44 protein-coding genes, 1 tRNA gene and 1 pseudogene (1 of these 46 running past the window's edge) are annotated in these 57,671 nt (G+C 65.2%); 25 read left to right on the top strand and 21 right to left on the bottom strand.

From position 1 onward, the window contains the following. The first annotated feature begins 100 nt into the window (after nucleotides 1–100). The gene (locus GGD90_RS14580; protein WP_153114822.1) at nucleotides 101–2,854 is read left to right on the top strand and encodes an Ig-like domain-containing protein; all 2,754 of its coding nucleotides are present in this window, start codon (nucleotides 101–103) and stop codon (nucleotides 2,852–2,854) included. A gap of 67 nt (nucleotides 2,855–2,921) precedes the next feature. Here GGD90_RS14580 and GGD90_RS14585 read toward each other — a convergent pair whose 3' ends face one another. Next, nucleotides 2,922–3,350 carry a YqaA family protein gene (locus GGD90_RS14585; RefSeq protein ID WP_153114821.1) on the bottom strand — a complete coding sequence of 143 codons (429 nt, stop codon included), beginning with the start codon at nucleotides 3,348–3,350 and terminating at the stop codon, nucleotides 2,922–2,924. A 1-nt stretch (nucleotide 3,351) separates the two neighbouring features. Between GGD90_RS14585 and ilvA the strand changes: the two genes are divergently transcribed. From ilvA to lipA, 7 genes are all read left to right on the top strand, one after another. Then, nucleotides 3,352–4,902 carry a threonine ammonia-lyase, biosynthetic gene (gene ilvA / locus GGD90_RS14590; protein WP_228273597.1) on the top strand — a complete coding sequence of 517 codons (1,551 nt, stop codon included), beginning with the start codon at nucleotides 3,352–3,354 and terminating at the stop codon, nucleotides 4,900–4,902. Nucleotides 4,903–4,914: 12 nt separating this feature from the next. Beyond that, complete coding sequence (locus GGD90_RS14595; RefSeq protein WP_153114819.1) at nucleotides 4,915–6,153, top strand: MalY/PatB family protein; 1,239 nt, start codon at nucleotides 4,915–4,917, stop codon at nucleotides 6,151–6,153. Between the two features lie 32 nt (nucleotides 6,154–6,185). After that, on the top strand, nucleotides 6,186–7,337 hold the full coding sequence (locus GGD90_RS14600) for a D-alanyl-D-alanine carboxypeptidase family protein (RefSeq protein ID WP_153114818.1): 1,152 nt from the start codon (nucleotides 6,186–6,188) through the stop codon (nucleotides 7,335–7,337). 36 nt (nucleotides 7,338–7,373) lie between these two features. After that, entirely contained in the window at nucleotides 7,374–8,234 is an 861-nt protein-coding gene (locus GGD90_RS14605; RefSeq protein ID WP_153114817.1) for a D-amino acid aminotransferase, read from the top strand. After that, nucleotides 8,227–8,538 carry a YbeD family protein gene (locus tag GGD90_RS14610; protein ID WP_153114816.1) on the top strand — a complete coding sequence of 104 codons (312 nt, stop codon included), beginning with the start codon at nucleotides 8,227–8,229 and terminating at the stop codon, nucleotides 8,536–8,538. The genes GGD90_RS14605 and GGD90_RS14610 overlap by 8 nt, the downstream gene beginning before the upstream one ends. Nucleotides 8,539–8,708: 170 nt before the next feature. Then, nucleotides 8,709–9,401, top strand: a complete 693-nt coding sequence (gene lipB, locus GGD90_RS14615) for a lipoyl(octanoyl) transferase LipB (protein WP_153114851.1) — start codon at nucleotides 8,709–8,711, stop codon at nucleotides 9,399–9,401. Then, entirely contained in the window at nucleotides 9,386–10,441 is a 1,056-nt protein-coding gene (lipA, locus tag GGD90_RS14620) for a lipoyl synthase (RefSeq protein ID WP_153114815.1), read from the top strand. The genes lipB and lipA overlap by 16 nt, the downstream gene beginning before the upstream one ends. Nucleotides 10,442–10,620: 179 nt before the next feature. On the opposite strand, the pseudogene GGD90_RS18105 reads toward lipA, so the two are convergent. After that, nucleotides 10,621–10,749, bottom strand: a pseudogene (locus GGD90_RS18105) (IS3 family transposase); the annotation flags it as partial. 380 nt (nucleotides 10,750–11,129) lie between these two features. Between GGD90_RS18105 and GGD90_RS14630 the strand changes: the two are divergent. Next, nucleotides 11,130–12,257, top strand: coding sequence for a GGDEF domain-containing protein (locus GGD90_RS14630; RefSeq protein WP_153114814.1), 1,128 nt, complete (start codon nucleotides 11,130–11,132; stop codon nucleotides 12,255–12,257). A 110-nt stretch (nucleotides 12,258–12,367) separates the two neighbouring features. Here GGD90_RS14630 and GGD90_RS14635 read toward each other — a convergent pair whose 3' ends face one another. The 5 genes from GGD90_RS14635 to GGD90_RS14655 form a co-directional block, all read right to left on the bottom strand. Next, nucleotides 12,368–13,771: a 4Fe-4S binding protein gene (locus GGD90_RS14635; RefSeq protein WP_228273594.1), complete on the bottom strand. Its 1,404-nt coding sequence runs from the start codon at nucleotides 13,769–13,771 to the stop codon at nucleotides 12,368–12,370. 206 nt (nucleotides 13,772–13,977) lie between these two features. Next, nucleotides 13,978–14,778 carry an FTR1 family iron permease gene (locus tag GGD90_RS14640; RefSeq protein ID WP_153114813.1) on the bottom strand — a complete coding sequence of 267 codons (801 nt, stop codon included), beginning with the start codon at nucleotides 14,776–14,778 and terminating at the stop codon, nucleotides 13,978–13,980. 77 nt (nucleotides 14,779–14,855) lie between these two features. Further along, entirely contained in the window at nucleotides 14,856–15,215 is a 360-nt protein-coding gene (locus tag GGD90_RS14645) for a cupredoxin domain-containing protein (RefSeq protein ID WP_153114812.1), read from the bottom strand. A gap of 17 nt (nucleotides 15,216–15,232) precedes the next feature. Beyond that, entirely contained in the window at nucleotides 15,233–16,816 is a 1,584-nt protein-coding gene (locus GGD90_RS14650) for a carbohydrate porin (protein WP_153114811.1), read from the bottom strand. 3 nt (nucleotides 16,817–16,819) lie between these two features. Further along, complete coding sequence (locus tag GGD90_RS14655) at nucleotides 16,820–17,371, bottom strand: iron transporter (RefSeq protein ID WP_153114810.1); 552 nt, start codon at nucleotides 17,369–17,371, stop codon at nucleotides 16,820–16,822. A gap of 346 nt (nucleotides 17,372–17,717) precedes the next feature. On the opposite strand from GGD90_RS14655, the gene GGD90_RS14660 reads away from it, so the two are divergent. The 3 genes from GGD90_RS14660 to GGD90_RS14670 all read left to right on the top strand — a co-directional run bounded on the left by GGD90_RS14660 (nucleotide 17,718) and on the right by GGD90_RS14670 (nucleotide 21,386). Then, a complete protein-coding gene (locus GGD90_RS14660; protein ID WP_153114809.1) occupies nucleotides 17,718–18,389 on the top strand; it encodes a glutathione S-transferase family protein in 672 nt (223 codons plus the stop codon). A 119-nt stretch (nucleotides 18,390–18,508) separates the two neighbouring features. Continuing rightward, nucleotides 18,509–19,231 carry a DUF4197 domain-containing protein gene (locus tag GGD90_RS14665; protein WP_153114808.1) on the top strand — a complete coding sequence of 241 codons (723 nt, stop codon included), beginning with the start codon at nucleotides 18,509–18,511 and terminating at the stop codon, nucleotides 19,229–19,231. Between the two features lie 151 nt (nucleotides 19,232–19,382). Further along, complete coding sequence (locus GGD90_RS14670) at nucleotides 19,383–21,386, top strand: UvrD-helicase domain-containing protein (protein ID WP_153114807.1); 2,004 nt, start codon at nucleotides 19,383–19,385, stop codon at nucleotides 21,384–21,386. 143 nt (nucleotides 21,387–21,529) lie between these two features. On the opposite strand, the gene GGD90_RS14675 is transcribed toward GGD90_RS14670, so the two are convergent. Next, entirely contained in the window at nucleotides 21,530–21,985 is a 456-nt protein-coding gene (locus GGD90_RS14675; protein ID WP_153114806.1) for a c-type cytochrome, read from the bottom strand. Between the two features lie 237 nt (nucleotides 21,986–22,222). On the opposite strand from GGD90_RS14675, the gene GGD90_RS14680 reads away from it, so the two are divergent. Then, nucleotides 22,223–22,299, top strand: a tRNA-Arg gene (locus GGD90_RS14680). Nucleotides 22,300–22,380: 81 nt separating this feature from the next. Here GGD90_RS14680 and brxL read toward each other — a convergent pair. The 3 genes from brxL to GGD90_RS14695 all read right to left on the bottom strand — a co-directional run bounded on the left by brxL (nucleotide 22,381) and on the right by GGD90_RS14695 (nucleotide 27,716). Next, nucleotides 22,381–24,471, bottom strand: coding sequence for a BREX system Lon protease-like protein BrxL (gene brxL / locus GGD90_RS14685; RefSeq protein WP_153114805.1), 2,091 nt, complete (start codon nucleotides 24,469–24,471; stop codon nucleotides 22,381–22,383). Between the two features lie 4 nt (nucleotides 24,472–24,475). Beyond that, on the bottom strand, nucleotides 24,476–26,998 hold the full coding sequence (locus GGD90_RS14690) for a PglZ domain-containing protein (protein ID WP_153114804.1): 2,523 nt from the start codon (nucleotides 26,996–26,998) through the stop codon (nucleotides 24,476–24,478). 112 nt (nucleotides 26,999–27,110) lie between these two features. Continuing rightward, complete coding sequence (locus GGD90_RS14695; RefSeq protein ID WP_153114803.1) at nucleotides 27,111–27,716, bottom strand: Fic family protein; 606 nt, start codon at nucleotides 27,714–27,716, stop codon at nucleotides 27,111–27,113. Here GGD90_RS14695 and GGD90_RS14700 point away from each other — a divergent pair. Then, nucleotides 27,715–28,440, top strand: coding sequence for an RES family NAD+ phosphorylase (locus GGD90_RS14700; RefSeq protein ID WP_153114802.1), 726 nt, complete (start codon nucleotides 27,715–27,717; stop codon nucleotides 28,438–28,440). The two genes, GGD90_RS14695 and GGD90_RS14700, sit on opposite strands and share 2 nt — an antisense overlap. Nucleotides 28,441–28,496: 56 nt before the next feature. Here the strand turns inward: GGD90_RS14700 and GGD90_RS14705 are convergent, their stop codons facing one another. After that, nucleotides 28,497–29,000 carry a nucleoside 2-deoxyribosyltransferase gene (locus GGD90_RS14705; RefSeq protein WP_153114801.1) on the bottom strand — a complete coding sequence of 168 codons (504 nt, stop codon included), beginning with the start codon at nucleotides 28,998–29,000 and terminating at the stop codon, nucleotides 28,497–28,499. Between the two features lie 419 nt (nucleotides 29,001–29,419). Between GGD90_RS14705 and GGD90_RS14710 the strand changes: the two genes are divergently transcribed. Beyond that, on the top strand, nucleotides 29,420–30,199 hold the full coding sequence (locus GGD90_RS14710) for an ADP-ribosylglycohydrolase family protein (RefSeq protein ID WP_153114800.1): 780 nt from the start codon (nucleotides 29,420–29,422) through the stop codon (nucleotides 30,197–30,199). Between the two features lie 20 nt (nucleotides 30,200–30,219). Here the strand turns inward: GGD90_RS14710 and GGD90_RS14715 are convergent, their stop codons facing one another. Beyond that, nucleotides 30,220–31,266, bottom strand: coding sequence for a collagen-binding domain-containing protein (locus GGD90_RS14715; protein WP_153114799.1), 1,047 nt, complete (start codon nucleotides 31,264–31,266; stop codon nucleotides 30,220–30,222). Nucleotides 31,267–31,613: 347 nt separating this feature from the next. Here GGD90_RS14715 and GGD90_RS14720 point away from each other — a divergent pair, with 347 nt between their 5' ends. The 4 genes from GGD90_RS14720 (at nucleotide 31,614) to GGD90_RS18110 (ending at nucleotide 38,399) form a co-directional block, all read left to right on the top strand. After that, nucleotides 31,614–33,167, top strand: coding sequence for an efflux transporter outer membrane subunit (locus GGD90_RS14720; protein ID WP_153114798.1), 1,554 nt, complete (start codon nucleotides 31,614–31,616; stop codon nucleotides 33,165–33,167). A 56-nt stretch (nucleotides 33,168–33,223) separates the two neighbouring features. Then, on the top strand, nucleotides 33,224–34,339 hold the full coding sequence (locus tag GGD90_RS14725) for an efflux RND transporter periplasmic adaptor subunit (protein WP_221227792.1): 1,116 nt from the start codon (nucleotides 33,224–33,226) through the stop codon (nucleotides 34,337–34,339). A 157-nt stretch (nucleotides 34,340–34,496) separates the two neighbouring features. Continuing rightward, on the top strand, nucleotides 34,497–35,432 hold the full coding sequence (locus tag GGD90_RS14730; RefSeq protein ID WP_153114796.1) for a hypothetical protein: 936 nt from the start codon (nucleotides 34,497–34,499) through the stop codon (nucleotides 35,430–35,432). Beyond that, the gene (locus tag GGD90_RS18110; RefSeq protein WP_153114795.1) at nucleotides 35,433–38,399 is read left to right on the top strand and encodes an HD domain-containing phosphohydrolase; all 2,967 of its coding nucleotides are present in this window, start codon (nucleotides 35,433–35,435) and stop codon (nucleotides 38,397–38,399) included. It begins immediately after the preceding gene. A 30-nt stretch (nucleotides 38,400–38,429) separates the two neighbouring features. Here the strand turns inward: GGD90_RS18110 and GGD90_RS14740 are convergent, their stop codons facing one another. The 4 genes from GGD90_RS14740 to GGD90_RS14755 form a co-directional block, all read right to left on the bottom strand. After that, entirely contained in the window at nucleotides 38,430–39,674 is a 1,245-nt protein-coding gene (locus GGD90_RS14740; RefSeq protein WP_153114794.1) for a NupC/NupG family nucleoside CNT transporter, read from the bottom strand. 350 nt (nucleotides 39,675–40,024) lie between these two features. Next, the gene (locus GGD90_RS14745) at nucleotides 40,025–40,447 is read right to left on the bottom strand and encodes an ExbD/TolR family protein (protein WP_153114793.1); all 423 of its coding nucleotides are present in this window, start codon (nucleotides 40,445–40,447) and stop codon (nucleotides 40,025–40,027) included. After that, nucleotides 40,447–41,196 (bottom strand): MotA/TolQ/ExbB proton channel family protein, encoded by a 750-nt coding sequence (locus GGD90_RS14750; RefSeq protein WP_153114792.1) that lies wholly within the window; start codon nucleotides 41,194–41,196, stop codon nucleotides 40,447–40,449. The genes GGD90_RS14745 and GGD90_RS14750 overlap by 1 nt, the downstream gene beginning before the upstream one ends. 3 nt (nucleotides 41,197–41,199) lie before the next feature. Then, nucleotides 41,200–41,862, bottom strand: coding sequence for an energy transducer TonB (locus tag GGD90_RS14755; protein ID WP_153114791.1), 663 nt, complete (start codon nucleotides 41,860–41,862; stop codon nucleotides 41,200–41,202). Nucleotides 41,863–42,178: 316 nt separating this feature from the next. Between GGD90_RS14755 and GGD90_RS14760 the strand changes: the two genes are divergently transcribed. The 4 genes from GGD90_RS14760 to GGD90_RS14775 all read left to right on the top strand — a co-directional run bounded on the left by GGD90_RS14760 (nucleotide 42,179) and on the right by GGD90_RS14775 (nucleotide 47,969). Continuing rightward, entirely contained in the window at nucleotides 42,179–43,525 is a 1,347-nt protein-coding gene (locus GGD90_RS14760; RefSeq protein WP_153114790.1) for an alkaline phosphatase family protein, read from the top strand. After that, on the top strand, nucleotides 43,522–44,529 hold the full coding sequence (locus GGD90_RS14765; RefSeq protein WP_221227793.1) for a 5'/3'-nucleotidase SurE: 1,008 nt from the start codon (nucleotides 43,522–43,524) through the stop codon (nucleotides 44,527–44,529). Before GGD90_RS14760 ends, GGD90_RS14765 begins: the two co-directional genes overlap by 4 nt. Before the next feature lie 107 nt (nucleotides 44,530–44,636). Next, the gene (locus GGD90_RS14770) at nucleotides 44,637–46,886 is read left to right on the top strand and encodes a TonB-dependent receptor (RefSeq protein ID WP_153114789.1); all 2,250 of its coding nucleotides are present in this window, start codon (nucleotides 44,637–44,639) and stop codon (nucleotides 46,884–46,886) included. A 120-nt stretch (nucleotides 46,887–47,006) separates the two neighbouring features. Continuing rightward, nucleotides 47,007–47,969 carry an alpha/beta fold hydrolase gene (locus tag GGD90_RS14775; protein WP_153114788.1) on the top strand — a complete coding sequence of 321 codons (963 nt, stop codon included), beginning with the start codon at nucleotides 47,007–47,009 and terminating at the stop codon, nucleotides 47,967–47,969. A 33-nt stretch (nucleotides 47,970–48,002) separates the two neighbouring features. Here GGD90_RS14775 and GGD90_RS14780 read toward each other — a convergent pair whose 3' ends face one another. From GGD90_RS14780 to GGD90_RS14795, 4 genes are all read right to left on the bottom strand, one after another. Next, the gene (locus tag GGD90_RS14780; protein WP_153114787.1) at nucleotides 48,003–49,652 is read right to left on the bottom strand and encodes an ABC transporter ATP-binding protein; all 1,650 of its coding nucleotides are present in this window, start codon (nucleotides 49,650–49,652) and stop codon (nucleotides 48,003–48,005) included. A 2-nt stretch (nucleotides 49,653–49,654) separates the two neighbouring features. Continuing rightward, nucleotides 49,655–50,473 carry an ABC transporter permease gene (locus GGD90_RS14785; protein WP_153114786.1) on the bottom strand — a complete coding sequence of 273 codons (819 nt, stop codon included), beginning with the start codon at nucleotides 50,471–50,473 and terminating at the stop codon, nucleotides 49,655–49,657. After that, nucleotides 50,470–53,031, bottom strand: a complete 2,562-nt coding sequence (locus tag GGD90_RS14790; RefSeq protein ID WP_153114785.1) for an ABC transporter substrate-binding protein — start codon at nucleotides 53,029–53,031, stop codon at nucleotides 50,470–50,472. Before GGD90_RS14790 ends, GGD90_RS14785 begins: the two co-directional genes overlap by 4 nt. Nucleotides 53,032–53,103: 72 nt before the next feature. Continuing rightward, a complete protein-coding gene (locus GGD90_RS14795) occupies nucleotides 53,104–55,314 on the bottom strand; it encodes a TonB-dependent receptor (protein WP_153114784.1) in 2,211 nt (736 codons plus the stop codon). Nucleotides 55,315–55,733: 419 nt separating this feature from the next. Between GGD90_RS14795 and GGD90_RS14800 the strand changes: the two genes are divergently transcribed. Next, a complete protein-coding gene (locus GGD90_RS14800; protein ID WP_153114783.1) occupies nucleotides 55,734–56,792 on the top strand; it encodes an isopenicillin N synthase family dioxygenase in 1,059 nt (352 codons plus the stop codon). Continuing rightward, on the top strand, nucleotides 56,785–57,671 hold the 5' portion of the coding sequence (locus GGD90_RS14805) for an O-acetylhomoserine aminocarboxypropyltransferase/cysteine synthase family protein (protein WP_153114782.1). Its footprint extends 406 nt past the window's final position; 887 of the gene's 1,293 nt are visible here — the first part of the coding sequence; it begins with the start codon at nucleotides 56,785–56,787; the stop codon falls past the right edge of the window. The genes GGD90_RS14800 and GGD90_RS14805 overlap by 8 nt, the downstream gene beginning before the upstream one ends.

The raw sequence follows: 57,671 nt of genomic DNA on the forward strand, positions 1-57,671 counted from the left end.
GCTTCGCTGAATCGACTCTTCCTCATGACTTCCTCTCTTCAAGGAAGCCATCCTCTCAAGTTTCGGATGGTCCGAAAATCCCCGGGCAGGTCAGACCTTCGTGGACCTGGTGCGCATCGTCGAAGCCATACCGCTTGCCGCGTATGACTTCCCGGTCAACCCGCCGGGCGAACCGCTACAGATCGGCGGCGGCGCCGCGGCGCCGACGCAAACACCGATGAATTACCAGCCGGAAGCCGGAGAAACGACCATTGCGGTCAACGAGGACGGGCTCAAGGGAGGAAACCCTGGAGGCGTTGGCGATCTCATCAACGTCGGTGCCTCGACATCGGGTACGCTGCCCTTCTCGTTTGGTGGCGACGGCGCCGCAGCGACCGGCGCGCTGGTGTGGACGGGCCTGTCCGGGGCGCTGACCTCTCAGGGCCATAGCCTGTCGACGGCGATCAGCGCTGATGGCCAGACGCTCACCGCGTACTACTTGGCCAAAGGAGAAGGGGGCAACTTCCGTGTCACGGTGTTCGAAGCCGAGATCACCGATCCGGCGACCGGCGCCTATACGGTGACCCTGTTCCGCCCGGTTGACCATGCGGCCGGCGGTCAGGAGAACGACCTCTTCGTCAGCCTCGGCTTCCAGGTCAAGGATGCGACAGGCGACACGAAGCCGGGCAGCGTCAGCGTGCTGATCGATGACGACACGCCGGAGGTGGCGGCCGACAGCGGCAGCGTCGGCGAAGGCGCAAAACTGGAAGTCACGGCGACGAACGGCGTGCTGGCGAACGACGCCTCGGGCGCCGACGGCTGGGCGGCGAGCGGCGCGGTGGTGGGTGTGGCCAAGGGCAACAACACCGCCGTTGACACCGACAACGCCACGACCGTCGGCCAGGCGATCGTCGGCCAGTACGGCACGCTGACCCTCAACGCCGACGGCAGCTACAGCTATCAGTCGAACGCCAACGCGGTCAGCGCGGACGCGCAGGACGTTTTTGTCTACACCGTCAAGGACGGTGACGGCGACCTCAAGTCGACGACGCTGACGATCAACGTCAAGGACGCCTCGGTTGCGCCGGTGGCGACCGAGGGCACGGTGTCGGAAGCAGGCCTCGACGGCGGAGTCGGTCAGGCGCCGGGAACGGCGGCGTCGGGCGACAGCGAAAAGATCACTGGCGATCTGCCCGACCAACCGGGCTATACCATTCAAAGCAGCAGCGGCACGACGGCGCACGGCAGCTGGAGTGTCGACGGTGCGACGGGCAAGTACAGCTACACGCTGACGAAGAGCACGACGGACATTACCGGACAGCCGGAGAAGGACAGCTTCACCTACACGGCGAAGGACGCTAACGGCAACACGGTGACGAACACCGTGACCATCTCCATCGTCGACGACGCGCCGAGCATCGATATCTCGGGCAAGGTCACCTACACGCTGACGGTGGAGAATATCCCCGGCGCCCAAGCCAACTTCCACAACAGCTACGGCTATTACGTGAAGAACGCCGACGGCACGCCGAAGGAAGGCGTGATCATCTGGGCCGACGTCAAGACCTCGGTCGGGACGAGTCTCGAGATTCCCTATAGCCCGGACCAGATCGGCTTCTTCATCATCCCGGATGGCGCATCCTTGAATTCCTCACTCAAATCGGGCGATGCGGTCACTTTCGTCGAGGTGTCGCCCGGGCAGTGGCAGGCCAAGCTGGGCGACCAGCTGCTGGTGGGTCATACCCACGATTCGTTCAACGGCGTGCCGTTCTCGACCAACATCCTGTTCGATGATGGCCGTCTCAATGCCGACGGCACGAATCATGTGAAGGACAATCTGACGGTCGATGGCAACCAGAACTGGGAAGACACGATCGTTCCCGACTGGCAGGACTTCGACGACATCAACATCAACGTCAGCTTCACCAGCAACCTGCCTTCGCTGGTGACCGAAAACATCGACGTCGGCGGCGGCCGGACCGATTCCGCCGCCGCGTCGTTCGCTGGCTTGTTCTCCTCCATGGGCAAGACCGGCGCTGACGGCCAGGGCAGCCTGACGACGACGTACGCCCTGGCGACGGTCGCCGGCACCGATTCCGGGCTTGATGTCGGCGGGGCGAGCGTGCTGCTCTTCCAGGACGCCAACGGCGACGTAGTCGGGCGCGTCGGCGGCGCCGGCGGTGCTGAGGTGCTGCGCATTCACGTCGCCACCGACGGCACGGTGACGTTGACGCAGAGCCTCGACATCGACAGTTCGGCGTCGGCACTGACGATTCTCAAGTCGGGTTCGGTCTCGCTCACAGCGACGGCGACCATCGTCGACGGCGACGGCGATCCCGCCATTGATCATCAGGCTCTCGACATCAGCTACGCCTTCCAGTTCGTGACCGCCGACGTGGGCAGCGCGCCCGTGGTCGCCGCGTCGATTCACGGCACGCTTTTCGTCGGCGATGATGGCGACAACGCCTTCACCGGCGGTGCCGGCAACGATGTGCTGATCGGCGGTATCGGCAACGACACGCTCAACGGTGGCGCGGGCAACGACGTGCTGCGCGGCGGCGCCGGCAACGACGTACTTACGGGCGGGACCGGCGCCGACGTGTTCAAGTGGAGCCTTGCCGATTTCGGCTCCGGCAGCGCCGTGTCGTCGGACGTCGTCAAGGACTTCGTCGCTGGCGATACGCTCGATATCGGCGATCTGCTGAGCGGTCCGGGAACGCAGCTCCAGGTCACCGTTGCCGGGGCGAATACGAGCATTCACGTAACCAATACGGCGGGGCTCGATCAGACCATCCTGCTCGAAAACTATCACGACGCCTCGGCCGACCTCATCAAGGCCGGTCTGGAGCACAGCGCCAAGTTCTCCGCCGGTTAAGGGCGGGCGGCGCCAGCCAAGGGCGGCGGGGGGCGAACCCCGCCGTTTTTTGTGGGGGCGCGTCGTTCTAGGCGGAAAGTAGTGCCCCCTGCGCCACCACCCAGTAACGTGCGCCCTTGCCGACGGCCATGAATACCACGCACGGCAGCCAGTGCAGCCGCAGCCAGCCGGCCGTAACGCACAGCGCGTCACCGACGAGCGGCGCCCAGGCGAGCAGCAATATCGGCGCGCCCCAGCGCCGCACGCGTTCGAGCTGCGGCAGCGCTTCCAGACGCTGCCATTTCGGCAGCCAGCGGCCGCAGGCCCACGAGACCATGCCGCCGAGCGTGTTGCCGAGCGTTGCCAGCAGCAAGGCGCTCGACAACTGCTCGGGATAGGCGCGCAGCAGCGCGAACAGTACGGCCTCGGAACCGCCCGGCAGCAGGGTTGCGCCGAGGAAACTGGCGAGGAAAAGGCCGCCAAGGCTGGCGTCGGCGGAAAGGTTGAACCAGTCCAAGGTGCTAGAATTCCCTTCTGTTGATTCGAAGAAGCGCCCAATGCACCCGGATTATCTGGAAAAAATCCTCAACGCGCAGGTTTACGACGTCGCCATCGAAACGCCGCTGGACCTGGCAAGCAGCCTTTCCGCACGTGTCGGCAACCGCATCCTGATCAAGCGCGAGGACATGCAGCCGGTGTTCTCCTTCAAGCTGCGCGGTGCCTACAACAAGATCGCCAGACTCTCGCCCGAAAAGCTCAAGCGCGGCGTCATCTGCGCCTCGGCCGGCAACCACGCGCAAGGCGTCGCGCTGTCGGCGGCGAAGATCGGCTGTCGCGCGGTGATCGTCATGCCGACGACGACGCCGGCGATCAAGGTCGACGCGGTGCGCAGCCGCGGCGGCGAGGTCGTCCTGGTCGGCGATTCCTTCGACGAGGCCTGCGCGCATGCGGTCGAACTGGAAAAGAAGGAAAAGCTGACCTTCGTGCACCCCTTCGACGATCCCGACGTGATCGCCGGTCAGGGCACCATCGGCATGGAAATCCTGCGTCAGCACGCCAAGCCGATCCACGCCGTGTTCGTCGCCATCGGTGGCGGCGGTCTGGCCGCGGGGGTCGGCGCCTACATCAAGCGCGTGCGCCCGGACGTTCGCGTCATCGGCGTCGAAACCTTCGACGCCGACGCCATGGCGCAATCGCTCGCTGCCGGCAAGCGCGTGCGTCTCGAACAGGTTGGCCTGTTCGCCGACGGCACGGCGGTCAAGCTGGTCGGCGAGGAGACCTTCCGCATCTGCCGCGAGGTGATCGACGAGGTCGTGCGCGTCGATACCGACGCCATCTGCGCTGCGATCAAGGACGTGTTCGAGGACACGCGCTCGATCCTCGAACCTTCGGGCGCACTGGCGATCGCCGGCGCCAAGGAATACGCCAAGCGCCACAAGCTCAAGGACAAGACGCTGGTCGCCATTGCCTCCGGCGCCAACACCAACTTCGACCGCCTGCGCTTCGTCGCCGAGCGCGCCGAAATCGGCGAGCAGCGCGAGGCCGTTCTGGCCGTGACGCTGCCCGAGAAGCCCGGCAGCTACAAGAAGTTCCTGTCGCTGATCGGCAAGCGCAACATCACCGAATTCAACTACCGCTACAACGACGCGCGTGCAGCGCACGTCTATGTCGGCATGCAGGTCGCTTCGCGCGCCGAGTCGCTCAAGCTGGTCGAACAGCTGAGCAAGCACGGCTACGCCACGCTCGACCTGACCGACGACGAAATGGCCAAGCTGCATGTGCGCCACATGGTCGGCGGGCACGCGCCGCAGATCGACAACGAGCTCGTCTATCGCTTCGAATTCCCCGAGCGCCCGGGCGCGCTGATGAATTTCCTCAACCAGATGAGCGCCGGCTGGAACATCAGCCTGTTCCATTATCGCAACCACGGCGCCGACTACGGCCGCGTGCTGGTCGGCATGCAGGTGCCGCCGGCCGAGATGGGCGAGTTCCAGGCTTTCCTCAAGGGCCTCGGCTACGCGCACTGGAACGAGACGGAAAACCCCGCCTACCGGCTTTTCCTCGGCTGAAGCGAAATGGCGATGAACGAAACCAATTCCGCAAGGGCGGCGGCTTCGACGCCGCTGACTGCCAGTCCGCTTGGTAGCGGCGCGGCGAAAGCCACGAGTTCTTTCGATTTCGACCGCATCATCGAACGCCGCGACGGCGATTCGCTCAAGTGGAACCGCTACGCTGGCCGCGATGTTCTGCCGCTGTGGGTGGCCGACATGGATTTCGCGACGCCGCCGGCAGTGCTCGCGGCGGTGCGCGAGCGCGTCGAGCACGGCATCCTCGGCTACGCGGTGCCGACGCCGGACGTGGTCGCCGCCGTCGTCGGCCATCTCGAGCGTCAATACGGCTGGCAGGTCGATCCGGAATGGATCGTCTGGCTGCCGGGTCTGGTCACCGGCCTCAACGTCGCCTGTCGCGCCGTCGACGGTGGCGTGCTGACGGCGACGCCGGTCTATCCGCCTTTCCTCTCGGCGCCCAAGCTCTCCGGCCGGGCGCTGACGACGGTGCCGCTGATCGAGGTGAATGGCCGCTGGCAGTTCGATTTTCCGGCGCTTGCCGCCGCCTGCGCTGGCGACAAGGCACCGGCGCTGCTGCTGCTCTGTCACCCGCACAACCCGGTTGGCCGCGCCTGGGACGAGGACGAACTCGCGCAGCTCGCCGATTTCTGCCGCTGCCACGACCTGATCGTCTGTTCCGACGAAATCCACTGCGACCTGATCCTCGACACGCAGCGCCGCCACCAGCCCTTCGCCTGCATCGACGAAGACGCCGCGGCGCGCAGCATCACGCTGATGGCGCCGTCGAAAACCTACAACATCCCCGGCCTCGGCTGCGCCTGGGCGGTCATTTCCGATCCCGAACTGCGCCGTCGCTTCAGCGGCGTGATGAACGGCATCGTGCCGCACGTGAATGTGCTCGGCTACGCCGCCTGCGCGGCGGCGCTGAACGATTGCGAAGACTGGCGGCTGGCGCTGATCGACTATCTGCGCGGCAACCGCGACCGCGTCGAGGCGGCGGTGGCGGCGATGCCCGGCGTGTCGATGACGCATATCGAAGCCGGCTACCTCGCCTGGATCGACGCGCGCGCGTTGAATGTTGCCAATCCGGCGGCATTCTTCGAAGCGGCCGGCGTCGGCCTCAACAACGGCGCCGATTTCGGCCTGCCCGGCTGGGTGCGCCTCAATTACGGCTGCCCGCGCGCGACGCTCGACGCCGCGCTGGCACGCATGGACGCCGCCTGCCGCGAGGCGGCGCAGGCTTCGCGGTAGTCCGCGGCAAACCGTCTTTCCCGGAAATTTTCATGTCCCGATTTAGTCGTTTTTTCACCGGCCTTCTCAGCGTCGTGCTGCTGGCCGCCACTCCCATCTTTGCCTCGGCCCAGCAACAGCCGCCGGCACCGGCGCTGGCCGCCAAGTCCTGGTTGCTGATCGAAGCGGGTTCCGGGCAGACGCTGGCGGCGCAGGCCGCCGACGAGCGTCTAGAACCGGCATCGCTGACCAAGCTGATGACCGCTTATCTCACTTTTGCCGCGCTCAAACAGGGCGTGCTCAAGCGCGACCAGTCGCTGATCGTTTCCGAAAAAGCCTGGCGCGCGCCGGGTTCGCGCATGTTCATCCAGGTCGGCAAGCCGGTTGCCGTCGAAGACCTGATCAAGGGAATGATCGTGCAGTCGGGCAATGACGCGACCACCGCGCTGGCCGAGGCGATCGGCAGCAGCGAGGAGCAGTTCGCGCAGATGATGAACCGCGAAGCGCAGCGCCTCGGCATGAAGGCAACCAGCTTCCGCAACGCCACCGGCCTGCCTGACCCGCAGCATTACACGACGGCGCGCGATCTGGCGACGCTGGCCATGGCGCTGATCCGCGACTTCCCCGACGACTACGCGCGCTACTACTCGATCAAGGAATTCCGCTACAACAACATCACGCAGCCCAACCGCAACCGCCTGCTGTGGATGGACCCGGGCGTCGACGGCATGAAGACCGGTCATACCGACGCCGCCGGCTATTGCCTGATCGCCTCGGCCAAGCGCGGTCCACGCCGTCTGCTCTCGGTTGTTCTCGGCACCGAGTCCGACGCGATGCGTGCGCAGGAGTCGCTCAAGCTGCTCAACTTCGGCTTCCAGTATTTCGATGCCGTGCAGCTCTACGCGAAAAACCAGCCGGTATCCCGGCTGAAGGTATGGAAGGGCAGCGAAGCCACCGTCGCCGCGGGCTTCGCGAACGATTTCATCGTCGCCGTGCCGAAGGGCTACGCCGGCCGCGTCAAGGCCGAGCTGGTTTCGCAGCAACCGCTGCTGGCGCCGGTGTCGGCCGGGCAGATCGTCGGCAAGCTGCGCGTCAGCGTCGACGGCAAACCCTGGGGCGAATACCCGGTGCCGGCGCTGAGCGCAGTACCGACCGCTGGCGCTTTGGGCCGGATGGTCGATACGGTTCGCTTGTGGTTCAACTGATTCGAAACTGATTGGCTTGAGTTTCCGGGGTTGGCGATGACGGTCTATCTGAACGGAGAGTTCCTGCCGCTGGCCGAGGCGAAGATTTCGCCGCTCGACCGCGGTTTCCTCTTCGGCGACGGCGTCTACGAGGTGATCCCGGTCTATTCGCGCCGGCCGTTCCGCCTCGACGAACATCTGGCGCGCCTGCAGAACACGCTCGACGGCATCCGCCTCGCCAATCCGCTGTCGCCCGAGGGCTGGCGCGCTGTGCTGGCGCGGCTGGTGGCCGAGGCCGAGAGCGACGACCAGTCGGTGCTGCTGCAGGTGACGCGCGGCGCCGACAGCAAGCGCGACCACGCTTTTCCGCGTGGTGTACCGCCGACCGTCTTCGCTTTTTCGTCGCCGCTGGTGACGCCGGGCGAGGTCGTGCGTGCTGCCGGCATCAGCGCGATCAGCGTTCCCGACCCACGCTGGAAACGCTGCGACCTGAAGGTGATTTCGCTGCTGGCCAACGTGCTGGCGCGGCAGCAGGCGGTCGACGCCGGCTGCGTCGAAACGATCCTGCTGCGCGACGGGTTGCTCAGCGAGGGCGCCGCGTCGAACATCTTCGTCGTCCACGACGGTGTGCTGCTGGCACCGCCGAAAGACTGGCGCATGCTGCCGGGCGTCACCTACGACGTGGTACTCGAACTCGCCGCGCGCCACGGCATGCCGTATCAGGTGCGCGACATTGCCGAGAGCGAAGTACGCAGCGCCGATGAACTGTGGATGACGTCGTCGACCAAGGAGGTATTGCCGATCGTCACGCTCGACGGGCAGCCGGTCGGCAGTGGCCGGCCGGGGCCGGCGGCGGCGCAGATGTACGCGTGGTATGCCGCCTTTCGCGACGAGGTAATGAGGAAAGCCGATGACTGAACCTGTTTCCGCGCCACCGGGCGCTCCTGCCGGCAAGGGCGACAGTGCAGATGCGCTGTTCAACTTCCCCTGCGCCTTTCCGCTGAAGATCATGGGCCGTGCCGACGCGGCGCTGGCGCAGGAGGTGTTCACCGTCGTCGTCCGCCACGATCCGGGCTTCGACGGCGCCAGCATGGAAATGCGCGCCTCCAGCGGCGGCAAGTACGTCAGCCTGACATGCACGATCACCGCCGTATCGCGGCCGCAGCTCGACGCGCTGTATCGCGAGCTGAGCGCGCATCCGCTGGTCAAGGTGGTGCTGTGAGCGCGCGCAGGCTGCTTCGCCCGGAATCGTTCCGGTTGGCGCTTGCTGTCCGCGGCCTTCGCTGATCCGCGTTCTGCCGACGCTGCTGCCGAGCACTTCCGGTGAGTGGATCAAACCCCCTCGTCCTGCGCGATCTGGGCCGCGTCGACTACGAGCCGACCTGGCGGGCGATGGTCGACTTCACCGCCGCGCGCGACGAGAGCACGCCTGACGAACTCTGGCTGTGCGAGCACCCGCCGGTGTTCACGCTCGGTCAGGCCGGGCGGCGCGAACACCTGCTCGCCGACATCGGCGTGCCGCTCGTTGCCATCGACCGCGGTGGCCAGATCACCTACCACGGTCCCGGACAGGTCGTCGTCTATGTGCTCGTCGACCTCAGCCGCCGCCGGCTGAAAGTGCGCGAACTGGTGTCGCGCATCGAACAGGCGGTGATCGATCTGCTCGCCGCGCACGGCGTCGCCGCCGGGCGCATCGACGGCGCGCCGGGCGTTTACGTCGGCAACCGCTCTGCTGCAGCGCTGGCCGGCAAGGCAGCGCCCGGCGAAATGTCCGGAGAAGCGTCCATAGAAGCGCGACCGGCGAAAATCGCCGCGCTTGGCCTGCGCATCCGCAACGGGCGCAGCTATCACGGCGTCTCGCTCAACGTCGATATGGATCTTTCGCCGTTCGCCGCGATCAATCCCTGTGGCTACGCCGGACTGGCGGTGACGCAGACGCGCGATCTTGCCCTGGCGCTGACGCCGCCGGCCGCCGGCGCGGCGCTGCTGCGCCATCTGGCCGAACAACTGAAGCAGCACGCTGCCGACGCGCCACCCGGCGCCGCGGCGGCAGGAAAGGAAGAGCAAGCATGTCAGCACCCGTGAGCGAAACCCTGAACCCGGCCGGGCAGTCGTCCGCCGCCCTGCCGCCCGAGGCGAGTAACGTTGGCGCCGCCGAGCAGGCATCCGGCCGCGCGCGGCTGGTCGCCGGCGAAAAGCAGAAGGGCGAGGCGAAGACAGCGCGCATTCCGATCAAGGTCGTCGCCGCCGAGCCGCTGCGCAAGCCGTCGTGGATTCGCGTCAAGGTCGGCGGTTCCGATGCCGGGCGCTTCGCCGAGATCAAGCGCCTGCTGCGCGAGCAGCATCTGCATACCGTCTGCGAGGAAGCCTCGTGCCCGAACATCGGCGAATGCTTCGGTCGTGGCACCGCCACCTTCATGATCCTCGGCGACCTGTGCACGCGCCGCTGCCCGTTCTGCGACGTCGGCCACGGCAAGCCGCTGCCGCCCGACCCCGCCGAGCCGGCGAAGATCGCCGCCAGCGTCGCCGCGCTGAAGCTGCGCTACGTCGTCATCACCAGCGTCGACCGCGACGACCTGCGCGACGGCGGCGCCGCGCACTTCGTCGAAGTGATCCGCGCCATCCGCGCCGCGTCGCCATCAACGGTGATCGAAACGCTGGTTCCCGATTTCCGCGGCCGTATGGACGTCGCGCTCGACGTGCTCTGCGCCGATCCGCCCGACGTGCTCAACCACAACCTCGAAACCGTTCCGCGGCTCTACAAGCAGGCGCGCCCCGGCGCCGACTACGCGCACTCGCTGGCGCTGCTCAAGGCGTTCAAGGCGCGCTGCCCGACGGTTGCGACCAAGTCCGGGCTGATGGTTGGTCTGGGCGAAACCGACGAGGAAATCCTCGAGGTACTCGCCGACCTGCGCCGGCACGATACCGAAATGCTCACCATCGGCCAGTACCTGGCGCCCTCGGCGCACCACCTGCCGGTGACGCGCTACGTCCATCCCGAAGTCTTCGTCGATTACCAGCGCGCCGCGCTGAAGCTGGGTTTCACCGCCGCTGCCTGCGGCCCGCTGATCCGTTCCAGCTACTGGGCGGACAAGCAGGCGGATGCGGCCGGCGTGGTGTTGTGAACTCTAGCGATAATCTGGAATAAACATCGCTCTGCTGGAAAGCACATCGATGTTTTGGAAGTGCCTGGTTTCACGCGCCTGCTGGCGTGAGGTAGGTCGTCAATCGCCGAGTGCAACGGCTTATGCGGCCATCTGTTTTCCATAGTACTGCGGGCTGAAAGCGGCGGGTGCGCGATAGCCAAGTCCTTGATGCCGGCAAGATAGAGCCAGCCTTCGTCCGTGGCGGCGTAGGTAATATCGGTCACCCAGGCGCGATTCGGCGCCGCTACGGCGAACTGCCGATCCAGAAGATTGGGCGCTAGCGGCAGCACATCGCGCCTACCGGGTGCTGCTGTCGCAATTCTTCAATTCGGGCGTATTTCACCGCGACTCCTTCGCAAAATACGCTGCACTTTCTTTAGCAGCTCACGCTTCCGTTTCATTTCCGCCAATTCCTTGCGCAAACGAGCCTGCCCGATTTCCGTCTCCGTCGCTACGCGCTGCCCTTGCCCGACCGTTTCACCGCATTCGCCCGAAATTCCGGCGTGTAAACCCCTTTCGGCATCGGTTCCGTTTCTTACATTCTACGAAACGTTGGACTCCAGCTTTTGCAAGCTACCTCAGTTCTGTTCCCGCCTTGGCTCCTTGAGTTTGCAGCAGGCAGGGGATTAAATAGGCGGATCGCCATTTGCCACCGGATCGGATTGTCATGCCGGCATCGCCGTTCGCATGTTTGCTGTTTGGCCGCGCCGAGTTTCACGAAAGTGAAGAGTACCAGGCGTTCCAGTTCAAGCTGCTGGCGATAGTCCTGGTCTCGGGTGCGCTGTTCACCGCCTTGTTCCTGCTGGGGGAGTTCAGCAGGATCAATCCCCTGAGCGGGAGCCCCCATCTCTATTCGATGAGCGCATTCACGGCGGCAGCCTTGATCCTCTGGGGGCTGCTGCGTGGGCACAAGGAGCGTTTCCTCTGGATTGCCTGGAGCTATGAATGCGCCTGTCTGCTGGAGTACGTCTCGGCACTTGCCTTCGTGCCGCAAGATGAGCTGCGCGTACTCTGGTTCTTCACAAACATTCCCGGCGTCTACATTCTGCTCGGCCAGCGGGCAGGGGCAGCGATCACCACCCTGAGCGTCGTCGGCCTCGCTTTCGGCAACGCCTCTCTGTCAGCACCCTATTCACCCAATGGACTGGCGACACTGATCGTCGCACTCGTGTATCAGGGGGTTTTCTTCCACATCTACGGGAATCGCTCTCTTTCCTACTTCGCGCGGATGCGCGCGTCTCACGAGAAGCTGCACCATATGGCGACCCACGACACCCTGACCGGCGTGATGAACGCCCGTGCCTATTACTCTGCCTGCGAGCACATGATTTTGTTAGGGCGTCGGCACGGTACGCCTTTCTCGGTGCTGTTTGTCGACCTGGACCACTTCAAGTCGGTCAACGACATGCATGGTCATGCGGCGGGCGATGCGGTGCTCAAGGCGGTGGCCGGTGCCCTGCGCACTTCCATACGCACCAGCGATGCCCTGGGCCGGGTCGGCGGTGAGGAATTCTCGATCTTTCTGCCGGATACGGATTTGCCCGGGGCGCTGCAGCTTGCCGAGACGATCAGGCGGGGCATCGAGCAACTCATGCCAGTGATCGAAAGCGGGCCGCTGCGGATAAGCGCCAGTATCGGCGTGGCGGAGTGCCGCGACCGCGGGCAGAGCATGCAGGAAATCCAGCGCCAGGCGGATGCAGCGATGTATGCGGCCAAGCAGCAGGGACGCAATCGGGTATCTTCGCTGTCGCCGCAAAAGTCGGCAGTCGAACCGGCAGGAGCGATTGCGCTTTGATGGAAACGATGCGTGGGAGTCAGCGAGGCCAGCAAAAGCTAGCCTCAGAGCTTGTTCAGGAGTACGTGAAATCTGGCGGGCCGCGCGGCGGCGCCCGCGTGCGGCGCAAGCTACCAGACGAAAAACACTTGATGCCAGACCTTGACCATGATCGCCACCGGCAGGCTCAGGCAGGCGAGGGCGGCCAGCCGCCGCGGCAGGCTGGCGTCGGCCTGCCGGACGAGGCCTAGCGCGAGCCACAGCGCGCCGCCGGCGCCGAGCGCCAGCAGCGCGATACGCACGTCGGCCACCCAGCCGAGCGGCAGGTGTTCGGCTTTCAGGTGCGTCAGCGTCATCATCGACAGGCCGAGGAAGACGCTGATACCGCCGAGCGGCGCCAGCGCCATGGCGAGGCGTTGCCAGCGCAGGCGCTCGTCGCGCAGGATTGCCGCCGCCAGCAGCGGTCCCAGCGTCAGTGCGCAACCGAGCGCAAAACCGCCGCCGACGATGTAGGTGAGCACTACGCCGCCGTCGAGCCAGGTGAAGGTGTCGCTGGCTTCCGGGTAATGCGTGAGCAACCACCACGGCGCGTTGTCCTGCAGCAGCGCGAACGAGTCGCGCTCGATCAGCCAGTCGGCGGCAGCCAGCTTGGCCTGCACGAACCACGGACTGACCGTCCATTGGAAGGCCGCCGTCGCCAGACCGAGAATGCCGAAGAGCAGGGTCAGCGCTTCGGCGGTGCTGACGCGCGCGCGGGTATCGACGATCTCGGCGCCGGGCAGGCGCGCCGTCAGCTGCACTGCATCGCGATGGCCGGCGCAGCGGCCGCAGGCGTGGCATTCGGAGGCGCTGCTCATGCGCCGGATGTCGACCAGCGGCGCGCAATTGACCGGCTGGATCGGGATCGTTCGCCGGGCTTCCTCCTCTTCCCATTTCTCGCGGTCGACGCGGTAATGCAAGGGCGCCACCTTGGCGAGAATGGCGAAAACGCCCGAGGCCGGGCACAGGTAGCGGCACCAGATGCGCTTGCCGCGACCGTAGATCAGGCCGACGGCGATGGCGGCGACGCTCGAACCGCCGAGCACCAGCAGCGCCGCCTGCGGGTATTCGTAAACGCTGACCAACTGGCCATAGACGGTGGTGCACACGAAGGCGACCAGTGGCCAGCCGGCCCATTTCAGCCAGCGCGGCACCGGCTTGCCCAGCCCGCGGTGACTGACCCATTCGGTGAGCGAGCCCTCGGGGCAGAACAGGCCGCACCAGACGCGGCCGAGCGTCAGCGTGGCGATCATCACCCCCGGCCACCACACGCCCCAGAACAGGAACTGCGCGAACAGGCGCAGGTTGTCCCACAGATGCGCGTCTTCCGGCGGCAGCGGCTGGAATACCGGAATGATCACCAGCGCCATGTAGAAAACGACGACGAACCACTGCACGCCGATGACGACGCGGCGATGCCGCGCCAGCGCCAGGCCGATCGCGGCGATCGCTCCGCGCCAGCCGGTGCTCGCTCCGGCGGATCTTGTCGCCGACAAGGAGGGCGGGGCGGCCGACAGGGCAGGTGGTTGAATGGTTTGCGAGCAGACTCCGCTCGTGTCCCGGGAGTCGGCGCTGTCAGCGGCGGTCGCGCCGGCAGTTGCAAGCGACGCGGGAGCCGCTGTCGCCAGCGGCTCCCGTCGCAGGGGAATGAGCTCCGCGGAACGTGCCGCGTCCGCGCCTGCCCGGCGCAGTAGCGAGGGCTTCATCGCGCCAGCCTCGCCTTCAGCGTCAGCACCGCTCCCCAGTAGCCGAGGTAGGCGAGCAGCAGCATCAGCGAGGGCTGTGCGCGATAGCCGACGAGGCTGGCGAGCAGCGAGCCGCCGGCGGTGGTGTCGTCGATCAGTGCCGAGCTGTCCCACAGCGGTTCGGCCAGCGGCGGCAGCCAGCCCATGCCGATCAGGCGTTCGACGCCGGCGACCAGCAGCGCGGCGGCGAAGACGAGCAGCAGCACGCCGCTGATCTGGAAGAAGCGGCGCGGATCGAGGAAGCGCAGGCCGCGCGCTGTCGCCCACGCCGTTGCCAGCGCCAGCACGAAACCGGCGGCGGCGCCGATCGCCAGCGCCGAGCCGTCGCCCTGCTCGAGGCCGAGGCCGTAGAGGAAGATCACCGTCTCGGCACCTTCGCGGGCGATCGCCAGCGCACTGATCACGGCGATGCCGATCCAGCTGCCGCGTTCGGTGGCGCTGGCCAGCCCGGCTTCGAGCTGGCCCTTGAGGTGCCGGCCATGCTTGGCCATCCACAGCACCATCTGCGTGATCAGGCCGGCGGCGACGAAGAGGATCGCCGTCTGGAACCACTCCAGCGCTTCGCCCGAGAGCTCGTCCTGCACGGTCAGCATCGCCCAGCCGAGCAGCAGCGCCAGCCCGATACCGCTGCCGACGCCAAGCCACAGCGCGCGCAGGCCGCCGGGAGCGGCGTTCTGCTTCAACCAGGCGTAGAGAATGCCGACGACCAACATGGCTTCGACGCTCTCGCGCCAGACGACGAACAATGCATTACCCATCTGTGAACCTTTCGAGCTTTGGCTGGCTGTATCTGCTGGCTATTTCACGAATCACCGGACGCGAACGACCGGACGCGCTAGCGGGCGACGATCCGGCCTTGCGCGGTCTCCGGATGGAAGTCGCCGAAGAACTTGTAGCTGCCCGGTTTCAGCGGCTGGAAGATGAGGAAGCTCGAGGCGCCCGGGCCGAGCACCTTCTCCTTCTTCAGTTCGATGCTTTCGAACTCTTCCGCCCCCGGTCCCTCGTTCTTGATCAGCAGGCGGAATTTCGTTCCGGCCGGCACTTCGAGCGTTTCGGGAACGAAGTGGCCGGCCTTGATCAACAGGTTGAAGGTCGGCAAATCGTCGGCATGCACCGGCGCCAGCGCTGCAAACAGCAGCAGTCCGGCGAGAAGTACCGGGCGGTTGAGGGCATGCAGCGCGTGGCGCACGGTCATGGCTGTTCCTTTCGCGATCAGAAGGCGAGTTGTGCGCGCAGACCGAAGATCTTCACCGCGGAAGCGTCCGGGTTGGCGCCGAGCTTGGCCATGTATTGCAGGTTCGGCGACAACTCGAACTGCTTGGTGATGCGGTAGCGGTAGTAGAGCTCGGCGATGCGCTCCGCACCCTGCGGGTTATAGGTGAAGCAGTTGATCGGGTCGCCATTGCTGTCGGTAGCCAGGCATCCTTCACCACCAGCGGAGCGATATTCATCACTGGCATGCAGGCTTGCATAAGCGACGCCAAGTGAGTCACCACCGCGCGACCAGTACGAGCCATTCAGTTCGCTACCGACGGTCAAGGCCCGGTCAAAGCGTACCGCGCCACTGATCTGCTGACCGTAACGCGTGAATAGCGTGATTCCGTCACCGACCCGCTGGTCCGCGGAAAAGCCCCAGCCGGAATGCTTGCTAACGTTTTCGGCGGCGCCGAAGTCGATTCCCTTGCTGCGATGCCAAGCGTAGACACGGTAATTGCCAGCAAGGCCGTCGAAGAGTCGAATGGTCTTTTCCGCTTGCGCCATCAGCAGCGGCGAGGTCAGGCTGCGCTGGTAGTTCGACCCCTTCGGTCCGGAACCAAAGACGCCGAACGACAGGCGCCAAGGTTCCGGCTTGTTGAATTCGTTGAGGTAGGAGGCAACGAAGCCCGGCTGGAAGCCGTTGGCGTCGACGCCGATCTGGCCACCGGCGTCGAGCAGCGGGTTGTGCACGAAGACCGAGTTGAGGAACTGGCGCGCCTCGTCGCCGGCGGCAACGTTCTGGTCGAAGAAGCCGAACAGGTCCATCTTGCCGAAGGTGATCTCGAGCTTTTCGCGCGAGCGCGGCTTGAAGCCGCCGAAGGGCAGCGGAATGCTCGCCTGATACCAGGCTTGGCCGAGAATCGCGACCGAGTCATCGGGGCTGGCGCCGCTCGCACGGAAGGCGACTGCGTTGGGAGCCGAACCAAAAGCTCCCTGGTTCGTCAGAGGAGCGTTCAGACCCTGACCCTGACCAATACGGACGTGCGCGAAGACGCGTTGGTCGATGTCGGCAATCGGATCAAGCGGCAATTCGACGGTAACGTCGGCGCGGTAGTTGAGCTGACTGCCGGCGTCCTGGGTCCCTGAACGAAGGCCACTCGCGTGTTGCGCGACAGTGGTCAGGCTCATGCCGGCCTTGATGCCGTCGAGCGCATCGACTTTCTTCGCCGCCTTTTTCATCGACAGCGCATCCATTTCGATGGCCTTCAGGCGGTAGGTCAGTTCCGGCTCGTTTTCGCTGACGTTGGCACTATTCAGGCCGTCTTCGACCCGCGCCTGCGATTCCTCAAGCGTTTTCACGCGTTTTTCGAGTGCCGGTGCTGCTGCCTGTGCGTTCGCCTTGATCTGCCTTTCCAGTTCGGCGTTGCGCTTTTCGAGCTGCTCCAGACGCGCGTTCATCTTTTCCAGCAGACGCAGCGTTTCGTCCTTGGCCGGCGCGGCGGTGGCGGAAACTGCGGGAAGCGCGAGCGCGGCGGCGCAGGCCAGCGCCAGGGGGCGCAGTTTCTGCCGCAGTTGCGGCAGGTGGGCGGGGGCTTTCATCGCTCAGTACCCGCCCTTTTTACCGATGCCGACGAAGGTGAACTCGTTTTCGACTTCGAAAGGCTTGAACCAGGGACGAACGCCGGTCAGGCGGTCGGTGTGCCGACCGAAGTGGCCCTGCGTATTGGCCGAGGGCGGCAGGATCGTGTACTTGACGAGATACTTGCCCGGTCCGAACAGCTTGATGTTGTCGCCGTAGTGCGGACCGTCGTTGGCGACCATCGGCATGAATTCGCCGCTGACCTTCTGCGTCGTGCCGATCTTGGTGACTTCGTACTTGACGACGAGGTAGGGAATCCAGGCGCCTTCCTCGAAACCGTTCGGATTGTTGCCGAGCGCCTTGATGTCCGCCTCGATGTGGATATCCGACTCTTCCACCTTCTTCATCATGCCTTCCGGCTCCATCGTGATCGCCTGCAGATAGACGGCGGCGATCTCCATGCCGTTTCGTTGCTGCGGTGTGCCGATCGGGTATTCGACGGCGATGGCGGCGGTGGAAGTCAGCATGGCAAGCGAGATTGCCGATGCGGCAAAGAGGTTTTTCAGCACGGTCATGAGGAAGCTCCAGAGAGGTTGAATGCGGATCGAAATCGGTCGGTACAGCCGAACTTATAACTGTAACAATAGTCGTTCTCACTATATATGCGAATGAGTATCGTTTGAAGAGGTTTGTTGCTGCGCTGCCGCGCGCTGTGGTGAAACTGCAACAGGCTCTGCCGCAGGGCGATGGCGCGCTTTGTTGCGCGGCAACAGTGCAAGCTCCGCGAGCGGACGCGGTGAACCCGCCGTGCGTCGTGCTGTCTCAGCCCGGACATTCCCGTCAGTGCCGGTCGCTCGCAGTTGCTGCGGCAGGGCACGAACCGAAACCGGGATCCACGTCCCGAACCACGCAAGGAGCCCCATGCTTACCGTTCATCACCTCGCCAACTCACGCTCGCAGCGCGTCCTCTGGCTGCTCGAAGAGCTTGCCGTCCCTTACGAAGTGAAGCGCTACGAGCGCGATCCGCAGACCATGCTGGCGCCGGAGGCCTTGCGCCGGGTGCATCCGCTCGGCAAATCGCCGGTGATTACCGATGGCGAGCTGACCATCGCCGAATCGGGCGCGATCATCGAATATCTGGTCGAGCGCTACGGCGATGGCCGCCTGATTCCGCCGCCGGGAACGCAGGAACGCTTGCGCTATCGCTACTGGCTGCACTACGCCGAAGGCTCGGCAATGCCGCCACTGGTGCTGAAGCTCGTCTTCGATCGCATCGAGAAGGCGCCGATGCCTTTCTTCGTGCGTCCGGTGGCGCGCGGCATCGCCGCCGAGGTGAAGAAATCCTTCATCCTGCCCGACATCAATCGCCACCTCGACTACATGGAAAGCGAGCTGCGCAAGGCGCCGTGGTTTGCCGGGACCGAGTTCACCGCTGCCGACGTGCAGATGAGCTTCCCGCTCGAAGCGGCCCATTGGCGCGGTGTGCTCGACGACAGCCGGCCGCTGCTCAGCGATTTTCTCGGCCGCATCCATGCCCGGCCGGCCTACCGGCGTGCGCTGGAGCGTGGCGGCGCCTACGATCTGGTCGATTGAAGCGGGGTTGGCGGCCGCCTGCGCGCTTGCCGGAAGTGCGCATTGCCGCCCCGGCGGCAGCGGCATAAGCTGGCGGCTGGTCCGCCGATTTCCTTTGTCATCGCCGTTGAGGAGCTGCCATGCCGCGTTATTCAGCCTTGCTTCACCGTGTCGCGGGCGCCTGTGCGCTCGTTTTCGCCTTGCTCGGGCCGATTGCCGTGGCACCGGCGCAGGCCGTCGGCCTGGGCGATCTGACGTCCAAGGAAAGTGCTTCCGGTCTGAAGGAGGCGCTCAGTCGTGGCGCCGAGCTTGCCGTCGGCCAGCTCGGCAAGCGCGACGGCTTTCTTGGCGACAGTCGCGTGAAGATTCCGCTGCCCGACGGCTTGCGCCAGGTGGAGGGCGGCATGCGTGCTTTCGGCATGGGCAAGCAGGCCGACGAGCTGGTCGAGACGATGAACCGCGCCGCCGAGTCGGCCGTCAGCGAAGCGAAACCGATCCTGCTCAACGCGGTGAAGAGCATGAGCTTCGACGACGCCAAGGGCATTCTCGCCGGTGGCGACGACGCGGCGACGCAGTACTTTCGCCGCACCACCGCTTCGCCGATCGGCACGAAATTCCTGCCCATCGTCAAGAAAGCGACCGCGCGCCTCAAGCTCGCCGAGCAGTACGACCGCTATGCCGGCAAGGCGGCGCGCTTCGGGCTGGTCGACGAGAAGGACGCCAACCTTGACGCTTACGTCACGCGCAAGGCGCTCGACGGCCTCTATCTGATGATCGCCGAGCAGGAGAAGGCGATCCGCAAGGACCCGGTCGGTACCGGTTCGAATTTGCTCTCGAAGGTGTTCGGCGCCGTCGGCAATTGATTTGAGCGGCGGTGGCGAGACGTTTGCCGCCACCGCTGGTTCTGCCTGCTGGCCGCCGCGCTATCGCCCCCGCGGTGAACCGGTGCCGTCGCCGGGAGCGCCCGGGGCCGCGTGCTAGAATCCGCGCCCCTCTCCCGCAGATGCCAGGCCGATGTCCGCAAAGCCTCCCGATCGTCTGAATCCGCCGCAGCGCGAGGCCATCCGCTACCTCGACGGGCCCTTGCTGGTGCTCGCCGGCGCCGGTTCGGGCAAGACGCGCGTGATCACGCAGAAGATCGCCTACCTGATCCAGGAGTGCGGCTTCAGGCCGGCAAACATCGCCGCCATCACCTTCACCAACAAGGCGGCGCGCGAGATGCAGGAGCGCATCGACAAGCTGCTCGGTCCCTCGTCGGGCAAGGGCCTGACCATTTCGACCTTTCACTCGCTCGGCGTGCGCATCCTGCGCGAAGAGGCCACTGCGCTCGGCTACAAGCCGAAGTTCTCGATCTTCGATTCGAGCGACTGCCAGAGCATCATCACCGACCTCGCCGGTACGGTGGACAAGGCGACGGTTCGCCGCCTGCAGTCGATCATCTCGCGCTGGAAGAACGCACGGGTGTCGCCCGATGCCGCCGCGAAGGACGCGCAGGACGAACACGAAGCGCTCGCCGCGCGCGTTTTCGCCAGCTACGCGGCGACGCTGCGTGCCTATCAGGCGGTCGATTTCGACGACCTGATCGCGCTGCCGGTCGATCTCTTCCTGCAGCACCCGGAAGTGCTGTCCAAGTGGCAGAACCGCCTGCGGTACCTGCTCGTCGACGAATACCAGGACACCAACGCCTGCCAGTACGCGCTCTTGAAGCTGATTGCCGGTCCGCGCGCGGCGTTCACCGCCGTCGGCGACGACGATCAGGCGATCTACGGCTGGCGCGGCGCCGACATCGAGAACCTGCGCGGTCTGCCGCGCGACTACCCGCAGTTGAAGGTGATCAAGCTCGAGCAGAATTACCGCTCGACGGTACGCATCCTGAAAGCCGCCAACGCGCTGATCGCGCACAACGAGAAGCTGTTCGAGAAGAAGCTGTGGTCGGAACTCGGCTTTGGCGACCCGATCACGCTCAATGTCTGCCGCGACGAGGAGGCCGAGGCCGAAACCGTGGTGATGAAGCTGCAGGCGCACAAGTTCGAAAATCGCGGCCAGTTCCGCGACTACGCCATCCTCTACCGCGGCAACTATCAGGCGCGCATCTTCGAGCAGCAGCTGCGCAACCAGCGCATTCCCTACCTGATCTCGGGCGGGCAGTCGTTCTTCGACAAGGCTGAAATCAAGGACATCACCGCCTGGCTGCGCCTGCTGGCCAACAGCGACGACGACCCGGCCTTCATCCGCGCGGTGACGACGCCCAAGCGCGGCGTCGGCGGGCAGACGCTGGAAGCGCTGGGCACTTATGCCGGCGAACGCCACATCTCGCTCTTTGCCGCCGCCTGCGAGGAAGGTTTCGCACACCGAGTTCCGGCGCGGCAGGTGGAGCCACTGCGCGAGTTCTGTGCCTTCATCAACCGTCTTGAGTGGCGCGCCAGCCGCGAGCCGCCGGCGCAGGTGCTGCCCGACATGCTCACCGCCATCGGTTACGAAGCCTGGCTCTACGACCACGAAGAGCCGCGCGCCGCGCAGACCAAGTGGGGCAACGTGCAGGAGTTCTGCGGCTGGCTCGGCAAGAAGGGCGAGGAAGAGGACAAGACGTTGATCGATCTGACGCAGACGATCGCGTTGATCAACCTGCTCGACAAGGGCGAGGCCGACGTCGACGCCGTTCAGTTATCGACACTGCACGCGGCCAAGGGGCTGGAGTTCGGTCACGTCTTTCTGGTCGGCGTCGAGGAAGGCATCCTGCCGCACCGCGAATCGCTGGCGCCGGAAAAGATCGAGGAAGAGCGCCGGCTGATGTACGTCGGCATCACGCGCGCGCAGCGCTCGCTGCACCTTTCGCACTGCGAGAAGCGCAAGCAGGCGCGCGAACTGGTCCCCTGCGAGCCGTCGCGCTTCATCGCTGAAATGGCCGACAGCGAAATGCGCATTTCCGGCGGCAAGGCCGCCAGTCCGCCCGACAAGGCGACCGGCTCGGCACGACTCAACGCGCTGAAGGCGATGCTCGGCAACAAGGCGAAGTAAGCCGCTTGCCAAGACCTGCCCGGGGTGTCGGCAGGAGTGTTTTATAACTATATGTATATATTGGGCTTTTGGTTGTGGTCTGCGGGTGCCGGGGCGAGCGGTGCGGCCGCAAGGGCCTCATCGCTCGCCCCGTCCAGGCCCGGCTATTTCACCAGCCCGATCATGTAGTCGACCGCGCTCTTCACCTCGGCATCGGAAAGACTGGTCGCGCCACCCTTGGCCGGCATCGAGTTCTTGCCGTTGAGCGCGCTGGCGTAGAGCACCGTCTTGCCTTGCGCCAGCCGCGGCGTCCACGCCGCCTTGTCGCCGGCCTTCGGTGCGCCGAGTGCGCCGCTGCCGTGGCACGCCGAACACACCGATTTGTAGATCGATTCACCATCCTTCGGCCCACTCGCCGCTGCCGGTTCTTCGCCCTTGATCGTCACGCGAGCCACCGGCTGGATGCGCAGTTCGACCGAATCGTCGCCAGTAGCCGGAGCGCCGCCCTTGCCGCGCATCGAGAGGGGCCAGATCACCACAATCGCCAGCAGCGCAACGGCAATCGTCACATAGAGGATCTTCTGCGAAGAGTGGGGAGTTTCCTGCGGGTTTTCAGACATGAGGCCTCCAGGCGAAAGGGTGAGAATTGCGCGAATCGTTAACCTGCTTGAAGACCGCGCGCGCGCTGACTCGTTCCCTTGAAAACAGTGGCTTCTGCGCGAGCGAAGGCGCCGTAGCGAACAGTTGCACTCGCGAGGTTGGCGCGGCCCGCTCGCCCCGGAAACCCCCAGGAGAGTCGCACGGCTCGCCCGGCATGGACGCCCGCCGGCGAAACCGCTATCCTTACGCCCCTGCACGCGCCCGTAGCTCAGCTGGATAGAGTATTGCCCTCCGAAGGCAAGGGTCGGACGTTCGAATCGTCTCGGGCGCGCCAGAAAATTCAATGGGTTAGGTCCTCAGGGCCTAGCCCATTTTTCTTTGGAGAGTGGGCTTTGTGCCCATTCCCAACCGAGCGTCAGCCCCGGAAGATATCGACCTTCGTCTCCAGGCACTTCCGCAAACTTAGATCACTTACGCCAACCTCGAACCACCCAGCCGGCTTCTGATAGAAGTCCAATCCCCGCCCGATCTTGATGACCCAGCCGTTGTCCAGGCGGATCTCCCGGTCATGCAGGTTGGGGTTGAGCTTCACTTCCAGTTCGACATCCATATCCAGCAGGCTCTGTTTGAGTTCGTCGAGTTTCTCGGCGATGTCGGTAAGCTGCGTGTTGTCGTCGTAACCCGTCACCAGTTTGATGTGCTTCACTGATCCGGCGTGGAGGATCGTTTCGCAGAAGCGCACGAAGTTCTGAATCTGGTGCTGCAGGCGAATGTACGGGTCTTCAATCGTCACCTCCTTTGCGCCGACGAGGTAGGGGCCGAGGATGGATTCGTAGCTGTAGCCGATGTCGCCGTACATGATCGAGAAGTGCTGCTCTTTGAGCTCAGGCACGACCGGCGGCGCAATGGCTTCTTTTGCAATTGCGGGGACTGCGGGAGTTGCTGGTTCCAGCTTTGCCGGTGCCTGTTGGGCCGCAGGTGCCGCTTCTTTCGCCTGACTCGCTTGCCCTGCGCCGACATTCAAGTTTCGCCGTGCCGGTTCCTGGGTGGCCAGCGCATCCTTTGACTCCGGGCAGAACACCAGTACCTCGGCGCCGCTCGCGTCGAAATACGACAGGTTGATCTTGGCGAACTCGTCGTCGGGTTTACGCTTGTTCATCTGCTCCTTCACCCGGCGCCGGCACTCCGTCGCATAGGCCACGTACTCCTCGAACTCCTCGTCCGTCGGTGCATCGGTCGGATGCAGAATTTTGAGGAAGGCACAGACGGTTTTCTTGATCCCCTTCTCGTCGCGTCCCTCGATCGCCTGACCAAGGCGGATGCGCTTGGTGACTTCTTCGTAGCGATTGGTGTGCTTGAATTGGTAGTGGAAGGCTTCCGCCAGGTAGTCGGTGATGAAGCCATAGTTGCTGGTCAGGAAGTCGCTGCTGTTCTTCGGCATCTCCCAACCGGGAATGTAGGCGGCGAAGCGGTCCATGATGGCTAGGTCGAACTCAGCGGGCAGGGGCTGGAAGAGGTCGTAGCGATCCGAATTGACCACCTGCTGAATCGACAGGTCGAAGTTGCCGACGAAGCTGAGGCTGGCATCGGCGATGACTTCGACGCCGCGCGAAAACCGCCCGTTCGCCATGAAGTCCTTCATGATCTGAATGGTGTCCGGGTCTTTCACCTTGATGCCGCCGACCTCGTCAAAGGCGATGGTGTCCCAGAAGCCGACCAGACCGACCTTGCGCCGCGCATTGTTGTAGAACAGCGCCGACTTGGTCGCCTGGCCCCCGGAAATCAGCGTTGCGTATGGTGAAAACTCGCTGAAGAAGTAGGACTTGCCCGTGCCGCGCGGCCCAAGCTCGATGTAGTTGTAGTTCGGCTCGACCAGGGCCGCCAGACGGGCGATGAAGTGCATCTTCACGCGCTGCGACAGCTTGGTCGGCTCCAGCCCGACGGTGCGCAGGATCACCGCGATCCATTCGTCGCGAGTGAACGCCTTGCGCCCCTCCATGTAGCGCGAAAAATCGAAGCGACTGATCTGGATCGGGCGCAGGTCCTCGATGTAGAAAGCGTAGTCGTCGTCCTCGATTGGGTTGTGCATGAGCGTCACTTCCGCCCAGATGCCGCCCTCCAGCAGGCGATCGTTATCGCGATAGAACTTTTCGCCGATGGCAATGCGCTGCGAGTTGAAGTTCTCCAGCGCCGCCCAGTGGCGCTTCTCTTTCTCGACGTAGCGGACATGTACCTTGTCGATGAAACGATGCTTGCCCTTGGTCGCCACTTTCGACTGCGCCGCGTTGGCCTCGTCGGGTTTGACGTAGTTGTCCTGCAGGCTGGCCAGCACCGCTTCCATGCCCGAATCCATTTCCGCCTGATCATCGCTGGCGCAAAACCTGGCCAGCAGAAATTCCAGGACAAAGGTCGGGACGTTGGTGCCTTTCTTGATCCGGTGCAGCAGATCCTTGCGCAGCACCTTACCGTCAAAGGCGGCGATCAGCTTCTGGTCGAGCTCATTCATGGTCTTAGACGGCATAGTCGGTTTCGAGATCGAGTTGGCAATAGACGGTATAGGTCGAAGGGTGCAGCGCCTTGATCTTGAATTTTCCTTCGAACTCCATTTGCATCTTGATGGTGACCTGTACCTTGTCGCCGGGTTTCAGCGTCAAGGTGCCGGTCGCCGGATTCACCGCGCCCGCCGCCTTGGCCTCGCCGACCACATCGCCAGCGCTGTTGTGGGCCTCCAGCAATATCTCGAAGTCGCTGTCGGTCGAGAACATGTCGGCGGTGTCCACCGCCAGATCGATTACCGGCATTCGTGTGGTGATGGTTTTGGCGCCGTTCCGGTAGCTCATCGCTACCGAGGCTTTTTTCACCGCAGGCTGCGTGGCCGTCTTCAGTTGCATGGAGATCACCGGCACCACGCATTCCTGCAAGGACGCACCGCCGTGGTAATACAGCAGTCCGTTGCGGTAGGCCGCCAAGGTCTGCGGCGCGGCAAACTTGGGAAAGTCGCCGCGGATGCCCATCTTCTCGGCGCTGACGACCAAGTGATGACCGTCGGCAGAGCCATCGCCCAGCGCGCAGCGATCATGCACCGTCATCCAGTTCCCCTGGGGCTTGGCGCACACGTCGCCAGCGCCGGCATGCGTGTTCATGAAGAAGCCGTGGTCGGTGGCGATGACCACCTCGTTGAAGCCTTTGTCCTTCAGCTTGTTGATCGAGAGGCGAATTCGCTTCAGCGCATTGGTGATCTCGGCCGGCGCGGTGTCGGGGTGGTTTTCAAAATAACTGTCGATCTCCACCGAGCGCAACACCAGCAGATCGGTGTCGGGCAAGACATCGAAACGGTTGCGCACAAAATCTTCCAGCCGCCCCTCCTGGAAGCGTTGGCCGTAGCGCTTCTTCAAGACATCCATGCGCTGCGCGACGGTATCGACGACCTGGTCGCCGAGAACTGGAACCATGCCCAGGCCGTCCTTGCGCAGCTTCAGCAGTTGCCCGGCCCCGGGCAGCAGGCTGGCCATGCCAACCGCGGTGATGCTCGGCAATTGCGCCAGTGCCGCCTGCACGTCGACTTGCCCCTCCTCGGCCAATTGCCGTTCGAGGGCGACGCCGAGCTCATAGCGCAGCGCATCGATCATGAAGAAGGCCACCTTGTGGCCATTCTTCTGCAGCTTCGGCGCGACGATGCGATCGAAGACGTCGGCGTTCGCCAGTTGTCCCGCCAGCGGCCAGCCGGTCTGTTCGACATGGCGCGTGAAGATCAGCTGCACTTTCTCGACCAGCTTTCCGTACTGCCGGCGCACCCTACCCTTCACCGGCATCATCACGCCCGGCACGTCCTGCCAGTCATAGTCGCTGACGGCCTGTTCGAACTCCCGATGCAGACGGTCCGCCTCGCGCAGGCTGCCGATATAGAAGGCCAGCAAGTTATCGAGATTGCGCGCGTGGTCTGAGAGTTGCCGTTCGAGGTCGTCGCAACTCTGCAGCAAGCCAACCGCCGAGCGGATCAAGTCCCACTGCGCGCGACTCTCGCCCTTGCCGGTCCATACCGAGCGCTCATGGCGCTCCAGGATATGCCGCACGCGCTCGAGGTCGTCGCGCAGGAGCGCCTCGATCGCGCGGGTGAGGAAGGTGCGCTCCTCGAAGGGGAAGGTATCGCGATCACCGAGGTCGGCCCAATGCCCGCAGTGACCGATCAGGTTCAGATCCTTCTCGATTTCCTCGGCACGGTCGATGTAAGTGCTCTGGGTGCGCCGGTCATTGCGCAGGCGCTCGCATAAATCCTCGACCAGTGGCTTGGCCACCCGTTCGGCCTTGGGCACATCGGCGAGCGCATTCGGCAGGGGATCGGGCAAATCGAAAACGAATTCGCTGAACAGTACGAAACGCCACAGCTCGTCGGCGATAGACGACCAGGTTTTGCCCTTGGTCTTCAGCACCAGCCCCAGGCTGTTCTTCAGCAGGTCGCGGATCTCGGATACCCAGCCCTCGTTGGCCTTCAATGCCGCTTGTTGCGCGGCGCTCGGCACCAAGAGGGCGAACAGGATGTCGCGGGCCGACTCGACGTCGAGTTGCGCGCGCAGGTTCGGCCAGCCCAGGCCGCCGCCGACGGCGTCGATGACCGCAAAGCTCGGCGACGCGTCCTCGGCAAAGATCGCCCGGATCGCCATCGTGTGGTCGGGCTTGGCCTTGAGGCAAAGGCTTTCATAGCCATCGCCGTCGCCACTCGGAAACGTCGTTCCGGCGGCTGCGATGGCGGCAAAGGGATCGATTTGATGGTCCTCGTCGGTTTCGGGCATGCGCGTCGGCACATACACCAGCAAGCCGAGCAGCGGCTTCGCCACCACATCACGCAGCGCCTGCAGCGCAGCGAGGCGACTGTCGATGCTGCTCACCGAGGCATCAACCACCGCCAGCTTGTCGCTGGCCATGGCGGCGCAAATGCCGTGGTAGCGCCGGTCCGCGTCGTACACGACCATGCAGCCCGCCTTTTGCAGGCGCGGCAGGAAGATGCTGTCTCGAATGAATTCAGTGATGCTCATGGCTGGCCGCCCGGTGGTCTCTTGTCGAGCATCAAATCACCTCTAGGGATTTTGTGGCTCACGTAGTGGCATTTCGTGCAACACAAAGTCAATTGTCGCGCATTCATGCGCTTCAAAACGCCGCCCGCCCTTCGGCGATGTTCAACAGCGCGGGGAAGCACAAGGTCGCTGCCCGCCGCCCGCTACCGTCGACCAATACCCGCAGTACCTGTGCCTCGCGCATGGCGGGAAGGATGCGCTTGGCGGTCGGTTCGGGGATGCCGGCACTGGCGACGAAGTCCGAACTCTTGAAGATTGGCCGGCCGAAGATCCAGTCCAGGGCGTGAATCGCGTACTGCGAGCGCGTCAAGTCCGCCACCTCGCGCTTCATGCGCTCGTACAGCGCGAGAATGGCCGCCGCCTTCTGCTGGTTCTCTTCGGCCTGTGCTTTCAACGCCGACAGGAAGAACATGCACCAGCCGGTCCAGTCGCCATCGCGCGATACCGCGAGCAGGCGATCGTAGTACTCGTCGCGATGCGCCTCCAGAAAGGCGCTGACATAGAACATTGGGCTGCGTATCAGTCCCGTTTGCCACATGAACAGCGGCACCAGCATGCGCCCAAGCCGGCCATTGCCATCGAGGAAAGGATGCAGCGCCTCGAATTCGGCATGCAGCAGCGCCAACTGCACCAAGCGGTCGGGGGCCTCCTCGTGGAGGTAACGCTCCCAGGCGCTCATGGCATCGGGTACCTGGACGCCCACCGCGCTCGCATCTGAGTTCGTCGGCTGGCAGGGGAGCGGCTGGCGGGCAGTCGAGGCGCAGCACAAAGTGGCGACGATGGCTCTCGTCCATGGAAACGTCGGCGCGCAGGCCGTGCTGGAAAATATCCTCGACGAGGCCAAGCCTCTGCTTCCGCCGGCAGCTGAAGGTTTGCACTGGCTGCTGTCCACGCCCTTTCGCTACCGGCCCTTGCCGGGAGGGTCGCGGTTTCGTCGACGCGAAGACCCGGGTGTCTTCTACGGCGCCGAGGAGCGCGAGACGGCGTGCGCCGAAGCCGGTTACTGGCGGCTGAAGTTCTGGAACGAAAGCACGTTTCTGAGCCAGCGAGCGAAATCGATTCCCTTGACCCTCTTCGAGTTTCACGCGGCGACGGGGCGTGCGATTGATCTGACGCGACCGCCGCTGAATGCAGACCGGGCCTTATGGACACATCCGGGCGATTATTCGGCTACGCAGGCGTTGGCCGAGAGTGCGCGGCAGGCCCATGCCGAAGCGCTGCGCTACGAGTCGGTGCGTCGTCCAGCCGGCCAATGCCTTGCTTTTCTTTCGCCCGATGTGTTCAGGGCGGTCGCTGCACCGTTCAGAAACAATCAGCAAAGCTGGAGTCTCCTGATCAATCCGCCTCACCAGATCGTCTGGCAGCGCGAACTGTCGCAGGAGTGCTGGAGCTTCGATTTCTAGTCCCGCCACAAAGTCAGTCGCCAAGCTGGCTCAAGAGCGTTGGCCGGCGCCTCACCTCATCCCGGAGCAACCGGCCGCTGCCTGAGCGATTGCAGGCAGGCTTCCAGCCCGCCTTCGACGATCGGTGCCGGCACTGCCAGCATCAGGTTGCAGGGCAGACCGAAGTTCTCGATCGCCAGACCGTTGCGGTCGTGCGTTGCTACGCCAACGTCCGGCAGCGGCTCTTCGCGTCCTTCGGCCCGTGCGACGCGCTGCACTGACGATTCAAGACGGCTGACGTAGCCGCAGACCTTCTTGCCCAGCGCATGCGCGTAGCCGAGCTCGAAGGCTGTTCCCGGGTCGGGCTCGGGACCGCGGAAGGGATCGAGATTGGCGACGACGATCTGCGCCTTGCGGATCAGTTCGAGGTTTGCCTGGAAGATGCCGGCGGCTGTCGTCTCGGCATGGTCGAGCGGCAGCAGCGGTTCAAAGCCGTGATGGCGGCAGAGCGCGCGGGCTGATTCAGCCCATTCGGCAGCATCGGGGCGAAAGACGTCGGGGCCGGCCAGATATATCTTCATCGGAATATGCGGGTAAAGGGTTCAGGGACGCAGTGCAAAAAGAGTCCGGGCTGCGAGAATCCGGGCTGCGAGAAAGCAGGAGAATGCCCAGCATGCACCGTTCCATACTTGCGTGACGCGGCGCGCATCCTGCCAGCGTTTCGCAACTTGCGGAATCCCCGGGGCACCATCGGCGCGGGCCGCCCACAGGCTGCGGCCTTGGCTCCAGGCTTTTTTTGGGGTGGTCGCCTCACGGCCGCTGCGTCAGCGCTGCCATACTGCGGGAAGAAAAAAGCGAAGAGTCTGCACCGGTTTCATGACGCGAATCAGCGCCTGCCCGACAGATCCGCGCTTTTCTTCGCGGTTTTCCGTCATCGACGATCGCGATAACGCGCCAACAAGTCGAACCGCGACAAAGCCCTTTCCGGGAGAACAGCAACATGCTCGGCGCCATCATCGGCGACATCGTTGGCTCGATCTATGAGTTCAGAAACTACCGCGCCAAGGACTTTCAGCCCTTCTTTCATCCTGGCGCCTTCTTCACCGACGATACCGTCTGTACGGTCGCCGTTGCCGATGCGCTGGTCAATGACCGGCACCCAGCGCAAGCCCTCAAGGACTGGGGGCTGCGCTACTGGGAAAACGGCGGCTGGGGTGGACGCTTCGCCGCGTGGCTGCGCTCCGACAGCCTTGAGCCGTACGGCAGCTACGGCAATGGCTCGGCGATGCGCGTTTCCCCGGCCGGTTTGCTGGCGCGGTCGCTCGAAGAAGCCATCGCGCTGGCGCACAGGGTCAGCGCGTTCACCCACAACCACCCCGAAGGCATGAAGGGCGCTGCGGCCACGGCGGCGGCGATCTATCTTGCGCGCAGCGGCACAAGCCAGGTGGACATACGCGCCTATGTGAGCGAGACCTTCGGCTACGATCTGAGCCGCACGGTCGACAACATCCGGCCGGGCTATCGTTTCAACGAAAGCTGTCAGGAGACGGTGCCGCAGGCCTTGTGCTGCGTGCTCGAAGCCAGCGACTTCGAGGATGCGATCCGCAACGCCATTTCGATCGGCGGCGACAGCGACACGATCGCGGCGATTGTCGGCGGCGTCGCCGAGGCGCTGTTCGGCATCCCCGACGCGATTGCGCAGCAGGGATGGGCCTACCTGCCACCGGAGATGCAGGCAGTGCTGACCGATCTCTACCGGCGGGCGGCGATGCCGGTGTGAGCGACTTGCGGCGAGCGCATTCAGTGGTGCGCAGAGGCGTACTTGCGCCGCGCCGCAAGCACGGCGAGCGCGCCGAGCAGCAGGGCAAGGCTGCCGGGTTCGGGCACCTGCTGGTCGGATACCGGCGCGGTGAGCGACTGCTGATGGATTTCGCCCCGCTGCGTCAGCGAATTGACGACCACCGTTCCTTCGATGTTGTTGAAATTCGTCAGTGCGGCATCAGTGGCGAGGATGGCACCGCCGAACTGGTTGTTCAGTGTCAGGCTTGTCGCGTTATAGAAGTTCCAGATGGCGACGGCGCCGACGAGAGAAGCGCTGCCGCCGAGAAAATTCGCCGAAATGTTGTAGGTCTTTTCGTCGGTATTGAAGATGATCGTCTTCGCCCCTTTGGTATCGAAAGCGAATTCGGCCAGCTTGAAGAGAGTCGTGTCGATCCCGGTCAGGTCGAAAACCGCGATGCCGCTGGCGTTGGCCAGCGCGGTGAACACCGCCCTGTTGCCATCGATGGTCACGCTGCTGCCGGTGCTCGAAAGCTGGCTCAGCTGATCAGACAGTCCGCTCAGCACGGATCTGAAGTTCGTCGAGGTCGCGGCAGCCACCTCGCTTTGCAGTGTCGCGTTGCTCGACAGGTCGTTAATCCGCCCGCTGCCGTTGAAGTTGGTGCCGCTGGCGCTGCCGGCAACATAAGCGCCGCCGTTGAAGTTGACGTTGCTGCTGCTGCCGAGAACCGCGGCGCTGCCGCTGTTGATCGTGCTGTTGGCAATGCTGCCGCCAATGACCGCGCCGAGGCCATTGACCGTAACGCCCGACGCGCTGCCACCAACCGTCAGACCGGCATAGGCAGAAGCCGGAGTGCTCGAAGGGTGTCCCGCATATTCACCGCCGGCGACGCTGCCGCCGACGTAGGTGCGCCCATCAACGTGCGATGTCGAGTTGACGCTGCCGAAAGCCACCAGATTGAACTGCTGCAGCACCTCCAGCGCCGAGAGCGGCGCTGCCTGCGCGCCGGCGCAGAGGAACTGGCTGACAAAAAGGGCGACGAGTGAAGAGGTGGTGACGAGCTTCATGGTCTGCTCTGGCGGGACGAAGATGGGCAGATAAACGCAAACTTCGGGCCTGTTAAGGGAAATTCATACGGATCAGTAATATACATGCTTTGCAGTATATTACTAAGGGCGTAACTGTCAGTTTATCCGACACGGAAGGCGCCGAAACATCCATTTGCAAACCGGCACAGTCGCGAAATTGCGCGGGCGGGTTGGCTGGCGTACCTTCGCAGCGGTATTGACTACAAATCCGTCCCCGCCTTTGACCCGATGCGTTGTCGCTATTGGAACGCCGCCGCGTTCAGGCAGTTGCCTGCACGGAAGACGACAAATCCGGCGCGGCGGGGCGCGTCCCGAATGGATCAGGAATGCCGTACTCTCTTACGTGCCGCCGCGCTTGGCCGGCACTCGGCGCGCTGCTGACGCTCGCCGGCTGCGCCGCCGTCGGGCCGGATTACGTTCCGCCCGTGCTCTCGAAAACCGAGCTGCCGGGGCAATGGACATCGCCTGTCGACGCCGCCGCGACGACAAAGTCGGCCGAATCCGCAACATCACCCGCGCCGTGGTGGGGCGAGTTGTCAGATCCTGCGCTCGACCGTCTGGTTGATGCGGCGCTGGCCACCAGCCCGACGCTTGAAGCCGCGCTCGCCCGCCTTGCCCAGGCGCGCGCGTCGACTTCGCAAGCGGCAGCGGCCGGTTCGCCAGCGCTTGCCGCCGGTGCCAACAGTCAGCGCTCGGCGACCGATTCGGCGGGGACGACCGAGCAGGATTCGTGGCTATCGACCAACGCTTCCTGGGAAATCGATCTCTTTGGTTCGGTTCGCCGTGGCAAGGAAGGCGCCCGTGCGCGCGAAGCGGCGCAACGCGCTTCGCTCGCCGATGCACGCGTCAGCCTGGCCGCCGACGTCACCGACGCCTACCTCAGCGATCGTGCCTGCCAGTCGCATCTGGCGCTCAGCGAGCAGGACGTCGCCTCGCGCCAGGCCACCGAAAAGCTCACCGCCGCCAGTGTCGAGGTCGGCTTCACCGCGCCCTACCAGGGCGTGCGCAGCAAGGCTTCGGTCGCCGAGGCGAGAACCCGGCTGGCGGCGACGCGCGCGCAGTGTGACCGGCTGGAGAATCTGCTCACCCGCCTGACCGGCGTCGACCGGCCGACGCTGATCACCATTCTGGCCGACAAGCCGACCGGGCTTGACCGTCTGCCGGAGCCGAAGCATTTCAGCGTCGCCATTCCGCGCGCGGCGCTGATGCAGCGCCCCGACGTGCGTGCCGCCGAACGCAAGGTGGCCGCCGCCTCGGCCGACATCGGGCTGGCCGAGGCCGACCGCTATCCGCGGCTGGCGCTCAACGGCTCGCTCGGCTACGCGGTCGATCGAACGAGCGGCAGTGGGTCGCTTTCGTTCGGTACCTGGTCCTTCGGGCCGTCGCTGAGTCTGCCGATTCTCGACGGCGGGCGGCGCAAGGCGGCGGTGGAGCTGGCCCGCTCGCGCTATGACGAGGCGCTCGCCGACTTCAAGGCAAAGGCACGCGCGGCGATCCAGGAGATCGAGGACGCGCTGTCGCGCTACGCTGCCGCGCACGAACGCGCCGAAACCGCGCGCGTATCGGCCAGCCAGTACCAGCGCTTCTTCGACGCCGTCGAGCTGCGCTACCGCGAGGGCGCCAGCAACCTGCTCGAGCTGGAGGACGCGCGCCGCGCCATGCTCGACGCGCAGCAGACGCTGCTCGGCGTACGCCAGGAACGTCTGCAGGCCTGGGTGGCGCTCAACCGCGCCACCGGCGGCGCGGCGCAGTACGAGGAAGCGCTGCCGATTCAGGATTCCTCGCCGACCGCCAGCGCGGGATCATCGCCGCTTCCCGCGCAAGCCGCGTCGGCAACGCCGCTGAAAACGGGCGTCGCCACCGAATTCCCTGTTCATTGAGAAAGCCCATGCCCAATTCCAGCAAAAACAGACTACCGGTAACGGGCAGGACGCTCGTGCTGCTGCCTGCTGCATTGCTCGCGCTGGCGCTTGGCGCCGGCTCCGTGTCGCACGCCCAAAGTCCGGACAAGGGCGGCGAAGCCTCGCCGCCGTCAGCCGGCACGGGGGCCGCGGCGACGCAGCCCGCCGCCCGGCCGGTGTCGCTGCTGCGCCCGCTCAGCGAGCAGTGGCCGGAGCAGATCGAGGCGAGCGGCAACATCATGCCCTGGCAGGAAACCCGTATCGGCACCGAGATCGGCGGCTTGCGCCTGCTCAGCGTGCTGGTCAATGCCGGCGACGTGGTAAAGAAAGGCCAGGTGCTGGCGCGGCTCAATCCGGCCAGCGTCGAAATCGAGCTGGAAACGGCCAACGCGCAGCTATCCGAGGCCGAGGCAGCACTGGCGCAGGCCGAAGCAACGCTGGCGCGCGGCCAGCGGCTGGCGCCCAGCGGTGGCGTCAGCCAGCAGGAGCTGACGCTCTACCAGACGCAGAAGCACACCGCCGAAGCGCGCGTCAATGCGGGGCGTGCGCAGGTAAAGACGCAGCAGCTCAAGCTTGATGCGGCAACGCTGCTGGCGCCCGACGACGGGCTGATTTCCTCGCGTTCGGCAGTCGAGGGCTCGATCGTGCCGGCCGGCAGCGAGCTCTTCAGGCTGATTCGTCACGGCCGCCTCGAATGGCGCGCCGAGGTCAAGGGCGAAACGCTGCTCAGACTGTCAGCCGGGCAGGAAGCGATCGTCAAAAGTCCGCTTGGTCCCGAGATCAAGGGGCGCGTCCGCCAGGTGTCACCGACGATCGACGTCGCTACGCGCAACGGTCTGGTCTATGTCGATCTGCCGCTGGATGCGAACCTGAAAGCCGGGCTGCGCGCCAGCGGTTTGCTGACGATCGGCAAGAGCAAGGCGCTCGTCCTGCCGGCGACGGCGCTGCAGTGCCGCGACGCCGGGTGCCGGGTGTTCAGCGTGAACGCCGACAACCGCCTCGAAGCCATCGAAGTGACAACCGGCCGCCGCCGCAACGAGCGAGTCGAAATCACCACTGGGCTGAGCGAGCAAGCCCGCGTGGTGGCGAAGGATGTCGGGCAGCTCAAGGCCGGCGATCTGGTCGAGGTTCGCAGCGGCGCTGGCGCCTGAGTAACCGCCGCGTCGCGGGTAGCTTCGCGCAAACGAGGCGCTACGCGAGTTTTGCCTTTGCCTGTCCGCGCCGTGTCGAGAGCAGCAGTTTCGTTGTATCTTCCCGGAAAGCGCATCGGTATATGCCGGGGGAGCCGTGTTGCCAGCCTGTCAGAAGATGAAGTTCCTGCTGAAGCGACTGTCCGGTTTCCTGCTCCTCGTCCTGCTGGTGGCCGGCAGCCCGGCTATTGCCGGAGACGATATTCGCGAGGAACGCCTGCGCCTTGATCAACGTGGCGAGGCCGTCGTTGCGGGTCGGATCAGGGGGTGGGATAGCGTCGATTATCTTGTTCAGGCCGGGGCCGGGCAGGTACTGACGGTCGTCTTCAAGGCAAGTCGCGGGTCGGCCTATTTCAACGTGCTGCCACCGGCGTCGGAAGAAGCGCTGTTCGTCGGTTCCCAGTTGGGCGACCGCTTTTCGGCAAGCCTGACGACAGCCGGCGAATACCGGATCCGTGTTTACCTGATGCGCAACGCCGCGCGCCGTAACGAGTCGGCGAGCTACACGCTGAGGACGACGCTGACTGTTGCGCCGGCGCCTGCCCTGTTTGACAAGACGCTGGAACTGCAGGGCATCCGCTTTCACGTGACGAGCTTCCGGGCGGGTGCGGGCAGCATCGTGCGCGTGTTACCCGCAGGCCTGTCGATCGACAACAGCGCGCAGGAAAGAGCGATTGACGGTCTGGTCAGCGGCGCCGAAGTCGCCGACCTGAATGCCGACGGCTCGCCGGAGATTTACATCTACATCCGTAGCGTCGATGCCGACGCGCGCGGCTCGCTCGTCGCCTTCTCGGCCAACCGGCGCAAATCGCTGAGCGATATCCATTTGCCACCGCTTGCAGACCATGCGCAGGCCGCAGCGGGTTATCAGGGGAACGACGAGTTCGCCGTGCTCGAGGGCGTGCTCGGCCGCCGCTTCCCGCTCACTGGCAATGGCGGAAGGCACGACGGGAGTGGTGCGAGTTCTGCGGTCACGATGCGCCAGATCCAGTATCGTTTGCTGCCCGGTGAGGTGGGCTGGCGGCTCAGCATCGACCGGCTGTTCGAGTTCTAGATGAGCCAGCGCGCGCTTGATCCGCCGCGCGGCGTGCTCGGTCTGCTCAGACGGCGGCCGTTCTACGTTCACATCGGCGCGATTTTCGTGCTGCTGATCCTCGCGATCCTGCTTGCCATCGGCTGGGTGACGCGTCTCGAAACGCGCAAGATGGTCCAGCAGTCGGCGGAGCAGCTCTTTGCGCATGTCGGACACGAGGTGGCGCAGCAGCTCCGCCTGCTGAGGGGGCCGATCGAACTGGCCGTGCAGTTCGGTGCCGCGCTGCAAGCAATTAGCAGCGCGACAAGCCTGGATGCGCGCCTGGCGCAAATCGATTTCCTGACACGGGCGCTCGAGAGCGAGCCGCAGATGTCGGCGATCTACTTCGCCTACGACAACGGCGACTTCTTTCTCGTCCGCCCCTTGCGCGACGCGGCTGCGCGCGCGCTGTTCAAGGCGCCGGCCGATGCTGCCTACCTCGTGCAGAGCGTCGAGCGGGGCGGCCAGCAGCGGCGCTGGCTGGCGCTGAGCAGGGAGCGCAAGACGCTGGCGGTTTGGGCGCCACCCGACGCCGGCTTCGACGCGCGCACCCGCCCCTGGTATCGCGAGGCGATGGCCAAGGGCCAACTGATCCGCACGGCGCCCTACGTCTTTGCGACAGACGGACGCTGCGGACGTAGCGTCGCGCTGCGCGGCGCCAGCGGCAAGTTCGTGGTCGGCGCCGATCTGCTGGCCGACACGCTGTCCCACGCACTGGCACGCTACCGCGCGACGCCGTCGAGCGAACTGGCGGTTGTTGACAGCAGTGGCTCCGCACTGGCGTTCAGCGATCCGGCGCGGATTATCAGCAGCGGCGCTGACGGACAGACCGGCATGGCGCCGCTCGAGCAGCTGTCGCCGGTGATGGCGCAGCTCGTGCGCAGCGTCGGCAGGCCGCCTGCGCCGATCGCCAAGCCACAGATCATCGAAGTCGACGGGCGTGAGTGGAGCGTGCATGTCACCCCGCTGCTGAGCGAACTGAGCGAAGCAAGTGGCGATTTCCTGGCGTTGGCGACGCCGGTCGATGAACTGATGGCCGATGTCTACGCGACGCAGCGCTTCCTGCTGTTCCTGCTGCTGGCAGCGATCGTGCTGTCGCTGCCGATCGTCTGGCTGGTTGCGAAGCGGATCGCCGATCAGCTCAACAGCCTGGGCGAGCAGGCCGCGGCGATCGAGCGCTTCGACTTCAGCACGACAGTGCCGCTCAATACCCCGATCCACGAAATCTACGATCTGGGCCAGGCGATCGCGCAGATGAAGGAAACGATCCGCAAGTTTCTGGAAGTGTCGACGGCGCTCGCGGCCGAGCGCAATTTCGCCACGCTGCTCGGGCGGGTTCTCCATGAAGTGCGGATTGCGGCCGACAGCGACGGCGGCGTGTTCTATCTGCTCGACGAGGCGGCCGGACGACTGCAGCCTGCTGCCCAACGCTGGGCGGAGCAGGGCGCCGCCGCCGCGACGCTTCCCTCCGGCCCGCTCCTGACTGAGTCGGGCCATCCGCTGGTGGCGGCGGCGCACAATCTTGCTGGGCCGAGCCGGACCTTGATTGGCAGGCCGCGGCCGCCGGGGCTCGACTATCTCGATGCTCGCTACGGCGACAGCGAGATCGAGATGATCGCGCTACCGCTGCTCGGACGGAGAGGCAATCTGGTCGGCATCGTCTGCAATTTCATGGCGCCGGGCCAGCCGCCGCCGAGTGCGGAACGCATGGCGCTGGTGCAGGCTTTTGCAGGCGCGGCGGCGGTGGCGATCGATCAGCAGCGTCTGCTGCAGGCGCAGAAGACGCTGCTCAGGGCCATCGTCAGTCTGCTGGCCGGGGCAATCGATGCGAAATCGCCGTACACCGGCGCGCATTGCCAGCGCGTGCCGGTGCTTACCGAAATGCTGGCGCGCGCGGCGCACGAATCGAAGGCTGCGCCGTTTAGCGATTTCAGCCTGAGCGAAGACGAGTGGGAGGCGCTGTACATCGCCTCCTGGCTGCACGACTGCGGCAAGGTGACGACGCCCGAGTACGTGGTCGACAAGGCGACCAAACTGGAGACGATCTACAACCGCATCCACGAAATCCGCATGCGCTTCGAAGTGCTCAAGCGCGATCACGAGATCGCGACGCTCAGGGCCATCGCTGGTGGTGGCGACGCGCCGGCCTTGCAGGCAGAGCTTGCGCGCGAGCTGCAGGTTCTCGATGAGGAATTCCGTTTTGTCGCCAGCTGCAATGAAGGCGGCGAATTCATGTCGCCGGACAAGACCGAGCGCCTCAATTCGATTGCCGCACGCAGCTGGCAAAGAACGCTCGATGACCGGCTCGGGGTGTCCACTGAGGAGCGCGCGCGCCTGCTGCGTACGCCAGCCGCCGCCTTGCCGGTGACCGAAAAACTGCTCGCCGACAAGCCCGAACACATCGTCGAACGCGGCCCGGCGGAGCTGATGCCGGCAGACAATCCCTGGGGTTTCAGGCTTGACCAGCCGGCCAGCCGTTACAACCGCGGCGAACTCTACAACCTGTCGATCGGGCGCGGCACGCTCAGCGAAGAGGAGCGTTACCAGATCAACCACCACATCGTGCAGACGATCATCATGCTCTCGCAACTGCCTTTCCCGCCGCATCTGAAGAACGTCGTCGAGCTGGCTGGCGGGCATCACGAGAAGATCGACGGCAGCGGCTACCCGAAAGGATTGCGCGGCGAGGAGATGAGCGTACCGGCGCGCATCATGGCGATCGCCGACATTTTCGAGGCGCTGACGGCGACCGACCGACCCTACAAAGCCGGCAAGAAGCTGTCCGAAGCCATCCGCATCATGGGCTTCATGGCCAGGGAGCAGCACATTGATGCCGAACTGTTCCGGCTGTTCCTGAGCTCCGGCGTCTATCGCGATTACGCGCAGAAGTTTCTGCAGCCCGAATTCATCGACGAGGTCGACATCGCGCCGTATCTGGCGCCCCAATAGCCGTCGCGCAGCGGCCGGCTGAACGCGGCTTCAGTAGAGCGTGCCGACGACGCAGCCGCAGGAGAGCGTGGCGAGCGTGCCGGAGACCAGGGTGCGCGGGCCGAGGGCGATGATCTCCTGCCGCCGTTCGGGCAGCATCGTCGTCAGGCCGCCGATCAGGATGCCGAGACTGCCCAGATTGGCGAAGCCGCAGAGCGCGTAGATCATGATCACGCGGCTGCGCTCCGACAGCGCCTCGGGCGGCAGCGCCGCCAGTTCGAGGTAAGCGATCAGCTCGTTGAGGATGGTCTTGCTGCCGAGCAGCGCGCCGGCGGTGCCCGCCTCGCTCCACGGAATGCCGGCCAGCCAGGCCAGCGGCGCCATCGCGAAACCGAGCAGGCGCTGCAGCGACCAGGGCGTTCCCGTATCCGGCAGCCAGGCCAGCATCTGGTTGGCGAGCGCCACCAGCGCGACGAGCACGATCAGCATGGCGACGATGTTGAGCAGCAGCTGCAGACCCTCGGTGGTACCGCGCGTGATCGCGCCCATGCTGCTGCCATCGACGCGCGGCAGGCGCAGGTCGCGGCCGGTCGGCGCGCCCTCGGGTGGCACCATCAGCACCGCAAAGACGATCGCCGCCGGCGCGCTGATGAACGAAGCGGCAAGGATGTGGCCGAGCGCTCCCGGAATGCGCGGGCCGACGATGCCGGCGTAGAGCGCCATCACCGTACCGGCAACGCCGGCCATGCCGGCCGAGAGGATTACGAACAGCTCGCCACGCGAGACGCGCGCGAGATAGGGTTTGACCAGCAAGGGCGCTTCGACCATGCCGACGAAGACGTTGGCCGCGGTCGACAGCCCGACCGCGCCACCGACGCCGAGCGTGCGCTCAAGCAGCCACGACAGCCCCCGCACCAGCAGCGGCAGGATGCGCCAGTGAAAGAGCAGCGCCGACAGCGCGCTCATCACCAGCACCACCGGCAGCGCCTGGAAAGCGAGCACGAAGCTCGCGCCGGCCGCGCTTTCGGCAAACGGCAGCGTGCCGCCGCCGAGATAGCCGAAGACCAGCGAGGTGCCGGCGCGCGTCGCGCGCTCCAGCGCCAGCAAGGCGTCGTTGAGTGCCGCGAATGCCGCTTGCGCCGCCGGCAGCTTGAGGATGGCAACGGCAAGGACGAACTGCAGCAGCACGCCAGCGGCCACCGTCCGCCAGGGAATGGCGCGGCGCTTCTCGGAGATCGCCCAGGCGATGCCGACGAAGGCGGCGTAACCGAGCAGCGACTGCAGCAAGGGGTGCATGGAGTAGCCGGAAAGCCGGTTGATGGGTGATGCGATTGGTCAGCCGATGAATCGCGGGTGAGAGGTTTGGGGCCATTTTGCGCCACGGCGAGTCTACACGGCGTCGCGCAAGTACTGTCAAATGGCTGGCAGGGGACGAGCCGTTCGCACGTGGCGTCAAGGCGAACATGCGCGTTGGGGCAAAAACGCAACGGATCTTGAGTCGGTGGGTTTGCCGACGGTCCTCGCGGCGAACGAAGAGTCCGCGCTGAAAACAGCAACGCCGCTCAGGGCCAGCTGAGCGGCGTCGTTGTCGCGGGGTTTGTTCGACGCTCGGGAGCTGTGCTCTCGTGTCTCCCAGGCGGGGAGCTTCAGAGAGCGGTACTGGGGTCGGAGACGAAGCCGATGCGGACCAATCCGGCCTTGGAGGCATCGGCCATGACGTCGGCGATCAACTGGTATTGAGCGGTACGATCGGCGCGCAGATGAATCTCCGGCTGCGGCTCCTGGCTGGCAGCCTCGCGCATGCGCCGCTGCAACTCCCCGCGATCGACCGCTTCGCCGCTCCAGTAGTACTGCCCGTCGGTGCGGATCGCGATCTGCACGTTGTCCGGCTTGGTCTGGTTGGCGTGACTGCTCGCCTTCGGCAGATCGATCTTCACCGCATGCGTCAGCAGCGGTGCCGTGATGATGAAGACGACGAGCAGCACGAGCATCACGTCGATCAGCGGCACCATGTTGATTTCCGCCAGCGGGGCTTTCGCCCCGTCCTTGCTGAAGCCGCCGAATGCCATCAGGCTGCTCCCGCCGTTGCCAGCGTCTGTTGACGGAATTCGACCACCCGCGCCGGATCGCTCACTTGAGCCCCCGTCGTCAGGAACGAGAACAGGTCATGGGCGAAGGAATCGAGGCGCGCGACCAGCACGCGATTGCCACGCGTGAAGGCGTTGTAGGCCAGCACCGCTGGAATTGCGACGGCCAGACCGAAGGCGGTCATGATCAGCGCCTCGCCGACCGGGCCGGCCACCTTGTCGAGCGTGCCCTGGCCGCTGATGCCGATGTTGAGCAGCGCGTGGTAGATGCCCCACACGGTGCCGAACAGGCCGACAAAGGGCGCGGTACTGCCGACCGAGGCGAGAACCGTCAGTCCGGATTCGACCCTGGCCGTCTCTTCTTCGAGTGCCTGCCGGATCGAGCGCGTCAGGAACTCCGAGGCATCGGCGCTCGATCCGGTGCGCGCGCCGCCGTGCTGTTCATGGTGGCGCACGGCGACCAGCGCCTGCCGTGCCAGCCGCGAGAAAGGGTTTTCCTTGGCATGGGCGAGCACCTGCGAGTTGAGCGCGCCGACCGTCGACGCGTTCCAGAAATCGCGCAGGAAGGCGCCCGACGAGCGCCGTTCGCGCACCAGTTGCAGCGTCTTGTTGATGATCAGGTACCAGGTGGCGATCGACATGACGAGCAGGATCAGCAGGGCGCCCTTGCCGACGCTGTCCGATTGGGCGAGGAAGTCGGCAAAGCCGAGCGCATTTTGTGCCGGTTCCATGGTTCAGTTCTCCAGATTGAAGGTGATCGGGACGATCACCCAGGCGGCAACGCGCAAGTCGCCGCGTTTTGCCGGGGTGAATCGCCAGGCGGCTACGGCCGTCTGTGCCGCCTGGTCGAGGCGGGGGAAGCCGCTGCTGCGGAAGATTTCCACTGTTGTGGCGGCACCGGATTCGTTGACGAAGACGCGTAACTGGACGCTGCCCTCCTCGCGAAAACGCTTCGATGCGCCGGGGTAGGGCGGCGGCGGGTTGTGCAGGTAGGCGGCGCTGAACCGGGGCGGTTCGAGCGGCGCTTCGACGGCAGCGACCGGTTCGGCCGGTGCCGGCGTCGATACGGTCGGCGCCGGCGCATTGGCGTTGGTGGTCGGCGCCGTCGTCGCCAGCAGCGGTGTCGCCACCGGTTGCCGGACGGGTTGCGGCGCAGCCTGCGGCAGCGGCTTCGGCGCTTCGTCGACTTTCTGCGGCGTGATCAGGCTGACCATCAGCGGTGCGGCTTCGCTCAGCGTCTGGCGGACGCCTTCGAATTGCAGCAGCCCCCACACCAGCCCGCCGTGCAGCGCGAGCGTGATCAGCAGCCCGCTGTGCCGTTGCAGGAAACCGCCCGCATCGGCAGCGGCCTGCCGGCGTTCGCCCGGCCAGCGCGTCAGCGTCAGTTCATCGGACATCGTGATTCATTCTCCATTACCTCTCCACCGGGCCGCTCCCGGCACAGGAACCGATACAGGTCCCGGCCCCGGCCCCCTACCGCCTCCGGCAAAGCCCTGCCGAACGAGGCGATCATCTTGCGACCAGCCCCTTATCACCGAAACAAACTTTTTCTTCGTTCGTTAGATCGATTCGCCGAAACGGTCGCGGCAGGACGGGGGCTTCGCGAGGCATAAGCTAAAGAGGCCCGCCGCATAAGTTTTGAACAAAAGGCGATTTCGGCGCGGCGCGGCGCGGACCGAGAATGCACGGCTCACGTCCTCGTTCCGTGCCGAAATGCCTTCTCCTTTCAATCGCCTGCGCGCCTGCGCGCTCCTGCTCCTGTCGCTCGCCGGCGGGCACGCGCTGGCGGCAACGCCAGCCCACGTCGTCCTCGTCAGCATCGACGGCTTTCGGCCCGACTTCTATCGCAACGCTTCCTGGCCGGCGCCCAACCTGCAAGGGCTGGCGCGTTCAGGCGCATCTGCCGACGGTGTCGTTGGCGTGCTGCCGACGCTGACCTATCCCTCGCATACGACACTGATCACCGGCGTGCGCCCGGGCGTTCACGGCATTTACGGCAACACGCGCTTTGCGCCCGAGGTCGAGTCGGCCGAGTGGCACATCGACAGTAGCGAGATCCAGGCGCGCACGCTCTGGCAGGCGGTGCGTGCGGCAGGCCTGAGTTCGGCGGCCATTTCCTGGCCGATCACGCGAAACGCGCCGATCGATTTCAACCTTCCCGAGGTCTGGTACTACGAAAAACCGGACGACCGGACGCCGGCGATCCGCGATTTCGCGACGCCAGCGGGACTGCTCGACGAGATCGAGAAGCAGGCCACCGGCAAGTTGCGCGGCATCGACGTCGACTACCGGCATCTGGCGATGGACGAGAACAACAGTCGCGCGCTCGCCTATCTGATCCGGCATTACCGTCCCAACCTTGCGGCAATCCATCTCGTTGCCGCCGATACCGCCCAGCACGCGAGCGGGCGCGAGGGCGAGGCAAGCCGGCGCGCGGTCGCCTCGGTCGACCACGCGCTCGGAACCCTGCTCGACGCCGTCGATCAGGCGGGACTGTCTTCCAGCACCTGGTTTGTCGTTGTCGGCGATCACGGCTTTACCGACGTGCACACCCAGCTGGCGCCGAATGTCTGGCTCGCTCAGGCCGGCGTCGACGCGGCGGGGGCGGGCTGGCAGGCGGCGTTCCACGCCGCCGGCGGCACCGCTTTCCTGCATCTGCGCGATCCGCACGATCCCGGCACGCTGGCACGCGTGCGGGAGGTGCTGCGTGGTTTGCCGCCGGCGATCCGCGACGCTTTCGAAATCGTCGAGGGCACTGCACTGCAAGAGGAAGCGGCTGATCCGCGTGCGTTGCTGGCCCTCGTCGCCCGGCCGGGTTTCCTGTTCAGCAATCGCAGTACCGGCGATGCAGCAAGACCGGCGCGCGGTGGCGCGCACGGGCATCATCCGGGGCTGCCGGAACTGCGCACCGGCCTGCTGCTGGCGGGCCCCGGCGTTCCCGCTGGCCGGATGCTCGGCGAACTCAGGCTGGAAGATGTTGTTCCGCTGGTCGCCCGTCTGCTGCGCCTTCCCGATTTCGCCAACCGGCCGCTTCCTCCTGCCCTCGATTTCCTGCCATGAAAAAGTCACTGACCGGGGCGCCGCTCGCCCGCATGCTGCTGCTGTCCGTCGTGCTGCTGGCCAGCGGCCTGCCGCAACAAGCCAACGCGCTCGACATCCTTCTCACCAACGACGACGGCTACGCGCATCCGAACATCCGCGCGCTCTACCGCGAACTGAGCAAAGCCGGGCACCGGGTGGCCATCGCCGCGCCGGCGGGTGACCAGAGCGCCCGCGGCGGCGCCTTCTTCTACGGCGAGGAGGTCGTCGCCGGGCGCGATGACGATTCCGACTACCCGGCGAGCCACTATGTCAAAACCCGTCAGGGCGGCACCTGCCTGAGCGATGCCTGCCGCGGTCAGGAAGTCAGCGTGGAGATCAGTGCCACGCCGGTGATGGCGGCGCTTTACGGTATCGAGCGTGTTCTGCCTCACGCCGATCTGGTGATTTCCGGTCCCAACGCTGGCCACAACCTTGGCCGGATCAACAACAGCTCGGGCACCTTCAACGCGGCGGCCGTCGCCCTGGTCCGCGGTTATCCGGCAATCGCCGTCAGCGCCGACTACCAGGAAGCCTCACCAGCGGCTGCCGCCGCCGAGGTGGTCGGGCTGGTCGCGCTGCTTGAATCCTTGCGCGGCCGCGGCGATCCCTTGCTGCCGCCCGGCATCGGCCTCAACGTCAACCTGCCGCGCAGCGACCGGATCAAGGGGTGGCAGCTCACCTCGATCGGCGGCTGGTGGCCTTACGAGTTTTCCTACGTCGATGATCTGGGATCTCTGCGACCGGCGCTTGCGGGCAAGTTCGGCATCGGCTTCCGACGCGCCGGCCCACCATCGGCCGAAGAGGTCGCAAGCGAAGGGGTCGTGGTTGGCCAGGGGCTGATTACCGTCAGCCCGTTCACCGGATTGCCCGGAACGCCGCGATCCTCGCCGCGTGAGGAGCAGACGGAGTGGCTGAAAAGGCTCGCCGATCGACTGCAAAGCGAAAGCAGAAAAGCAGTGCGCAGTTATTCGTATATTCAGTAAAAAACTGAAACATTTCTTTAATAATCAAAGAAAAATTAAGTCGTTCTTCCCGCGGGTGCCGGCACATAAAGTTTTCCTCGGTTAATTCAAAAACGTGGGAGAGCTTTGTGAAACGACTGTTGTTAGTCACCACCCTCGGCATGAGCGGGCTGACAGCTGCGGGGCTGGTCAGCGCCGACCCCGCATCGGCGCCGGCAAACGAGACGGCGGTACTGGAGAAAGTGACTGTTACCGCGCAACGCCGCGAAGAGTCCGCGCAGGACGTGCCGGCGGCGCTGACGGTCATTTCCGGCGACAAACTGCGCGACAAGGGGGTCAGCAACATCCTTGGCCTGCAATACGAGGTGCCCAACCTCGAAATCGACCCGATTTACGGTAGCGATCAGGCGCAGTTCCGCATCCGGGGTGTCGGCCTCAAGGACTACGGCAGCAACAACGCGTCGACGGTGGGTGTTTACGTCGACCAGACCGCTTACCCGTTCGCGGTGCAGACGCAGGGTTTGCTCTTCGATCTGGAACGCGTCGAAGTGCTGCGCGGCCCGCAAGGAACGCTGTACGGTCGCAACAGCACCGGCGGCGCGGTCAACTTCATCAGCCGCAAACCGACGCGCGAGTTCGAGTCGGGTTTTTCCGCCAGCTACGGATCCTTCGACGCGAAAACCTTCGAGGGCTACGTTTCCGGGCCGTTGAGCGATGCATTGCGCAGCCGCATCGCGTTTTCGACGCAACAGGGCGGTGCCTGGCAGCATAACCGGGCCACCGGCGAGTCGCTGGGCGACAAGAACATCAACGCCCTGCGCGCGCAGTTCGAGCTCGAAGCCAGCAAGGATCTCAACTTCCTGCTGATCGCCAATCTGTCCGAAGACAAATCCGACAGTCGCGGTCTGCGTTCGTATCTGGGCGTCGTTCCCAATGCCCGCGGTGTCGCCGGTGGCTACTCAAGCATTCCTGCGGACACCGACTATCGGGCGACCGGCTGGAGCCTGCGTCCGGAGTTCGCGAGCATCACCGGTCTGCCGCTGGGCAGCAAACCGCAGCGCGACAACAACAACGGCGGCCTGTCCCTGACCGCCAACTGGGATCTGGGCGGTGCCAAGCTGACCAGCATCACCAGTTCGCAGAACCTGCATCGAAAAGAATTCATCGACTGGGACGGGACGGTCATTCCGCAGTCGGATGAATACTTCGACAGCAAGATCGGCGTCTTCTCGCAGGAATTCCGGCTCGCCTCGCCGGGCAACGAGCGCTTCAACTGGCTGACCGGCCTCTACTATTCGCGCGAAAAGCTGAACGAGAAGTTCTACTCCGACTTCACCTACAACCTCGGCTACGCGACGCTGACTTCCTACCGTCAGGAAGCGAATTCGCTCGGCGTGTTCGGTCAGGCAGACTACGCGCTGAACGATCGTTACAAGCTCGTCTTCGGTCTGCGCCATGAAAACGAGGATCGCGACCTGAAGAATTTCGCGACCACTTACGTTTCGCACGCCAGCAACGCGGCGCTCGTCGGCACTTCGACTTTCGCACCGGTCGATCGCAGCCTGTCGAGTTCGCTGTGGTCGGGCAAGCTGGCGCTGGAGTACGAACTGGCACCGGCGCAGCTGCTCTACACCAGCGTCAGCCGTGGCGTGAAGTCGGGTGGCTTCACCGCCTACAACTCCGTCTGGCCGCAACAGACCGACCCGGTCAAGCCGGAAATCCTGACGGCGTACGAAGCCGGATTCAAGAGCGACATCTCGTCGACCTTCCGTCTGAATGGCGCGCTGTTCTACTACGACTATCGTGACCAGCAGCTGCAATCGACCGTTTACGTCGACACCACGGTGAAGTCGATCGGGCGCCTGGTCAACGTGCCGCGCTCGGAAATCTACGGCACCGAGCTGGAGGCCCTCTGGAAGCCGGTCAGCGGGCTGAGCATCAGTCAGTACGTCGGCTTCAAGAAGGGGACCTACAAGGAATTCCGCGGCGTCAACTCCGCCGCCTCGAACGCGGCCGGCTATGAAATCACCACCGATTACGCCGGTCAGGACCTGCCGATCCCGCAATGGAGCTACGGCGGTTCGGCAAGCTACAAGTGGTCGCAACAGGGCTACCGCTTCACCGCTGAAGGTGACTATGCCTTCCACGACGTGCTGAAGTCGACCAGCAACCCGGCGTACAACACCCCGGCGTACTGGCTCGCTAACGCGCGTTTCGCGGTGTCGCCGATCGGCGCATCCTGGGAGGTCGGTCTGTGGGTGCGCAATCTGTTCGACAAGAAGTACGACCTGCATCACGGTTCCTTCCTGTCCAACGCCCAGATCGCAACGTCGGGATTGCCGCGTACCGCCGGCATCCAGCTGAACGTCGCCTATTGACGATGCACCGTGCCGTGTGGGCGGGCGCGAACCACGCGCCGGCGGCCCTCGGCAGGACGGCCACCCCTGAGCGGGTGGCCGTCGTCACTTGATCGATTTGCCAGGTTCCGGGAGAACTCCTTGCTGAAGATTGCCTACGTGTTTGCTGCGCTCATTGCCGTGCTCCTGATCGGGGCGGCGGCCACCTTCCTCTGGCTGCGTGTGCCTGATGTGCCGCGCGAACCGATTCTTGCCAAGTACTCGGGCGCCGACGACCACTTTCTCGACCTGCCCGGAGAAATCCGCCTGCATTACCGCGATCAGGGCAAGCCGGATGCACCGGCGTTGATCCTGCTGCACGGCTACGGCGACTCTTACGCCACCTGGGAGGGCTGGGCGGAGCGACTTGCCGGGCGCTACCGCGTGCTCAGCCTCGATCTGCCCGGGCACGGGCTCAGCGATGCGCCGGCGGACTTCACGCTCGACGCCGCGCGCTGCGCAGAACTCGTCGCCGCCTTTGCCGATGCGCTGCACCTCGAGCGCTTTGCCGTCGCCGGCAATTCGATGGGCGGCGGTGTGGCATGGCGTGTCGCGCTGGCGCGACAGCAACGCGTCTCGGCCCTGATACTCGCCGCCGCTGCCGGTTGGCCGCCGCAGGGCGAGCGCGCGAAGCCCTCGCTGGCCTTCCGCATCCTGCAACACCCGTTCGGGCGGGAAGTGCTGATGCGCATCGACAACCGGCCGCTGATCGCGCAGGGGCTGCGCAGCCAGGTGCACGACGCCTCACTGATTACCGATGCGGTCATCGACCGCTGGGCCGAATACCAGTTGCTGCCGGGCCACCGTCGTATCCTGATGTCGGCAGTGCTGCCAAGCCTGCAGCAGGCGAGCGCCGAGCGTCTGGCCGCAATCAGGGTGCCGACCCTGATCCTGCATGGCGCCGACGATCCGCTCATTCCCGCATCGGATTCGCAACGATTCCACGCCGCCATTGCGGCCTCGGAACTGATCATCTATCCCGACGTCGGGCATCTGCCGCAGCGTGAGATTCCCGAACGTTCCGCCGGCGACGTTGCCGATTTCCTCGCTCGCCACGCCATCTGAACGGGTCGCGGTGGCGGGCTGGCCGTTGCCGGCTCAGCTCGCCACCGCGACGGGTATCTTCGCGGATTGTGGAAAGCGCCGTGCCAGCGCGAGGTCGAGGTCCGGCGAAGCGGCAACGAGGCTCGCCGTATAGTCGTGCCGTGGATGCGCCAGTACGTCGGCGCTGTGCCCGGACTCGACCACCCGGCCGCGCTGCATGACGTAAAGCCGATCAGTGACGGCGCGAACGACCTGGATGTCGTGCGAGACGAACAGGTAAGCGAGACCGAGTTCGCGCGACAGCGTGCTCAGCAGTTCGAGGATCTGCGCACGGATTGATACGTCGAGCGCCGAGACGGCTTCATCGAGCACCAGCAGCCGCGGTTCGCAGACCAGCGCGCGCGCGATCGCGATGCGCTGGCGCTGGCCGCCCGAGAATTCGTGCGGAAAGCGCTCGCCGTCGGCGGCGCTGAGTCCGACACGTTCGAGCACGCTGGCGATGCGACGGCGGCGCTCGTCGGCAGAGGGGGCGCCAGGACCGCGCCATAGATGAAAAGGCTCGCCGACCACATCGGCAACGCGCCAGCGGGGGTTGAGGCTGCCGTGCGGGTCCTGGAAGACGATCTGGATCTGCCGGCGAATCTTCTGCAGGCTGGCCGTATCGCCACCGGCATAGCCTTCGCCGGCAACGCGGATGGTGCCGCCGCGCAGCGATTCCAGCCCGAGGATCGCGCGCAGCAGAGTCGATTTTCCGCAGCCCGATTCGCCGACCAGGCCGACACGCTCGCCGGGATCGATCCGCAGCGAGACGCCGTCGACTGCCCGTACGGCGGGCGGCGGCCGGAACAGCGTCCGCTCGTGTGCCGGATATTCGCAGACCACATGGTTCACTTCCAGCAGCGGCGCGCCTGTGCCTGCGGCGGAAGGTGCCGGCACAGGCTGCGGGCGGGAGTTGGCGAGCAGCGCTTGCGTATAAGGGTGCTGCGGATGACGCAGCACCTGGGCGACCGTTCCGTGCTCGACGATGCGGCCGCGTTCCATGACCGCCACTTCGTCGGCGATTTCCGCGATCACGCCGAGATCGTGGCTGACCAGCAGCAGGCCGCAGGCGTTCTCGCGCACCAGTTCGCGCAGCAATTCGAGAATGCGCGCCTGCGTGCTGACGTCGAGCGCGGTGGTCGGCTCGTCGGCGATCAACAGCTTCGGCTTCAGGACGATCGCCATGGCGATCGCCACGCGCTGCCGCTGTCCGCCCGACAGCGTATGCGGATACCGGTCATGACCGACGCGGCTGGCGGGCAGGCCGACGCGCTCGAGCGTCGCGTGCGCCAGCATCAGCGCTTCGCGGCGGCTGACGCGCCGGTGCGTGCGCACCACTTCGGCGACCTGCTCGTCGATGCGCAGCAGCGGATTGAGCGCGGTCATCGGCTCCTGAAAGACCATACCGATTTCACTGCCGCGGATCGCGCACAGCTCGCGTTCGCTGCAGCGCAGAAGATCGCGTCCGCCCAGATCGATTGCGCCGCTGCGGCGGGCGCCCGCCGGCAGCAGGCCGAGCACCGACATCGCTGTCATCGACTTGCCCGATCCGGATTCGCCGACGAGGCCAAGCACCTGCCCGGCTTGCAGCGACAGCTGGATACCGGAAAGCAGCTCCCGGCCATCGACTGCAAGATGCAGGCCGGAAATGTTCAGCAGCGCCATGCTCAGACCCCTCTTGCCAGACGCGGATCGAGCAGATCGCGCAGGCCGTTGCCGAGCCAGTTGAGGCCGAGCACCGAGAGCACGACCGCCAGACCGGGGTAGATCGCCAGACCGGGCGCCAGCGCCGTCAGCGTCTGCGCGTCGGCGAGCATGCGTCCCCAGCTCGGCAGCGGCGCCTGCGTTCCCAGTCCCAGATAAGCCAGCGCGCTCTCGGCGACGATGGCCAGTGCGAATTGCGTCGTTGCCTGCACCATCAGCGCACCGCCGAGGTTCGGCAGGATGTGTTCGAGCGAAATCCGCAGCGAATCCTTGCCGGCGACACGCGCGGCGAGAACGTATTCGCGCGGCCACAGCCGCAGCGCACCGGCACGCGTCACCCGGGCGAAGACCGGTATGTTGAACAGGCCGATGGCGAGGATGGCGTTGAGCGCGCCGGGGCCGAAAGCCGTCGTCAGCAGGATGGCCACCAGCAGTGCCGGGAAGGCAAACACCACATCGTTGCCGCGCATGACGATCTCGTCGATCCATCCGCGCCGCGCTGCGGCGAAGAGCCCGAGCGCAATGCCGGGTACGGCGCCAAGCACGACTGCCGCGACGGCGACGCCGAGCGAGGTGGCGGCGCCGCGCATCAGCATCGAGAGCACGTCGCGGCCGAGCTGATCGGTGCCCAGCCAGTGCTGCGCACCGATCGGTTGCAGGCGCTCGATGATCGATATCTGCGTCGGATCGTAGGGCGTCCACAGCAGCGAGAGCAGCGCCAGCGCGACGAACACGCCGCTACTCAGTCCGCCGAGCGCCAGTGCGCGAGATGGCTGGCTCATCGCCGCGCTCCGCTGCCGAGACGCGGATCGACGATGTGGTAGGCCAGATCGACGAGGAAGGACACCGTTACGACGATCAGCACCAGCAGCAGCACCACGTTCTGCACGAGGATCAGGTCGCGCTGGGCAACCGCCTGCAGCACCAGGCGACCGATTCCGGGCAGGAAAAAGACGTTCTCGATGACCACCGCGCCGGCGAGCAGGAAGGAAAACTGCAGGCCGAGGATGGTCAGCACCTCGATCATCGCGTTCGGCAGCGAGTGGCGACAGAGCGCGGCGAAGGCGCCCAGCCCCTTGGCGCGGGCCGTGCGCAGGTAATCTTCGGCGCTGGTTTCGATCAGTGCCGTGCGCAGCACGCTGGCGAGAATGGCGGCCTGCGGCAGCGCCAGTGCCAGCGCCGGCAGCAGCAGCGACGTCAGCGCCGCGCCGAGGCCGTGTTCCCAGCCGGCGAAACCGCCGGCCGGCAGCCAGCGCAGCCCGATCGCGAAGAGCAGCGTCAGTAGGATGCCAAGCCAGAAGTTGGGAAGCGCGATGCCGCACTGGGTGAGCGCGGCGAGCGCGCGGTCGGGCCAGCGGCCGCGGTAGTAGGCGCCAGCGATACCCACCGGCAGCGCCAGCGCGGTCGAGCCGAGCAGGGCGAGGACGGCCAGCGGCAGCGATACCTGCACTCTCTCGGCGATCAGCGCGGCCACCGGCACCTGATAGATGTAGCTCTGCCCGGCATCACCGTGCAGCAGACCGCCGATCCACTGGCCATAGCGTTCGACGGGGCTCTGATCGAGCCCGAGCTGGCGGCGCAGGGCATCGACTGCCGCCGGGTCGGCATTAACGCCCATGATGCTCAGCGCCGGATCGCCCGGCGCCACCTGAACGAGCACGAATACCAGAACGCTGGCGACGAACAGCGTCACCAGCAGCGCGCCGAGGCGCTGCAGCAGCCAGAGAGCACCGAAGCGTCGCCATGCCGACAGGCCAGCGGCGAGGGCCACCGCGGCAATGCCGAGCAGACCCAGGCTGCTCAGCGCTGACGTCAAGCCTCTGCCGGCATTCTCAGCCGTGCCCTCGCCGTGAGGCGCATCGACGAAGCGCACGCCGCCGAGTTCGGTCGATCCGCTGACGCTGCCCACCGGCAGTCCTTCGACGCGCCGGTCGCGGACCTGCAGCAAGGGGTACTGGAAGAGAAAGCCGTTGGCCGCGTCGCGGGCCAGAATCTGCTGCAACTCGCGCAGGATGCCGAGGCGTTCCTGCGCATCGACGGTATCGGCAAGCGAGGCCAGCTTGCGTTTGTAGTCGTCGCTGCGGTACCCGAAGTAGTAGTCGTCGCGTCCGTAGATCGTGTAGTCCAGCGGCTCGGCATGGACGACGATCGACAGGTCGAAATCGTGGCGCACGAAAACCTGGTCCATCCACTGCGCCCACTCGAGGTTCTCGATACGCGTCTGGATGCCGACCTGCGCCAGCTGCGCGGCGACGATTTCGCCGCTGCGCCGGGCGTAGGCAGTTGGCGGCAGTTTCAGGGTCAGTGACAGTCCCTCGGCGCCGGCCTCACGCAACAGCTCGCGTGCGCGTTCCGGCCGGTGCTGATAAACGCCGGCGAGGTCGACCCAGGCGCGGTTGGCCGGCGAGAAGTGGCTGCCGATCGGCGTGCCGTAACCGAACATCGCCCCGTCGATGATGGCCTGACGGTCGAGCGCGTAGGAAATCGCCCGACGCACGCGCAGATCGGCGAGCGCCGGCCGCCGCTGGTTGAAGGCGAGCACGGTCTCGCCTTCGGTACTCGCGGTTTCGACAACGAAGCGGCGGTCGGCCTTGAACTGGGCGAGGTTTTCCGGCGCCGGATAATTCGGGAAGACGTCGAGATCGCCAGCCATCAAGGCCGCGTAGGCGGCGGCCGGATCCTGGACGAAGCGATAGACCACGCGCTCGAGCGGCGGCTGCCCACCCCAGTAATCGTCGTTGCGCAGTAGCGTGACCGAGTCGCCGCGACGCCAGTCGGCGAAGCGGAACGGACCGGTTCCGATCGGGTGTGCCCGATTGCCGGTGGCGCTGGCCGGCGCCACCATCACCAGCGCGCCGCTGGCCAGCGACTGCAGCAGGTTGCCGTCGCGCCGCTGCAGGTGGATGCGCAAGCGCAGCGGGGCCAGCACGTCGACCGAGGCGACCGCCGCCAGCAAAGAACGCTGCGGGTTGAGTGAATCGGCAGCGCGGGCGCGCTCCAGCGCAAAACGCGCGACCTCGGCGTCGAAAGGCGTGCCGTCGTGGAAACGCACGCCGGCGCGCAGCTGAAAGGTGTAGTCGAGTCCGTCAGCAGAAATCTTCCACGACTCGGCCAGCCGCGGCTCGGGAGTGCCGTCGGCGGCAAGGCGCAGCAAGCCTTCGTACAGGTTGCCGTAGCACAGCTCGTTGATCGGTGCGGCGGCGGCGCTGGTCGGATCGAGCTGCGGCGGCTCGAGCTGCATGCCGACGCGCAGGGTGGCAGCCGTTGCCGCGCCTGTGCCGGAAAAGAGGAGGGCGGCGCCGAGCAGGAGGCGGCAGGCGAAGGCGCGGGCAGACAGCACGGAAGACAGAAAGCGGGAAGCAGAAACGCGAAATCCGGGCCGCTCCTCGCGGAGCGACCCGGTGATCCGCTATCAGAAGGCGTAGTTGAGTACGGCGCCGACGGTGCGCGGCTGACCGGCGAGGGCGACGTTGAGGTCGTCCTGCGTACCGCCGGGGCGGTTGCCGAAGAAGTTGCGCGTCAGGTCATACTTTTCGTTGAACAGGTTGCGCACCCAGAAGCTGAGTTGCCACGGCGCACCGACCTGAGTGACTTCAAAGCGGGCGTTGGCCAGCCAGTAGGACTTGATGTCGTAGACGTTGCCACCGTCCGGGTTGAGCAGGTTGAGCCAGGACTTGTAGGTGTCGTGGTAGCTGTAGTCGCCGGCAAGCTTGAGGCGATAGCCGGCGGCGGCCCAGGCGTAGGCGACGCTGCCGCCGTAGCTGAGTTTCGGCAGGAACTGGTCCTTGCCCGACAGGTTGCCGAGCAGCGGCGAATTGAAGTCGCGGAAGGTCGCGTGCTTGTAGCCCAGCGACTGGGTGACGGTCAGACCGGACAGCGGGACCCAGCTCAACTCGACTTCACCGCCATCAACCGCCGAGCTCTTGATGTTGATGATCTTGCCGATCAGCGCGCCCGACGGACTGGTCGTCACGTCCTGGAACTGCTGGTTGTGATAGTCGTAGTGAAACACCGCGGCATTCACACGCAGGTTGTTGCTCAGGTCTGCCTTGAAGCCGGTTTCATAGGCAAGCAGCGTTTCCGGCTCGAACGGGGTCAGCGCCAGGGCGTTGAAGGTGTTGTGCGTGGTGATGCCGCCCGACTTGATGCCGCGGCTGACCGAACCGTAGATCAGTGCGTTCTTGTCGAGCTGATATTCGAGGCCGAGTTTGCCTGAGGTGCTGTTGGACGAAAGGGAGGCACTGGCATCGGCAATGCTTGCCCAGGCCTGGACCGGCGTCGTCGAGGTGCTGAAATCGCTGACCGTGCGCTTTTCATGCTCCTGGCGCACGCCGATGATTCCCTTCCAGTTCTGTGTCAGCTTGTAATCGAGCTGACCGAACAGGGCTTGCGTCTCGCTGTCCTGCTTGTACTTGGTGCGCGTGATCACGCCGTAGTCGCGCGTGAAATCGGTGTACCAGTCTTCGTCGAGCTTTTCCTTGGCGTAATAGGCGCCGAGCACCCAGTTGAGGTCGCTCGTCTTGTTCGAAGCCAGCCGGAATTCCTGCGAGAAGATGCTGGCGTCGTCCTTCCAGTAGACGTCGGCGTGGTTGATCGAGGTGCCGTCCCAGTCGGCAAGCTCGCGCCGGTTGAATTTCTGGCCACCGGTAATGCTGGTCAGCTTGACCGCGTCGAGGTCCCAGTTGACCGCTAGGGTGACGTTGGTCGCGTCGTTGTCGCGCGAGGGCTTCTGGCTTTGCGATACGCCGATCAGGTTGGAAAAGGCCGCCGTGCGGCCCCAGCCGGTCGCCGTCCGGTCCGAGTCGGCGGCGTAGCCGTAGTTCGGGCGAGCGGTAAACAGGTACAGCCCTTGTGCGTCGGACTTGTCCTGACCGTAGCTGGCGGTCAGGTTAACCCGCAGATCGCGCGTGACGTCGAGCTCAAGCTGCCCGCGAATGGCGCTGATGTCCTTGGCGCCGAGCTTTTCGCCGGTTTCGCGATTGTGCTGCCAGGCGCCGCCCTGCTCGGTGGCAAACGAGAAACGGCCACGCAGCGATTCGCTGATCGGACCGGAGAGGAAGCCCTGAACGGTCTTCGTGTCGTAGGACGAATAACCGACCGAAACGCCGCCTTCGAATTCCTTGGTCGGCTTGCGCGTCAGGAAATTGATTGCGCCGCCGGTGGTGTTCTTGCCATACAGGGTTCCCTGCGGACCGCGCAGCACCTCGACGCGCTCGAGGTCGAACAGGAGCCCCTGCGTCTGTACCGGGAAGCCGTAGGAGACCTCGTCGACATAGACGCCAACCGCCGACGAGTTGTTGGGACCATAGTCCTGGAAGCCGATGCCGCGGATGCGGAACTGCGCCTGACCACTACCGAAGGCCGGCTCGACTTCGAGGCTCGGCACCTCGTTTTGCAACTGATTGACGTTGGAGATGCCGCGTGCCTGAAGCTCCTCGCCCGACAGCACCGTGATGGCGACGCCGACGTCCTGCGCCGACTCTTCGCGCTTCTGCGCGGTGACGACGACCTTTTCCAGTGTGGTCGCCTCCGTTCCCGCCTGATTCGCCGCGGCGTGCGTGTAACCCGTTGCCCCGATCGCACCGGCGACGCCGATTGACGCTCCGATCAATACCCGTTTCATGGTTTTCCCCCGTTTCGATTCTCGATGTCTGCTGGATCAGCCGTCGCCAGATGGCGGATGAGCGCGGGCGCGGCGTGGATAGCCCGCGCATTTGAGGGGGGAAGCGCAAGCGAAAGAACAAATTTGTAATTCGATGTATATCCGTCAGCGCAAATAAGCTTTTCTCGAAAAAAACTCATGCCAGAGAGATAGGCGCCGGAGGTGTTTCCGGGAGATGGTCGCGAGGGGTGGGCCGCTCCCCGCGCAACGGCGAGGAGTACGAAAACGCAATTAGCTTCTGCCCTGCTGGCTGCATTGCATATCAGGAAAAGTTGATTAGCGCGGCGCGGGGGGCGACTTATAGTCCTCGTCCCGATGGCCTTCTCGAAACCAGCAAGCAGCCGGCCGGAAGGCTGGTCGGCGGCGTTCTGGCACGCGCAATGAACCACCCGAACTCCCCCGATTTTCAATACACGGTACTTCCCACCTTCGATCTGGGCGAACTCGACGTCGCCACTGCCGTCCGCAAGGCGCCGCTCTCGGCGCTGCGCGAGGCGGCGCATACCGCCGGCTTCTTCTATCTGGCGGGGCATGGGGTGCAGCAAGCGCTGATCGACGACGCCTTCCGCGTCAGCCGCGAATTCTTCGATCTGCCCGATGCCGCCAAGAGGACGATCGAAAACCTGCACTCGCCGCACTTTCGCGGCTATACGTGTACCGGCGCCGAACTGACACGCGGCGCCCGCGACTGGCGCGAACAGCTCGATTTCGGCGCCGAGCGTCCGCGGCGTGCGTTAAGCGCGAAGGCGCCACCGTGGGCCTTGCTGGAAGGCCCCAACCAGTGGCCTGACGACATTCCGGCGCTCAAGCCGGTGGTGCTCGAGCTGCAGGCGCAGCTGACCGCGGTAGCCCTGAAGCTGCTGCGTGCACTGGCCATCGCTCTCGGTCAGGATGCCGAGGTATTCACGCCACTGATCGCCGATGCACCGACGCTGCTGCTCAAGCTGATCCGCTATCCCGGCAGCGCGTTCACCGACAGCGCGCAGGGTGTCGGTGCGCACAAGGACACGGGTCTGCTGACCTTCGTCGTGCAGCACGAACAAAGCGGCTTGCAGGTCCAGAACGGCGAGAGCTGGATCGCGGTGCCGCCACGTGCCGGTACGCTGGTGGTCAACATCGGCGAGATGCTCGAACTGGCCAGCGGCGGCTATCTGCACGCCAACGTGCACCGCGTGGTGACTCCCGCCGGGCAGAACGACCGCCTGTCGATCGCTTACTTCCTCAATCCGCATCTCGACGCGCGCGTCCGCCCGATCGCGCTGCCGGCGGCCTTGCAAGCAGCGGCGCGGCCCTCCGCGCACGATCCCGACAACCCGCTGCTCGAACAGGTCGGACTCAACCTGCTCAAGAGCCAGCTGCGCTCGCATCCGGAAGTCGCGCGCCGCTACTACGCCGGCGTCGCCGGTACCGTTGCCGGCGAGGGAGCGGACCATGCCTGATAGTGCAGCAAACTTCCGGCCGGACCATCGTTTCGAGACGCTGCAGGTGCACGCGGGACAGACGCCTGCGCCCGTGACCAATGCCCGGGCGCTGCCGATCTATCAGACGAGCTCCTTCACCTTCAATGACTCCGCGCACGCGGCGCGGCTGTTTGCACTGGAGGAAGAAGGCAACGTCTATACGCGCATCTTCAACCCGACCTCGGACGTATTCGAACGGCGCATCGCCGCGCTCGAAGGCGGCGTGGCCGCGGTGGCTGTCGGTACGCACGCTGCGGCGCGCTTTCTCGCCTTCAACACCTTGCTCACACACGGCGACGATATCGTCGTCTCGAACAGTGTGGGCAGCGAGACGCGCCACCAGCTGCTCGCCTTCGAGCGCAATTTCGGCATCCACGCCCGCTTCGTCGATGACGACATTCCCGCCGCCTTCGCGCAGGCGATCGGCCCACGCACGCGCGCCATCTACGTTGAAACGCTTGCCGGCGCCGGATTGCGCGTGCCCGATTTCGTGGGCATTGCCGAGGTGGCGCACGCCGCCGGCCTGCCCCTGCTGGTCGATAACACCGCCGGCGGCGGCGGTTATCTGGCGCAGCCGCTGGCGCATGGTGCCGATGTCGTCATCGCGGCGACCAACCGGCTGATCGGCGGCCACGGCGCGCCCGCCGGCGGCGTCATCGTCGACGGCGGTCGTTTCAACTGGGCCAGCGGCCGCTTTGCCGAGTTCACGCAGCCGTCGGCCGGCTATCACGGCCTGCGCTTCTGGGAACGCTTCGGTCCCGGCAGCCCGACCGGCAACATTGCCTTCGCCATCCGCAGCCGTGTCGAAGGGGCGCGCGACATCGGCCCCAGCCTCTCGCCGTTGAGCGCCTTCCAGTT

Source organism: Rhodocyclus tenuis, from assembly GCF_014197755.1.
In the GTDB taxonomy this organism is placed as follows: Bacteria; Pseudomonadota; Gammaproteobacteria; order Burkholderiales; family Rhodocyclaceae; genus Rhodocyclus; species Rhodocyclus tenuis.

Coding starts and splice junctions, on each gene's coding strand:
- GGD90_RS14670 (WP_153114807.1), top strand. CDS start 19,383: ATGTCCGCAAAGCCTCCCGATCGTCTGAATCCGCCGCAGCGCGAGGCC.
- GGD90_RS14755 (WP_153114791.1), bottom strand. CDS start 41,862: ATGTCCGATGAACTGACGCTGACGCGCTGGCCGGGCGAACGCCGGCAG.
- GGD90_RS14665 (WP_153114808.1), top strand. CDS start 18,509: ATGCCGCGTTATTCAGCCTTGCTTCACCGTGTCGCGGGCGCCTGTGCG.
- GGD90_RS14645 (WP_153114812.1), bottom strand. CDS start 15,215: ATGACCGTGCGCCACGCGCTGCATGCCCTCAACCGCCCGGTACTTCTC.
- GGD90_RS14600 (WP_153114818.1), top strand. CDS start 6,186: ATGTCCCGATTTAGTCGTTTTTTCACCGGCCTTCTCAGCGTCGTGCTG.
- GGD90_RS14595 (WP_153114819.1), top strand. CDS start 4,915: ATGAACGAAACCAATTCCGCAAGGGCGGCGGCTTCGACGCCGCTGACT.
- GGD90_RS14640 (WP_153114813.1), bottom strand. CDS start 14,778: ATGGGTAATGCATTGTTCGTCGTCTGGCGCGAGAGCGTCGAAGCCATG.
- GGD90_RS14765 (WP_221227793.1), top strand. CDS start 43,522: ATGAAAAAGTCACTGACCGGGGCGCCGCTCGCCCGCATGCTGCTGCTG.
- GGD90_RS14715 (WP_153114799.1), bottom strand. CDS start 31,266: ATGAAGCTCGTCACCACCTCTTCACTCGTCGCCCTTTTTGTCAGCCAG.
- GGD90_RS14630 (WP_153114814.1), top strand. CDS start 11,130: ATGCCGGCATCGCCGTTCGCATGTTTGCTGTTTGGCCGCGCCGAGTTT.
- lipA (WP_153114815.1), top strand. CDS start 9,386: ATGTCAGCACCCGTGAGCGAAACCCTGAACCCGGCCGGGCAGTCGTCC.
- GGD90_RS14780 (WP_153114787.1), bottom strand. CDS start 49,652: ATGGCGCTGCTGAACATTTCCGGCCTGCATCTTGCAGTCGATGGCCGG.
- GGD90_RS14660 (WP_153114809.1), top strand. CDS start 17,718: ATGCTTACCGTTCATCACCTCGCCAACTCACGCTCGCAGCGCGTCCTC.
- GGD90_RS14675 (WP_153114806.1), bottom strand. CDS start 21,985: ATGTCTGAAAACCCGCAGGAAACTCCCCACTCTTCGCAGAAGATCCTC.
- GGD90_RS14610 (WP_153114816.1), top strand. CDS start 8,227: ATGACTGAACCTGTTTCCGCGCCACCGGGCGCTCCTGCCGGCAAGGGC.
- GGD90_RS14795 (WP_153114784.1), bottom strand. CDS start 55,314: ATGAAACGGGTATTGATCGGAGCGTCAATCGGCGTCGCCGGTGCGATC.
- GGD90_RS14655 (WP_153114810.1), bottom strand. CDS start 17,371: ATGACCGTGCTGAAAAACCTCTTTGCCGCATCGGCAATCTCGCTTGCC.
- GGD90_RS14720 (WP_153114798.1), top strand. CDS start 31,614: ATGCCGTACTCTCTTACGTGCCGCCGCGCTTGGCCGGCACTCGGCGCG.
- GGD90_RS14700 (WP_153114802.1), top strand. CDS start 27,715: ATGGCATCGGGTACCTGGACGCCCACCGCGCTCGCATCTGAGTTCGTC.
- GGD90_RS14690 (WP_153114804.1), bottom strand. CDS start 26,998: ATGAGCATCACTGAATTCATTCGAGACAGCATCTTCCTGCCGCGCCTG.
- GGD90_RS14705 (WP_153114801.1), bottom strand. CDS start 29,000: ATGAAGATATATCTGGCCGGCCCCGACGTCTTTCGCCCCGATGCTGCC.
- GGD90_RS14730 (WP_153114796.1), top strand. CDS start 34,497: ATGAAGTTCCTGCTGAAGCGACTGTCCGGTTTCCTGCTCCTCGTCCTG.
- GGD90_RS14605 (WP_153114817.1), top strand. CDS start 7,374: ATGACGGTCTATCTGAACGGAGAGTTCCTGCCGCTGGCCGAGGCGAAG.
- GGD90_RS14740 (WP_153114794.1), bottom strand. CDS start 39,674: ATGCACCCCTTGCTGCAGTCGCTGCTCGGTTACGCCGCCTTCGTCGGC.
- GGD90_RS14760 (WP_153114790.1), top strand. CDS start 42,179: ATGCCTTCTCCTTTCAATCGCCTGCGCGCCTGCGCGCTCCTGCTCCTG.
- GGD90_RS14650 (WP_153114811.1), bottom strand. CDS start 16,816: ATGAAAGCCCCCGCCCACCTGCCGCAACTGCGGCAGAAACTGCGCCCC.
- GGD90_RS14695 (WP_153114803.1), bottom strand. CDS start 27,716: ATGAGCGCCTGGGAGCGTTACCTCCACGAGGAGGCCCCCGACCGCTTG.
- brxL (WP_153114805.1), bottom strand. CDS start 24,471: ATGAATGAGCTCGACCAGAAGCTGATCGCCGCCTTTGACGGTAAGGTG.
- GGD90_RS14710 (WP_153114800.1), top strand. CDS start 29,420: ATGCTCGGCGCCATCATCGGCGACATCGTTGGCTCGATCTATGAGTTC.
- GGD90_RS14800 (WP_153114783.1), top strand. CDS start 55,734: ATGAACCACCCGAACTCCCCCGATTTTCAATACACGGTACTTCCCACC.
- GGD90_RS14745 (WP_153114793.1), bottom strand. CDS start 40,447: ATGGCATTCGGCGGCTTCAGCAAGGACGGGGCGAAAGCCCCGCTGGCG.
- lipB (WP_153114851.1), top strand. CDS start 8,709: ATGGTCGACTTCACCGCCGCGCGCGACGAGAGCACGCCTGACGAACTC.
- GGD90_RS14750 (WP_153114792.1), bottom strand. CDS start 41,196: ATGGAACCGGCACAAAATGCGCTCGGCTTTGCCGACTTCCTCGCCCAA.
- GGD90_RS18110 (WP_153114795.1), top strand. CDS start 35,433: ATGAGCCAGCGCGCGCTTGATCCGCCGCGCGGCGTGCTCGGTCTGCTC.
- GGD90_RS14785 (WP_153114786.1), bottom strand. CDS start 50,473: ATGAGCCAGCCATCTCGCGCACTGGCGCTCGGCGGACTGAGTAGCGGC.